This window comes from Deltaproteobacteria bacterium (genome assembly GCA_016178705.1).
Taxonomy (GTDB): Bacteria; Desulfobacterota; Binatia; order HRBIN30; family JACQVA1; genus JACOST01.
Window position 1 is genome coordinate 287,547 of the sequence record JACOST010000030.1, and the last position, 57,455, is coordinate 345,001.

Annotated in this window: 53 protein-coding genes and 1 tRNA gene (1 of these 54 only partly in view); 29 read left to right on the plus strand and 25 right to left on the minus strand. The window is 64.9% G+C overall.

Annotated features, from left to right (window positions below):
- Positions 1-1,452, minus strand: partial view of a ribonuclease J gene (locus HYR72_22290; protein ID MBI1817716.1) — the 5' portion only. Its footprint begins 219 nt before the window's first position; only the first 1,452 of its 1,671 coding nucleotides appear in the window; the start codon lies at positions 1,450-1,452; its stop codon lies beyond the left edge, outside the window.
- Between the two features lie 450 nt (positions 1,453-1,902).
- Between HYR72_22290 and HYR72_22295 the strand changes: the two genes are divergently transcribed.
- Positions 1,903-2,178, plus strand: coding sequence for a hypothetical protein (locus tag HYR72_22295; GenBank protein MBI1817717.1), 276 nt, complete (start codon positions 1,903-1,905; stop codon positions 2,176-2,178).
- 319 nt (positions 2,179-2,497) lie between these two features.
- On the opposite strand, the gene HYR72_22300 is transcribed toward HYR72_22295, so the two are convergent.
- The gene (locus HYR72_22300; protein MBI1817718.1) at positions 2,498-2,719 is read right to left on the minus strand and encodes a type II toxin-antitoxin system HicB family antitoxin; all 222 of its coding nucleotides are present in this window, start codon (positions 2,717-2,719) and stop codon (positions 2,498-2,500) included.
- A 183-nt stretch (positions 2,720-2,902) separates the two neighbouring features.
- On the minus strand, positions 2,903-5,005 hold the full coding sequence (locus tag HYR72_22305) for a PQQ-dependent dehydrogenase, methanol/ethanol family (protein MBI1817719.1): 2,103 nt from the start codon (positions 5,003-5,005) through the stop codon (positions 2,903-2,905).
- A 318-nt stretch (positions 5,006-5,323) separates the two neighbouring features.
- Here HYR72_22305 and HYR72_22310 point away from each other — a divergent pair, with 318 nt between their 5' ends.
- Both HYR72_22310 and HYR72_22315 read left to right on the plus strand, forming a co-directional pair.
- Complete coding sequence (locus tag HYR72_22310; protein ID MBI1817720.1) at positions 5,324-8,575, plus strand: AAA family ATPase; 3,252 nt, start codon at positions 5,324-5,326, stop codon at positions 8,573-8,575.
- Complete coding sequence (locus tag HYR72_22315; GenBank protein MBI1817721.1) at positions 8,572-9,039, plus strand: single-stranded DNA-binding protein; 468 nt, start codon at positions 8,572-8,574, stop codon at positions 9,037-9,039. The genes HYR72_22310 and HYR72_22315 overlap by 4 nt, the downstream gene beginning before the upstream one ends.
- Before the next feature lie 39 nt (positions 9,040-9,078).
- Here the strand turns inward: HYR72_22315 and HYR72_22320 are convergent, their stop codons facing one another.
- The 4 genes from HYR72_22320 to moaC form a co-directional block, all read right to left on the minus strand.
- Positions 9,079-9,426 (minus strand): four helix bundle protein, encoded by a 348-nt coding sequence (locus HYR72_22320; protein ID MBI1817722.1) that lies wholly within the window; start codon positions 9,424-9,426, stop codon positions 9,079-9,081.
- Between the two features lie 59 nt (positions 9,427-9,485).
- On the minus strand, positions 9,486-10,169 hold the full coding sequence (radC, locus tag HYR72_22325) for a DNA repair protein RadC (protein MBI1817723.1): 684 nt from the start codon (positions 10,167-10,169) through the stop codon (positions 9,486-9,488).
- 146 nt (positions 10,170-10,315) lie between these two features.
- Entirely contained in the window at positions 10,316-11,527 is a 1,212-nt protein-coding gene (locus HYR72_22330) for a class I SAM-dependent rRNA methyltransferase (GenBank protein MBI1817724.1), read from the minus strand.
- A 22-nt stretch (positions 11,528-11,549) separates the two neighbouring features.
- Positions 11,550-12,026: a cyclic pyranopterin monophosphate synthase MoaC gene (moaC, locus tag HYR72_22335; protein MBI1817725.1), complete on the minus strand. Its 477-nt coding sequence runs from the start codon at positions 12,024-12,026 to the stop codon at positions 11,550-11,552.
- A gap of 45 nt (positions 12,027-12,071) precedes the next feature.
- Here moaC and trxB point away from each other — a divergent pair, with 45 nt between their 5' ends.
- The 3 genes from trxB (at position 12,072) to HYR72_22350 (ending at position 15,299) form a co-directional block, all read left to right on the plus strand.
- Positions 12,072-13,007, plus strand: coding sequence for a thioredoxin-disulfide reductase (gene trxB, locus HYR72_22340; protein MBI1817726.1), 936 nt, complete (start codon positions 12,072-12,074; stop codon positions 13,005-13,007).
- A 148-nt stretch (positions 13,008-13,155) separates the two neighbouring features.
- A complete protein-coding gene (locus tag HYR72_22345; protein MBI1817727.1) occupies positions 13,156-14,823 on the plus strand; it encodes a radical SAM protein in 1,668 nt (555 codons plus the stop codon).
- Between the two features lie 92 nt (positions 14,824-14,915).
- Entirely contained in the window at positions 14,916-15,299 is a 384-nt protein-coding gene (locus tag HYR72_22350) for a holo-ACP synthase (protein MBI1817728.1), read from the plus strand.
- Between the two features lie 63 nt (positions 15,300-15,362).
- Here the strand turns inward: HYR72_22350 and HYR72_22355 are convergent, their stop codons facing one another.
- A complete protein-coding gene (locus HYR72_22355; GenBank protein MBI1817729.1) occupies positions 15,363-15,596 on the minus strand; it encodes a hypothetical protein in 234 nt (77 codons plus the stop codon).
- Positions 15,597-15,635: 39 nt separating this feature from the next.
- On the opposite strand from HYR72_22355, the gene HYR72_22360 reads away from it, so the two are divergent.
- The gene (locus HYR72_22360; protein ID MBI1817730.1) at positions 15,636-15,992 is read left to right on the plus strand and encodes a hypothetical protein; all 357 of its coding nucleotides are present in this window, start codon (positions 15,636-15,638) and stop codon (positions 15,990-15,992) included.
- 318 nt (positions 15,993-16,310) lie between these two features.
- Here the strand turns inward: HYR72_22360 and HYR72_22365 are convergent, their stop codons facing one another.
- On the minus strand, positions 16,311-17,417 hold the full coding sequence (locus HYR72_22365; GenBank protein ID MBI1817731.1) for an ArsA family ATPase: 1,107 nt from the start codon (positions 17,415-17,417) through the stop codon (positions 16,311-16,313).
- 21 nt (positions 17,418-17,438) lie between these two features.
- On the minus strand, positions 17,439-18,365 hold the full coding sequence (locus HYR72_22370; GenBank protein ID MBI1817732.1) for an ArsA family ATPase: 927 nt from the start codon (positions 18,363-18,365) through the stop codon (positions 17,439-17,441).
- Between the two features lie 327 nt (positions 18,366-18,692).
- Between HYR72_22370 and HYR72_22375 the strand changes: the two genes are divergently transcribed.
- The 7 genes from HYR72_22375 to HYR72_22405 all read left to right on the plus strand — a co-directional run bounded on the left by HYR72_22375 (position 18,693) and on the right by HYR72_22405 (position 27,589).
- On the plus strand, positions 18,693-19,682 hold the full coding sequence (locus HYR72_22375; protein MBI1817733.1) for a MoxR family ATPase: 990 nt from the start codon (positions 18,693-18,695) through the stop codon (positions 19,680-19,682).
- A gap of 47 nt (positions 19,683-19,729) precedes the next feature.
- Positions 19,730-20,656 (plus strand): DUF58 domain-containing protein, encoded by a 927-nt coding sequence (locus HYR72_22380; protein ID MBI1817734.1) that lies wholly within the window; start codon positions 19,730-19,732, stop codon positions 20,654-20,656.
- A 218-nt stretch (positions 20,657-20,874) separates the two neighbouring features.
- Complete coding sequence (locus HYR72_22385; GenBank protein MBI1817735.1) at positions 20,875-21,897, plus strand: hypothetical protein; 1,023 nt, start codon at positions 20,875-20,877, stop codon at positions 21,895-21,897.
- Positions 21,884-22,879 (plus strand): VWA domain-containing protein, encoded by a 996-nt coding sequence (locus HYR72_22390; GenBank protein ID MBI1817736.1) that lies wholly within the window; start codon positions 21,884-21,886, stop codon positions 22,877-22,879. Before HYR72_22385 ends, HYR72_22390 begins: the two co-directional genes overlap by 14 nt.
- A complete protein-coding gene (locus HYR72_22395) occupies positions 22,876-23,919 on the plus strand; it encodes a VWA domain-containing protein (GenBank protein MBI1817737.1) in 1,044 nt (347 codons plus the stop codon). Before HYR72_22390 ends, HYR72_22395 begins: the two co-directional genes overlap by 4 nt.
- Before the next feature lie 191 nt (positions 23,920-24,110).
- Complete coding sequence (locus tag HYR72_22400) at positions 24,111-24,923, plus strand: tetratricopeptide repeat protein (GenBank protein ID MBI1817738.1); 813 nt, start codon at positions 24,111-24,113, stop codon at positions 24,921-24,923.
- Between the two features lie 80 nt (positions 24,924-25,003).
- Positions 25,004-27,589, plus strand: a complete 2,586-nt coding sequence (locus HYR72_22405) for a BatD family protein (protein MBI1817739.1) — start codon at positions 25,004-25,006, stop codon at positions 27,587-27,589.
- 114 nt (positions 27,590-27,703) lie between these two features.
- Here HYR72_22405 and tnpA read toward each other — a convergent pair whose 3' ends face one another.
- Positions 27,704-28,126 (minus strand): IS200/IS605 family transposase, encoded by a 423-nt coding sequence (gene tnpA, locus HYR72_22410; GenBank protein ID MBI1817740.1) that lies wholly within the window; start codon positions 28,124-28,126, stop codon positions 27,704-27,706.
- A gap of 147 nt (positions 28,127-28,273) precedes the next feature.
- On the opposite strand from tnpA, the gene glpK reads away from it, so the two are divergent.
- Positions 28,274-29,758, plus strand: coding sequence for a glycerol kinase GlpK (gene glpK, locus HYR72_22415; GenBank protein ID MBI1817741.1), 1,485 nt, complete (start codon positions 28,274-28,276; stop codon positions 29,756-29,758).
- Positions 29,759-29,768: 10 nt separating this feature from the next.
- On the opposite strand, the gene HYR72_22420 is transcribed toward glpK, so the two are convergent.
- Positions 29,769-30,209, minus strand: a complete 441-nt coding sequence (locus HYR72_22420; protein MBI1817742.1) for a hypothetical protein — start codon at positions 30,207-30,209, stop codon at positions 29,769-29,771.
- Here HYR72_22420 and HYR72_22425 point away from each other — a divergent pair.
- Positions 30,169-30,498, plus strand: coding sequence for a hypothetical protein (locus tag HYR72_22425; GenBank protein ID MBI1817743.1), 330 nt, complete (start codon positions 30,169-30,171; stop codon positions 30,496-30,498). The two genes, HYR72_22420 and HYR72_22425, sit on opposite strands and share 41 nt — an antisense overlap.
- Positions 30,499-31,464: 966 nt before the next feature.
- On the opposite strand, the gene HYR72_22430 is transcribed toward HYR72_22425, so the two are convergent.
- Positions 31,465-31,686 carry a hypothetical protein gene (locus tag HYR72_22430; protein MBI1817744.1) on the minus strand — a complete coding sequence of 74 codons (222 nt, stop codon included), beginning with the start codon at positions 31,684-31,686 and terminating at the stop codon, positions 31,465-31,467.
- A 12-nt stretch (positions 31,687-31,698) separates the two neighbouring features.
- Positions 31,699-31,866 (minus strand): hypothetical protein, encoded by a 168-nt coding sequence (locus HYR72_22435; protein MBI1817745.1) that lies wholly within the window; start codon positions 31,864-31,866, stop codon positions 31,699-31,701.
- Positions 31,867-32,314: 448 nt separating this feature from the next.
- On the opposite strand from HYR72_22435, the gene HYR72_22440 reads away from it, so the two are divergent.
- Positions 32,315-32,770 (plus strand): MaoC family dehydratase, encoded by a 456-nt coding sequence (locus HYR72_22440; protein ID MBI1817746.1) that lies wholly within the window; start codon positions 32,315-32,317, stop codon positions 32,768-32,770.
- A gap of 76 nt (positions 32,771-32,846) precedes the next feature.
- Positions 32,847-33,554 (plus strand): iron-containing redox enzyme family protein, encoded by a 708-nt coding sequence (locus tag HYR72_22445; protein MBI1817747.1) that lies wholly within the window; start codon positions 32,847-32,849, stop codon positions 33,552-33,554.
- Here the strand turns inward: HYR72_22445 and HYR72_22450 are convergent.
- Complete coding sequence (locus HYR72_22450) at positions 33,551-34,348, minus strand: alpha/beta fold hydrolase (protein MBI1817748.1); 798 nt, start codon at positions 34,346-34,348, stop codon at positions 33,551-33,553. The genes HYR72_22445 and HYR72_22450 overlap by 4 nt on opposite strands.
- A 252-nt stretch (positions 34,349-34,600) precedes the next feature.
- Here HYR72_22450 and HYR72_22455 point away from each other — a divergent pair, with 252 nt between their 5' ends.
- Positions 34,601-36,391, plus strand: coding sequence for a HAMP domain-containing histidine kinase (locus tag HYR72_22455; protein ID MBI1817749.1), 1,791 nt, complete (start codon positions 34,601-34,603; stop codon positions 36,389-36,391).
- Between the two features lie 26 nt (positions 36,392-36,417).
- Here the strand turns inward: HYR72_22455 and HYR72_22460 are convergent, their stop codons facing one another.
- The gene (locus HYR72_22460) at positions 36,418-37,065 is read right to left on the minus strand and encodes a hypothetical protein (GenBank protein MBI1817750.1); all 648 of its coding nucleotides are present in this window, start codon (positions 37,063-37,065) and stop codon (positions 36,418-36,420) included.
- Complete coding sequence (asnS, locus tag HYR72_22465) at positions 37,065-38,357, minus strand: asparagine--tRNA ligase (GenBank protein ID MBI1817751.1); 1,293 nt, start codon at positions 38,355-38,357, stop codon at positions 37,065-37,067. Before asnS ends, HYR72_22460 begins: the two co-directional genes overlap by 1 nt.
- 320 nt (positions 38,358-38,677) lie before the next feature.
- On the opposite strand from asnS, the gene HYR72_22470 reads away from it, so the two are divergent.
- From HYR72_22470 to HYR72_22490, 5 genes are all read left to right on the plus strand, one after another.
- Positions 38,678-40,477: a right-handed parallel beta-helix repeat-containing protein gene (locus tag HYR72_22470; GenBank protein MBI1817752.1), complete on the plus strand. Its 1,800-nt coding sequence runs from the start codon at positions 38,678-38,680 to the stop codon at positions 40,475-40,477.
- 59 nt (positions 40,478-40,536) lie between these two features.
- Complete coding sequence (locus HYR72_22475) at positions 40,537-41,325, plus strand: SDR family oxidoreductase (GenBank protein MBI1817753.1); 789 nt, start codon at positions 40,537-40,539, stop codon at positions 41,323-41,325.
- Positions 41,322-42,332 (plus strand): L,D-transpeptidase family protein, encoded by a 1,011-nt coding sequence (locus tag HYR72_22480; protein ID MBI1817754.1) that lies wholly within the window; start codon positions 41,322-41,324, stop codon positions 42,330-42,332. The genes HYR72_22475 and HYR72_22480 overlap by 4 nt, the downstream gene beginning before the upstream one ends.
- Positions 42,333-42,994: 662 nt before the next feature.
- On the plus strand, positions 42,995-43,144 hold the full coding sequence (locus tag HYR72_22485) for a hypothetical protein (protein MBI1817755.1): 150 nt from the start codon (positions 42,995-42,997) through the stop codon (positions 43,142-43,144).
- A gap of 30 nt (positions 43,145-43,174) precedes the next feature.
- Positions 43,175-44,596, plus strand: coding sequence for an alcohol dehydrogenase catalytic domain-containing protein (locus HYR72_22490; GenBank protein ID MBI1817756.1), 1,422 nt, complete (start codon positions 43,175-43,177; stop codon positions 44,594-44,596).
- A gap of 9 nt (positions 44,597-44,605) precedes the next feature.
- On the opposite strand, the gene HYR72_22495 is transcribed toward HYR72_22490, so the two are convergent.
- The 5 genes from HYR72_22495 to HYR72_22515 are packed head-to-tail and all read right to left on the minus strand — an operon-like array spanning position 44,606 to position 49,961.
- Positions 44,606-45,532, minus strand: a complete 927-nt coding sequence (locus tag HYR72_22495) for a YcbK family protein (protein MBI1817757.1) — start codon at positions 45,530-45,532, stop codon at positions 44,606-44,608.
- Positions 45,533-45,541: 9 nt separating this feature from the next.
- Positions 45,542-46,990 (minus strand): MATE family efflux transporter, encoded by a 1,449-nt coding sequence (locus HYR72_22500; GenBank protein MBI1817758.1) that lies wholly within the window; start codon positions 46,988-46,990, stop codon positions 45,542-45,544.
- Positions 46,987-47,193, minus strand: a complete 207-nt coding sequence (locus HYR72_22505; GenBank protein MBI1817759.1) for a hypothetical protein — start codon at positions 47,191-47,193, stop codon at positions 46,987-46,989. Before HYR72_22505 ends, HYR72_22500 begins: the two co-directional genes overlap by 4 nt.
- Positions 47,190-47,957, minus strand: a complete 768-nt coding sequence (locus tag HYR72_22510) for an alpha/beta fold hydrolase (GenBank protein ID MBI1817760.1) — start codon at positions 47,955-47,957, stop codon at positions 47,190-47,192. Before HYR72_22510 ends, HYR72_22505 begins: the two co-directional genes overlap by 4 nt.
- 54 nt (positions 47,958-48,011) lie before the next feature.
- Positions 48,012-49,961, minus strand: coding sequence for a peptidylprolyl isomerase (locus HYR72_22515; GenBank protein MBI1817761.1), 1,950 nt, complete (start codon positions 49,959-49,961; stop codon positions 48,012-48,014).
- Between the two features lie 196 nt (positions 49,962-50,157).
- Between HYR72_22515 and HYR72_22520 the strand changes: the two genes are divergently transcribed.
- From HYR72_22520 to HYR72_22540, 5 genes are all read left to right on the plus strand, one after another.
- Positions 50,158-50,231 (plus strand) — tRNA-Val (locus HYR72_22520).
- A gap of 166 nt (positions 50,232-50,397) precedes the next feature.
- Positions 50,398-51,561 carry an ATP-dependent Clp protease proteolytic subunit gene (locus HYR72_22525; GenBank protein ID MBI1817762.1) on the plus strand — a complete coding sequence of 388 codons (1,164 nt, stop codon included), beginning with the start codon at positions 50,398-50,400 and terminating at the stop codon, positions 51,559-51,561.
- A gap of 23 nt (positions 51,562-51,584) precedes the next feature.
- Positions 51,585-51,767, plus strand: coding sequence for a hypothetical protein (locus HYR72_22530; protein MBI1817763.1), 183 nt, complete (start codon positions 51,585-51,587; stop codon positions 51,765-51,767).
- Positions 51,768-51,955: 188 nt separating this feature from the next.
- Entirely contained in the window at positions 51,956-52,858 is a 903-nt protein-coding gene (locus HYR72_22535) for a MaoC family dehydratase N-terminal domain-containing protein (protein MBI1817764.1), read from the plus strand.
- Positions 52,852-53,271: an antibiotic biosynthesis monooxygenase gene (locus HYR72_22540; GenBank protein ID MBI1817765.1), complete on the plus strand. Its 420-nt coding sequence runs from the start codon at positions 52,852-52,854 to the stop codon at positions 53,269-53,271. The genes HYR72_22535 and HYR72_22540 overlap by 7 nt, the downstream gene beginning before the upstream one ends.
- 236 nt (positions 53,272-53,507) lie before the next feature.
- On the opposite strand, the gene HYR72_22545 is transcribed toward HYR72_22540, so the two are convergent.
- The 3 genes from HYR72_22545 to HYR72_22555 are packed head-to-tail and all read right to left on the minus strand — an operon-like array spanning position 53,508 to position 57,273.
- The gene (locus HYR72_22545) at positions 53,508-54,389 is read right to left on the minus strand and encodes an LLM class flavin-dependent oxidoreductase (protein MBI1817766.1); all 882 of its coding nucleotides are present in this window, start codon (positions 54,387-54,389) and stop codon (positions 53,508-53,510) included.
- Positions 54,390-54,412: 23 nt separating this feature from the next.
- On the minus strand, positions 54,413-55,786 hold the full coding sequence (locus tag HYR72_22550; GenBank protein ID MBI1817767.1) for a sigma-54-dependent Fis family transcriptional regulator: 1,374 nt from the start codon (positions 55,784-55,786) through the stop codon (positions 54,413-54,415).
- Positions 55,783-57,273 carry a HAMP domain-containing protein gene (locus HYR72_22555; protein ID MBI1817768.1) on the minus strand — a complete coding sequence of 497 codons (1,491 nt, stop codon included), beginning with the start codon at positions 57,271-57,273 and terminating at the stop codon, positions 55,783-55,785. Before HYR72_22555 ends, HYR72_22550 begins: the two co-directional genes overlap by 4 nt.
- Positions 57,274-57,455 lie beyond the last annotated feature (182 nt).

Sequence of the window (57,455 nt, forward strand, 5' to 3'; positions counted from 1 at the left end):
TCCGCTAATCAATTCGCCGGAATGTTGATCGAGCGCGAGCACCGCGAGCACCAGCCCGTCTTGCGACAGATGGCGGCGGTCGCGCAGGACGATGTCGCTGACATCACCGATGCCTTTGCCGTCGACGAACACGCGACCGGCGGTGATCGGATCGCGCATCTGCGCCCCGGCGGCGTCGATTTCGAGCACATCGCCGTCTTCGAGCAGGAAGGTGTGCTCGGGCGGCACGCCCATCGACTGCGCCAAGCCGCGATGGTGCGCGAGATGGCGATACTCGCCGTGCGCCGGCACGAAGTATGTGGGACGCGTCAGCGCCACCATCAGCTTCAACTCCTCCTGACTCGCATGCCCTGACACGTGGACCTCGGCACTGTGCGAATGATGCACCGCCGCGCCGCGACGAATCATGTGATTGATGAGATTGCTGATGGTGCGCTCGTTCCCTGGAATGATGCGCGACGACAACACCACCGCGTCGCCCGGTCCCATCTTCACCTGCGCGTGATCGTCCATCGCGATGCGCACCAGCGCCGACAGTGCTTCGCCTTGGCTGCCGGTGGTGAGCACCAGCGCCTGTTCGGGCGGGATCGACGCCAGCGCGCTGGCTTCGTGGATCAGACTCGGCGGATAGTGCAGATGCCCAAGCTCGGTGGCGATCTGAATGCTGTTGGTCAGGCTGCGGCCGACCACGACGACGCGCCGGCCGTTGACCTGCGCCAGTTCCAACACCTGTTGCAAGCGGTGCACGTGCGACGAAAAGGTCGAGAAGAAAATTTTCCCCGGGGTTTCGCGAACGATGCGATCGATCGCGCCGCGCACCGATTGCTCTGACGGCGTGGTGCCTTCACGTTCGACGTTGGTCGAGTCGGAGAGCAGCAACAGCACGCCCTCGGCGCCGTACTCGGCGAGGCGCGGTAAGTCGCTGCGGTGGCCGTCGAGCGGGGTCTGATCGAGTTTGAAGTCACCGGTATGAATGACAGTGCCGAGAGGAGTACGAACCGCGAGCGCGACCGCGTCGACGATCGAGTGGGTCACGTGCATCGCCTCGATGGTGAATGGCCCCATCTGCCATGGCCGGCGGTTCTGCACGACGTTGAGATCGACCTTGCCGTCGAGCTTGTGCTCGCGCAGCTTCTCGCGCACCAAACCGGCCGCCATCGGCGGCGCGTAAACCGGGACGTTGAGGTCGCGCAGCGCGTAGGGCAGCGCCCCGATGTGGTCCTCGTGCCCGTGGGTGATGACGAAGCCGAGGAAGCGCTCGCCGAGTTGGCGGACGTAGTCGAAGTCGGGAATGACCAGATCGATCCCGAGCATGTGCATCTCGGGAAACATCAGCCCGCAATCGATCGCGATGGCGGCCTGCCCGCATTCGAGCACCAAGCAATTGAGCCCGATCTCGCCGAGGCCGCCGAGCGGCACAACGCGCAACGGCCCGGAGCCGTCGGCCATCATGGCGGGCCCTCGGATGCGCTACTCAGAAAATGGATATCGTCGGTTAGAAGGGTTGGTTGAAACAAGCGTTACACCTCATCCGCCTCAGCGCCGCCACGTGAGCTGATGATAGACGGCGGAGGTTGATGAAGTCAACGAAACGAAATCAGCGATACTGCATTAATTCAGACACTCGCAGCTCTCCGGCAACGACCCGCGCGCCAAACTCCGCGGCCTTGAGAAACTCGGTCGCTTTGTGATAGGCCTGCACCATTAACGTCATCCTACCGTCCAACTAGGGCGGACCTCGCTATCGGTTTTATTAGTTGGTTGATCTCGGGAGGGCCAGCACCTCTTCGGGGGCTGGTATCTTCGCTCGGCAATCTGTGCCGAGCGAGGTTCGCACTGCGCAACGCGGACAGGCTTGGCGCGGTGCCTTGACGGCGGCACACGCCAGAGGAGATTGTGCAAATGAAGAAGTGGCACGTAAGCATGAGCATGTCCCTGAACGGCGATAGCGCGGCGGCCTCGCCCATTCGCAACCGCGTAACTCGCGCCTTCGACCTGAACGGCATAGGCAAGGTTGGTAAGGCGACCGCGAGTTATGAAGGCGAAACGATTGCGTCTATGGCTGCTGAAACTCTTGCGGAAATCATCCGTGACCTGGGAACTGCCTCAGCCGAAGCACATGCGGATACAGACGTTCGCTTGGATCATCTTTGGATACATATTCAAGCCCGCGATTGAACATCCCTACTTCAGGGTCGCTTTGCTACCCCCTGAATCACGCGCAGCTTGAACGGTCGCCGGTCCGCCAGCAAGCCCTGTCGCGTGGCAACGTCGGCTCCGGTGTGCGCCTCGGCGCCATGGGCGCAGGCGGCGTGACTGGCGCCTCAGAGGTGTCGGCATCTCCGAATCGATCAACTCGCCGATTGTCCAGACATGCACTGTCACTCCGAGTGCCATTGCCGGAGTGGTGCGGAGCGTCTCAATGAGTCCGGAAAAGCCGGCGCGGATGAGCGCGCACGCCGAACCTGTAACCCGGAGAGCCCTCGCGGAAGTTTGCTCACCGCGCGGCGACCGTGAGTTCCACGGCTTCACGACCGACTTCGGTCGGGATGGGCAAGCCGTCGTCGAGCAACGCTTCCACGTAGACCTCGATCGCTTCACGGATGTTCTTGAGGGTGTCCTTGCGCGTTCGGCCTTGCGACACACAGCCCGGCAGTACCCGGCACTTCGCAACGAATCCCGACTCGCGACCTTTCTCTACAATCACCGTATAGCGCATCGTCCGATCCCTCCGTGCCCACGCAGCGTATGGACGGCAAAGCAGCCTGTCAACGCGCGGCCACGTTCGACGAGAGATCTACTCGGTGGAACCCCTCACCTTCGTCCTCTCCCCGCAGTGAGGCGGGGAGAGGATTCCTTGGGCCTCGGATGGGAAGCGGCGCAACGCTCGTCGCGCAGAACACTAACGCCCCGCCACCTCGTCCGCTGCGCGCTTGCGGAGGTATGCCAGGATTACTTGCGCGTCGGACTCGGTGAGCCACTTGCCGAAGGCGGGCATGCCTTTACCTTTCAGCGCGCCGTCGAGGACGATGGTGGAGAAGCCGGCTTGCACTTCGGGGCTGAGGTGGCGCAGGTCGGGGAGCACACCACCGCCGACTGCGCCGGCGCCGTGACAGGTCATGCAATTGCGGCTGAAGAGCGCTTCGCCCTTCTTGATCGTCTTCGCCGATGCGTGTACCGGCAGCGGCGCCGCCATCGCCCTCGCTTCGACTGCCGGCGGTGGTGGTGGCGGCAATGTCGCCGTACCACCGAGCGCGAAGGTCAACACGCGGCCGACGTTCCGCACGCCCGTCGCCGCGGCGGCATCGCCACCGTAGAGCCCGAAAATTCCACCCCATCCGGCCATCACTGAAACGTACTGCTTGCCATCGATGGTGTATGTGATCGGTCCCGCCACCACACCGGTGCCCGCCGGCGCTTCCCACAGCTTGGCGCCGGTGTCGGCCTTGTAGGCGACCATGCGTCCGTCCGCCGTGCCTTGGAAGACCAGATCGCCGGCGGTGGTGAGCGTGCCGCCATTCCACGGTCCGTTGTAGGGCACGCGCCACGCCTCGCGCTGCTTCACCGGATCCCAGGCGAGCAGATAGCCGATCGCGAGGCTGCGCGGGAACTCCTTCGTCAGGGTGAAATCGATACCGGTGTTCCAGCGGCCGGGCTCGTACTTCCACTGCTTGTCGAGCGCGAACACCGCCGGGATGTCTTGCGCCGGAATGTAGACGAGGCCGGTCTTCGGATTGAACGACATCGGGTGCCAGTTGTGGGCGCCGAGTTGCGACGGCTTCACCGTGGTGGTCTTGGTGCGGTAGTTGGTGATCGTGCTCTCCACCGGCCGGCCGGTCTTCATATCGATGCGATCGGCCCAGGTCGCTTCGACGAATTTCTCCGCCGACAGCAGCTTCCCGTTCTCGCGATCGATGACGTAGAAGAAGCCGTTCTTCGGCGCATGCAAGATCACCTTGCGCATTGTTCCATCGACCGGAATTTCGGCGAGAATGATGTGCTGGGTGGCGGTGTAGTCCCAGGTGTCGCCCGGCGTCTCTTGATAGTACCAAGCCAGTTCGCCGGTGTCGGGACGCAACGCGATGATCGACGAGAGGTACAGGTTGTCGCCGCCGCCGGGACTGCGCACGTAACGGCTCCACGGTGAGCCGTTGCCGGTGCCGACGTAGAGCAGCTTCAGCTCCGGATCGTACGCCATCGAATCCCAGCACGTGCCACCGCCGCCGACCTTCCACCATTCGCCGCCCTTCCAGGTTTTGGCCGCCTGCTCCAGCGCGGGCGATTCGAACGGTTGCGATGGATCGCCCGGTACGGTGTAGAAACGCCACGCGAGCGCGCCGGTCGCCGCGTCGTACGCCGACACGTAGCCGCGCACGCCCAATTCAGCACCGCCGTTGCCGATGATCACCTTGCCTTCGACGACGCGCGGCGCGCCGGTGATGGTGTACGGCCGCGTCTGATCGACGGTCACGACTTCCCAGACCAGCGCGCCCGTTGCCGCGTCGAGCGCAACGAGCCGGCCGTCGAGTGTGCCGACGAAGACCTTGCCCTTGTAAACCGCAACGCCGCGGTTGACGACGTCGCAGCAGGCCTTCGGCCCGGTCTCGCGCGGAACCTTGGGATCGTACGTCCAGATCTCTTTGCCGGTGCGCGCGTCGATGGCGAAGACGACGCTCCACGCGCCGGTGGTGTAGAGCACGCCGTCGACGACCAGCGGCGTGGCTTCGAGGCCGCGGTCGGTGTGGGTGTCGTAGCTCCACAGGAGGCCGAGCGTGGACACGTTCGCCGCGTTGATCTGATCGAGCGGGCTGAAGCGCTGCTCGGCATACGTGCCGCCATGGGTGAGCCAGTTCTGCGGCTCGCTGGCGGCGGCGCGCAGGCGCGCGTCGTCAACTGTTTGTGTGGTGGCGTGAATGCGTTCAGCCGGCGACAACACGGGCGCGGTCGAACTAGTCCGATGGCAACCCGCGGTGGCGATCACGAGCGCCAGAGCGCTCCAGGTCATCGACTTCGTGCGCGCCTCCTTCAGTGAACCGTTCCGCAATACTCGCGCCCGGTCGGCGAAGTCAACGCGCGAGTTGGATAGTGCTTCATCCCTGGCGATTTTGGGGCGGTGTTCCCGCTCGTCATACCGGCGCAAGCCGGAATCCAGGATCACCCGCACACGCCCCGCCTGGATACCGGCTTGCGCCGGTATGACGAATTTCCCTGTGGGGCCTTTGACGACGGCCGGCCGGGTCTTAGGCCTTGGCGGGGCGGCGCGATTGTGCGACGGGGATGGAGAGACTACAGTTCCTCACCAAATGACCGCCCCGGTCGCATCATGACGACGACCCTCCTCTTTAGCGATCTGGTCAACTCCACCGAGCTGCTGCAGCGCGCCGGTGACGAGCGCGCGCAACGGATCTTCCAGACGCATCACAAGCTGCTCAAGGAAGCTGTCGCCGCCAACGGCGGGCACGAGGTGAAGTGGCTGGGCGATGGGCTGATGGTGGCGTTCCCGTCCGCCGCCGACGCCGTGCGCTGCGCCATCGCGATGCAGCAAGCCGCGCGGCGACCGACCGCCGGCGAACGCCTGGCCATTCGCGTCGGCCTCAACGTCGGCGAAGCGTTGCGCGACGAAACCGATTACTTCGGCACGCCCGTGGTCGTCGCCAAGCGCCTGTGTGATCGCGCGCAGCCGGGACAGATCTTGTGCAGCTCGGTGGTGTCGCACCTGCTCGCCGGGCGGCAGGCGTTTACCTTCCGCGATCTCGGGTCGATCGACTTGAAGGGTCTCAGCGCGCCGACCGCGACCTGCGAGGTCCGCTACGACGCCGGCGATCCGGGCGCGCTGCTGACGCGCATGCCGTTCGCCGGCCGCAGCGCGGAAGTCGCGCGCTTGCACCAAGCGCTCGCTGCGACACGCGCCGGTACCGGCAGCTTGGTGATGCTGGCCGGTGAACCCGGCATCGGCAAGACGCGCACGCTGGAGGAATTCGCCGCACACGCGCGTGACGAGAGCACGACCGTTTTGTGGGGACGCTGCTTCGAAGGCGATTGGGCGCCGCCCTACGGTCCGTTTGCCGAGGCGATCGCCGACTACAGCCGCACCGCTGATGCCGACCAACTGCGCGCCGACCTCAGTTACGGCGCTGCACCGTTGGCGCGATTGGTGCCCGCGCTGCGGCAGGTGCTGCCCGACATCCCGGAGCCGGCGGCGTTGCAAGCCGACGAAGAGCGCTTTCGCCTGCTCGACGCGGTCGTGCAGTTCCTCATCGCGTTGGCGGCACGATCGCCGGTGTTGCTGGTGCTCGACGATCTGCACTGGGCCGACAAAGGCACGATCGCGATGCTGCGCCACGTGGCGCGCTTCGCTCCCCAACAGCGCATCCTCGTGCTCGGCGCGTATCGCGACGTTGATCTCGACCGCCAGCATCCGCTCGCTGATGCGTTGAGCGCGCTCCATCGCGAAACCACATTCGACCGCATTCCGCTCAAGGGACTCGCTAGCACTGAGATCGGCGCGCTGCTCGCCATCGTCGCCGATCAGCAAGTACCCGCGGAGTTAGTCAACGCGATCAGCAGCGAGACTGACGGCAATCCATTTTTCATCCGCGAGGTGCTGTTGCACCTAGTCGAAGAGGGCAAGATCTTCCGCGAGGGGGAGCGCTGGAACACGACGCTGTCGATCGCTGACATGGGCATTCCCGAAAGCGTGCGCCAAGTCATCGGCCGCCGCCTGTCGCGGCTATCGGCCAATACCAATCGCCTGCTAGCGGTCGCTGCTGCGTGCAACGGCGGCTTCCGTTTCTCGATCGTCGCGCCGGTCGCCGGCCTCGACGAGGCGCCGGCGCTTGATGCGGTGGACGAAGCGCTGCAGGCGCAAGTGCTGCGGCCGGGAAGCGAGGCTGACACCTACGATTTCACCCATGCACTCATCCGCCACACGCTCTACACCGAGCTGAGCCCCTCACGACAAGTGCGCCTCCATCGCCAGATCGCCGAGATGATGGAGCGCGTCTACGCCCAACGCGCCGCGGAGCACGCCGGCGAGATCGCGTATCAGTATGCGCGCAGCGCCGTGTTGCCTGGTGCGGAGCGCGGCGTCGTGCACGCGCTGGCGGCGGCCGATCGCGCCGAGGCCGCCTACGCCCACGATGAGTTCGTCATCCATCTGCGCACCGCGCTGGAGCTGTTGCCGCCGGACGACGCGCAGCGCGGACGCGTGCTCAGCCGCCTGGGCATTGCGCTCGCCTGGGCGCTGAACCCCGACGCGGCACTGACTACCATCCGCGAAGCCGGTGAACACCTCGCGGCAACTGAGGGTCAGAAGGCAGCGGCGGATTACTTGGCGCGGGCCGCGGTGCTGCTGATGGCCGCCGGCTTTTCGCGCGCGGCTTCGTCCGTCGCCCAGCACGGGCTGACGTATGTTGGCACTCGCCGCGATGACACTTGGGTGCGCTTGCAGGTGTTCGACATCATCCGCCGCGAGACCCGCGAGCCGGACTACACCGGCATCGTCATCGACTCCCCCGAACGGCGCGAGGTAGCGGCAGCCGCCGCGCCGCTGCGAGCGGCGTTCACGACGTGGGAGCACGATTTCCTGTGGATCACCGGATTTGTTGGCGGGCACTCTCGCCGCGAAGTGCTCGATCGATTCAGTCAGTTTCCCGATGATCCGACCGAAGCGACCAACAGCGCCGGCGAGTTCCGTCGTTGCGTGCCGCTGTGGGAGGCGTGGGCGACGCGCAGCGAACGCGAGGGCCGCATCACCGACGCGGCGCTGTATAACGCCTACCTCTCCCGCTGTCTCAACGCGCTCGGCGAATTTGACGCAGCGCAGGCGGCCTACGCGCGTGGGCGGGCATTGACGGCGCGCCTGACCCTACCGGCCGTGCCGATGATCAATCTCGCCGCCGCACAGGAGGAGATGCAGCGCGCGCGGGGGGAACGCGGGGAGCACGGAATCCGCCACGTCCAGAGGCTGATGGAGCAGCCGGCCGTCGAGAACGCCTGGGCGCTGGTCCTGATCCGTGCGGTGGCGGCGCATCGCTACGCCGAACGCGACCGCGCCGACGACGCGCTGCAGTTGTTGGCATTGCAACTCGCGCCGATCGAACGCGCCCCGGGTTGGGCGCCCAACTACACGATGGTCGTGTGCGATGCGGCCGATGTCTTGTGGCGGCTCCAACGCACTGATCACATCGATGTCATCGAGCGCAGCCTGCGCGAAAAAGTGATCGCGACCGACTTTCGCTATCCAATGCGCGACGGCCGCCATGCCCTGGCGCAGCTCTGCGCGCTGCAACACCGATACGACGAAGCCAGCGAGTGGTTTGCCGCGGCCCGCCGCGTTCTCGACGAACAAGGGACGCGCCCACTACGCGCAATCGTCGACTACGATGAGGCCCAGATGTATCGGCGCCGTACGGCTCCCGGCGACGACGAACGCGCGGAGCGTTTGCTCGCTGCCGCTCGTGAGCAATTTCAAACCCTCGGCATGACCGGCTGGGTGCGGCGAGCCGAGAGTCGTGAACGAGACTCATGCCCAACCGCCTCTCCAACAACCACTAGTCACGAACACGCGAGATGACCTTGACACGCGTGCGCCGCCGCTGTTACGGTCCGCGCACTGTGGTCAACAAAGTCATCATTGTCGGAAATCTCGGACGCGATCCGGAAGTGCGGTTTACGCCGAGCGGGCGCGCGATGTGCAAGTTCTCGGTCGCCACCACTGAGAAGTGGACCGATCAGCAGGGCCAGAAGCAAGAGCGCACCGAGTGGCACAACATCGTGGTCTGGGGCAAGCAGGCGGAGACCTGCGGGCAGTATCTCGCCAAGGGCCGTCAGGTGTTCGTCGAAGGATCGATCCACACACGCAACTACGACGACAAGGACGGCAACAAGAAGTACATCACCGAGATCACCGCACGCGACGTCCGCTTCCTCGGCGGCGGTGGCGGCACCCGCACCACCACCGCCACGCACGATAACTTCAGCGCTCCCGCGGGAGAAGATGCCGCGCCAGCGCCTGAAGACGACGATATTCCGTTCTGATCGTGAAGCGTGAGTCGTGAGTCGTGACGCGTGAGTCGGCTAGAGGCTTTGGGTGAGGCGCGTTAGCATCTGACACACTCGCTCGCATTCGCGGCGCAGGTCATCATAGTCCGGCTGCGAGATGTATCCGAGATCACAGCCAAGTCGCAGATAGTAACCCACCTCCACCGCCGAGCCGCGCGCAATCCCGACGAAGCGGCGGTACTCCGCACGATTCAGTCGGCCTGCACCTTCGGCGATGTTCGCCGGTACGGAGGAGGCGGCGCGCCGCAGTTGTGAAACCAACCCGAAGATTTCCTCGCGCGGGAACGATCGCGTTGTCTGGTAGATTCGCAGCACCAACTGATGCGCGAGCTTGAAGACATCGAGATCTCCGTGCGTTGTGATACCGACCGCTTTCATACCAACCACTCACGTCTCACGACTCACGATTCACGTCTCACGTCCTACCAATACCCATCATCGACGAAACTCACGTAGCGTCCGTTACCGATCACAATGTGATCGAGAACGCGGACGCCGACCAGGTCACCGACTTCGCGCAGGCGGCGGGTGATGTCGATGTCCTCTTTGCTCGGGGTTGGATCGCCGCTCGGGTGATTGTGCACGAAGATTACAGCCGCGGCGGACTCGCGCACCACCGGTGCGAACACGTCGCGCGGGTGCACGATGCTCGCCGTCAACGAGCCTTGCGAGACGGCGACGTCTTTGATCTTGCGGTGCTTGTTGTCGAGCAGCACGGCGTAGAAGTGTTCGCGGCGCTCGGAGGCGAGCCGTTCGCGGAAGTGCACGTAGATGTCGTGACTGCCGCGCAGCGACTCACCCGGCTTGAACTCGTGTTCACCGAAGCGCTTGGCGATCTCCACGGCGGCGAGGGTCTGCGCGATCTTGGCCGTGCCGAAGCCGGGCTTCCTGAGATCACCGGGTCCGAGCGTGGCGAGCCGCCGCCAATCGTCGCCGCACAGCTCCATCAACTCGCGCGCCTGATCGAGCGCGCTGCGCCCGCGCGCGCCGGTGCGCAGCAGGATCGCCAACAGCTCGGCGTTCGACAACGCGCCGGCGCCGCGTTCGAGTAATTTTTCGCGCGGCCGATCACCGCGCGGCCAGTGCTTGATGGTGGTGTTCGTCATCGCTGGCGTATACCGCCGCGGCGCACCGGCCGTCGAGAAGCAGTATCGGATGGATGAACGCCGCTGGACGCTGGATGCGGAAACCGGGGTTGGTTCCGATCACTCACGACTCACGGCTCACCACTCACGATTCACGACTCACGAACTCACGACACCTGCAGCAACAACCCCGTCAGATACTCACCCTCGATCTGCGCGACACTGGTCGGATGATCGGCGCCGGAGCCGAGGTGGCGCAGCACGCGAACCGCACGACGAGCGTCGGCGGCGGCGCCGGTGACGATCTGGCGGAACAGCACGGCGTCGACATGCGTCGAACAACTGAACGAGAACACCAGCGCGCCGGGCGCGGCGCGGCGGAAGGTTTGCAAGTGCAGGTCCTTGTACGCACGCGCGCCGCGGGCAACGTCTTTGCGCTGCTTCACCAACGCCGGCGGGTCGAGGATGAGCAGATCGAACGGCTCGCCAGGCTCGCGCAGGTATCGAAAGACATCAGCTTCAACGAAGGCGGCGCGTTTGTTCGGCAGATCATTGAGCGCCCAATTCTCACGCGCGAGTGTGAGCGCGCGGGCTGAGCTTTCTACCGAGACGACTTCCCGAGCGCCGCCCGCGCCGGCATACACACCAAAGCCGCCGGTGTAGGCGAACGCGTTAAGCACGCGGCGATCGTGAGTGAGCTGGCGCGCGAGCGCGCGGTTGTCACGTTGATCAAGAAACAGCCCCGTCTTCTGTCCGTGGTGGACATCGACAAGAAATTGAAATCCGTGTTCGCGCACCCGCAAGCGATCGGCTGGAGGATCGCCGTGCAGCACGCGCTCGACGTCGGGCAGACCTTCTTCGCGCCGCACCGCTCCCGCGCTGCGTTCGTAGATCGAGCGCGGCTGCGCTAGGTCGACCAGCGCGGCGATCAGCGGCGACTGCAACGCGGCCGCGCCGGCGGTGAGGCACTGCAGCACCAGCACGTCACCGTAGCGATCAACCACGACGCCGGGCAGGAAGTCTCCCTCGCCATTGATCACACGATACGTGTCGGTGTCAGTCGGGATCACACTGCGCCGCAGATCGAGCGCGGCGGCAACGCGACGATGCACGAAGGCGGCATCGATCGCTTCATCGATGCGAGTGAGCAGCCGCACCGCGATTGTGCAGCGCGGATTCGCAGCGCCGATGCCAAGAAACTCGCCGCTGGCAGATTCCAGCCGAACCAGCGTTCCCGGCACGGTCGCGGGATCGAGATTCGCGATCGCCCCCGCAAACACCCACGGATGCCCGAGCCGCACCGGCCGCTCTTTGCCGGAGCGCAGGCGGAGCGTCGTGTAGTCGTGTTCGTGATTCGTGTTCGTACTCCTTCCGATCACGAGCACGAACCACGAACCCGATTCACGATCTCCTCCGATACGTCCCGCTGCGGCCGCCGCTTTTTTCGAGTAGGCACACATCGGTGATCATCATCGCGCGATCGACCGCCTTGCACATGTCGTAGATCGTCAGCGCGGCGACGGCGACCGCGGTGAGCGCTTCCATCTCGACGCCGGTTCGGCCGGCGACCTTGACGCGCGCTTCGATGACCAGCGCGTTGCGGCCGCGCGGTGCGAAGTCGACCGTGACGACTTGAATCGCCAGCGGATGACAGAGCGGAATGAGATCCGCCGTGCGCTTGGCCGCCATGATTCCCGCCACGCGCGCGGCAGCGAGCGCATCGCCTTTGGCGACGCGCCGGCTGGTGATCAACCGCAACGTCGCCGGCTGCATGCGCACGGTCGCGCCGGCGACGGCCTCACGTTCGGTGATCGGCTTCGCGCCCACGTCGACCATCCGCACCCGTCCGCGCGCGTCGACGTGCGAGAGGCGCTTCACGCTTGTCTTGCCTGTCCGTCGCGTCGCCACTATAGACTCTCCTCTATGCCACACCACAAATTGATCATCATTGGATCCGGTCCCGCCGGCTTCACCGCTGCGCTCTACGCCGCGCGCGCCAACCTCGCGCCCGTGGTCTTCGAGGGCTCGCAGCCGGGCGGGCAACTTACTATCACGACCGATGTCGAAAACTATCCCGGCTTTCCCACCGGCATCATGGGGCCGGAACTCATGGAGCAGTTCAAGCAGCAAGCCGAGCGCTTCGGTACCACCTGCTTGTTCGACGACGTGACCAAGGTTGATCTGTCACGCCGCCCCTTCACGTTGAACGCGGGCAAGCAGCCCTACACGTGCGATGCGCTGATCATCGCCACCGGCGCGTCGGCGAAGCTGCTCGGCATCGAGTCGGAGACGCGCTTGATGGGTCACGGCGTGTCGGCGTGCGCCACGTGCGACGGCTTTTTCTTCAAAGGCAAGGATCTCGTCGTCGTGGGCGGCGGCGACACCGCGGTGGAAGAAGCAACGTTCCTGACCAAGTTCGCAACCAAGGTGACGATCGTCCACCGCCGCGATCAGTTGCGCGCCTCGAAAATCATGCAAGACCGTGCGCGGCGCAACGAGAAAGTCGCGTTCCTGTGGGACTCGGTGGTCGACGAGATCTACGGCACCGCGGACGCGGGCGGCGTCACCGGCGTGCGCATGAAGAACGTCAAGACCGGCGCTGGCAGCGACTTCAAGTGCGACGGCGTGTTCATGGCCATCGGCCATCAGCCGAACACGCAGTTGTTCGCGGGTCAACTCGAAATGGACGCGAACGGCTACCTCATCACGCAAAAGGCATCGACCTACACCACCGTGCCCGGCGTGTTCGCCTGCGGCGACGTGCAGGATCACATCTACCGCCAAGCCGTCACAGCAGCCGGCACCGGCTGCATGGCCGCCATCGACGCCGAGCGCTGGCTCGAGGCACAGCACGGGTGAGTCGGCACGTCCTTGTTGGCGGCGGACGCACCAGCTATAGGTTGGGTCACGGAGTAACTCGCACCTGTCCACTTGGCAGCTCGAAGAACGGGCGCGTGCGCGGCACGCGCGCGAAACCATCCTCTTTCCGAAGAAGACCGACGCCGCGGTGCGCGTGTGTCTGGTTTATCCGAACCGCTACGCGGTGGCGATGGGCAACCTTGGGTTCCAAGCGGTCTATGAGATCTGCGATCAGTTTCCCGGCGTCGTCTGCGAGCGTGCCTTCCTGCCTGACGACGACGATGCCCCGTTGCTGAATGGCCACGGGTTGTGCTCGCTGGAGTCGTCGCGGCCGGTGGCAGACTTCGACATCATTGCCTTCTCGATCTCGTTCGAAACCGACTACTGGCATGTCGTGCGCATGCTGTCGCTGGCACGGATTGCGCCGCGCCGTGCGCAGCGCGACGGCCGGCCGCTGGTGATCGCGGGCGGACCGGCGACGTTTCTCAACCCCGAACCCATCGCCGATTTCGTCGATCTGTTTCTCATCGGCGAAGCGGAAGAGATGTTGCCCGAGTTTCTCCAGCTCTACTGCGCGACGCGGACGACGGGCGGCGCGCACGAAGACTTCCTGTTGCAAGCGGCCGAGCAGGTCGCGGGCGTCTACGTGCCCGCGCTCTACGAGCCCCACTTCGATGGACCCACCACCGTGGGCGTCGACTATCGCGGGCCGGGCGCGGCCACGGTCGAGCGGCGCTTGATCTGGGACCTGAATCAGTTCGCCACCACCACGCGCGTGCTGAGCGACGATGCGGTGTTCGGCGACATGGTGATGGTTGAAGCCAGTCGCGGCTGCCAATGGGGGTGCCGGTTCTGCGCGGCGGGATACATGTACCGTCCGATTCGCACGCGCGGCGTCGAGCAACTCACCGCGAGTGTGACCGACGGGCTCGATCATCGGCGGACTATCGGACTGGTCGGTGCCGAGATGGCGAGCGTGCCTGGTGTCGAAGCGCTCGCGCAGTTGACCGCGGCCGCCGGCGGCCGCCTGTCGCCGTCGTCGCTGAAGGCCGATTGCGTCACGCCGCGCTTGGCCGCCGCGCTCGTGGGCAACAAGAACCGCAGCGTCACCATCGCCCCCGAAGCCGGCTCGGAGCGCATGCGCCGCGTGATCAACAAGAACCTCACCGAGGCTGACATCCTGCGCGCGGCCGATCTGCTCGTCGGCGAAGGCGTCCGCGACCTGAAAATCTATTCGATGTTCGGGTTGCCGACGGAGGAGACCGACGATGTGCTCGCGATCGCCGAGCTGACCACCAAGCTGCGTGATCGGCTGTGCGCGGCGGGGCGAATGCGCGGCCGCGTCGGACAGGTCATCGTCTCGCTCAATCCGTTCGTGCCCAAGCCGTGGACGCCGTTTCAGTGGGACGCGATGGAGACGATCCCAAGCCTCAAGAGCAAGATCAAACTCCTGCGCGGCGCCCTCGCCAAGGTGCCGAACGTCAAGCTCGACATCGAGTCGCCGCGCGAAGCGTATTTCCAAACGTTGCTCTCTCGCGGCGATCGCCGCATCGGCGTGGTGCTGGAAGCGATTCACGCCGCCGACGGCGACTGGTGGAACGTGATCCGCCGCTGGCAACGCGGCGACTTCCCCGGCCTGCCGCATCCCGATGGGTTCGTCCATCGCTGCTACGGCGACAACGAGCTGATGCCGTGGGACTTCATCGATCATCGCATCGCCAAGAGTTATCTCTGGGTTGAGCGCCGCAAGGCGTTCGCCGCCCGCCAAACCCCGCCGTGCGACACGACGACGTGCACGTCGTGCGCGGCGTGTTGAATGCGTGAGTCGTGAGCCGTGAGTCGTGAGTCGCCGGAAAAAAGTGAAGCCCCCGCTCACGTGTCACGACTCACGAATCACGCGTCACGACCATGATAATCGGCATCGGCGTTGACCTCATCGAAGTCCCGCGCATCGCGGCGGCGTTGAGCCATCCACGCACCGGCAAGCGCTTCGAAGCGAAGGTGTTCACCGCTGGGGAGATCGTCTACTGCCGGCGGCGGCGGTCGTTTGTGGAGAGCTTTGCGGCCCGCTTCGCGGCCAAGGAAGCGGTGATGAAAGCGCTCGGCCGCGGCTATCTCGGCGGCGGCATCGGCTGGCTGCAAATCGAGGTCGTGCGCGACCGCGGCCGTCCGACGGTCGTGCTCAGCGGCCGCGCGCAGCAGCAAGCCGAGAAACTCGGCATCGCGCGCTTCCACCTATCGCTGACGCACACTGCGGCGCTTGCGGTAGCTTACGTGATCGCAGAGTCGTAAACCGTCCGACGACTCACCCTTCGACAAGCTCAGGGCAGGCTCAACACGAGTCACGAGCACGAGTCATGATTGCCGCTTCGGCAACACCATCAGGATCGCCACCGCCCAGATGCCGAAGACGAAGCCGAGCCCCGTCCCCCAGTTTTTGTTGTAGCCGTTGTTGTACGCCAGCAGACGCGCCATGCAGGCGTTGCAGATGTTGATCACCAGCAGCGTCATCACTACCGACACCCCATCGGTCTGCGGCGCGATCCACTGCAGCCCATAGAAATAACTCACCGCTTCAAACCAGTGCATGTTGACGCCCTGTGCGCCGCGTCACTATAGAGTAAAACCATGTCAGCCAAAACCTCGCACGAACCGACCGGTATCCTACAATGGCTGCTCGAACGCGGCGAAGAGACTGCCGGGCAAATCCTCGAAGAACTCTTCCGCAACCGCGCCGTCAGCGACGGGGTCGCCAAGACCATCCGGCGCGCGGCGCAAACCAAGGGGCAGATCGATCGCAACATGCAAACCTTCCTCGCCCTGCTGAACCTCCCATCGCGCGCCGACTACGGCAAGCTGTTGACCAAGATCGAGATGTTGCAGGGCAGCCTGGTGAATCTCAACATGAAACTCGATCGCCTGCTGGCGGCCAGTGCACCGAAGAAGGTCCAACGGCCAAGGTCCAAAGTCCAAAGTCGAACCTAGCCTTGATGTGACAGAATACGAGCGCTGGGGTCACGACTTGTCCGCACCAGTTACGCGGTCAGGAAGGGGCTCAACGTGCCCTTCCCAACGTCATGGACAATGAGGTTTCGGGAGGGCGAGGCTTCCGCCGAGCCGCCGCACCATCACCGCGCCGGCGGCTCGCCGGAAGGCTCGCCCTCCCAGATTCGTCCACCAATCTATTGTCGCATCGGGGCTAACTCGCGAGCATTGCGCCATGCTTCGAGATCTTCGAATCGCTCGGTCTTCGACATTGGTTTGTCCTCCAATGTGAGACGTTGGACCTCGGACCTTGATCAGTCACCCCTCCGGCGCCAGATACGCCGCGAAACGCTGCAACGCCGCGAGCGAGTTGGGCGACTCGCTCAGCATCGGCACGGCGGCCAACAACGGCAAGCCGGTCGCGTTGTGCAATTCCGCCAGTGTACCGCGATCGCGGCGCGACAGGGTGTGGAGATCGGCGTAGTTCGCGAGCAGCTTGGTGCGCAAAGCCGGCGCCCAGGGACCATCTGCGCTCGCCGCGGCATCGAGACGCGGGAAGGCGAGGACGCGATTCGCCACCACACCCGCTACATGAAAGTGCGCCGCGCACAGCTCGCGATAGAACTCGATTGTGGTCGCGATCGCATCCGGCTCGGGCGTAGTCACGAGCACAAAGGCGGTCGACGGTGCGCGCAGCCAGCGTTCGACTTCCGCCGCGCGAGTTTGAAACCCGGCGAGCATGGTCTCGAACCCGTCGATGAACTCCGCGAGATCCGCCAGCAGATGCATTCCAGTCCAGCGTTCGAGCACTTTGAGCAGCGCCCCCATCGCCAATCGGGCCGCGCTCGAACCGGTGGCCCCGAGCAGCGCGCCGGGCGATTTGAGAAACGTGACCGCGCGCGACGCCAGCAATTCACCCAGCCGCGTCGGTGCCGCCAGTAGATCGCGCGCATGCGCGCTCGGCGGCGTATCGACGACGACGAGCTGGTAGTGCGCCTGCTGCATCAGCGCGTGCAACGTCTCCATCGCCATGTATTCGGCCGATCCGCCGAGTTCGTCGGAGAGTTGCTGGTAGAGCCGATTGGCGAGAATCCGCTCGGCGGTCTCGGGCGACGGTGCGAAGCGACGCACCACGGCATCGAAGGTGCGTTTGGTATCGAGCGCCATGGCATCGAGCGGCGCGCTGTCCGCGTCGAGCGGGACGCGATGCGGTTCAGTGGAGAGGCGCGGCAACGCCAGCGCGTCCTTGAGCCGGCGCGCCGGATCAAAGGTGATGACCGCGCTGCGCCGTTGATGGAGCGCGGCCGCAACGCCGAGCGCCGCCGCCACCGTCGTCTTGCCCACACCGCCGGAGCCCACGCACACCAGCAGCCGTTTGCGCAGGAGGTTCGGCGCCCGCGTCCGTGAGTCGTGGGGTTCACGCATCGCCAGTCTTCCAGTCGGTGCTCACGACGACAGCAGCACGTTGCACAATCGCCGCGCCGGTAGATCGAGCTGTGGAGCGGCAAGCGTGGCGGTACAGATCTGCGGCAGCACAATCGGGGTGGCGCCAAGCGCGCGGCGCAGCCGACCGGCATGGCGCTCGGCATCGCGGCGGGCGGCGATGCGGAACCGCGCGGCGGCCAGCAGTGGACCCTCACCGGCGGTTGCGTCGTCTGGCGTTGCGGACAAGGTCACGACATCGGCGCGCGAGAAGCCGCGGGGAAAAACGCGATTGAGCACTGGCCGTTCAACCCGCAGGGCGAGATCGCCCACCAGCACCGCGTGCGCTTCGAGGGTTTCGTTGATCGCCAACTCTTCCGGAATGGTCACCAGCACCACGCGCGTCCGCGCGCCGTCGCCCAGCAACGCCAGCAGCCGGCGCGCGGTGGTGCCGATCGGGCCGCCGGGTACCATGCTCGCCAAGTTGCGCGGGGTGCGCAGCAACGCCAGCGCGTGCCCGGTCGCAGGGCCGTCGACGATCACTACGTCGTAGGCGCGGCGCGCCAACAATCCGCTCGGTTCCACCCAGCCGAGCAAACGTTCGAGGATGAGAAACTCGGTCACGCCTGGCGCCGCTGCCGTGAGCGCGTTGAACGACGTGCTCGCCAACAGCCGGCGCGCCAGCAGCGGCACGCGCAACAGACGCGTGAAGTACGCTTCGACTAGTTGCCGCGAATCGATGCGCACGGCCGCGATACGCGTCGCCAGCCGCTGCGGTTCACTCCCGAGTCCGTCAACCCCGAAGAGCGCCGCGAGCCGCCCGTCGCTTGCCGTCTCCACGACCAGCACCCGACCCCCGCGCTGCGCTGCACCGCGCGCCAGCGCCGCCGCCACCGTGGTCTTGCCGACCCCACCCTTTCCGATGACAAACAGCAACTGCGTGGCAGGCATGGCGGAACTCGTGACGGTGACTCGTGCGGAGGCGGACTGTGACCACGCATAACAAAGCGCGTTCGCAAAGCGAAGGGCCAGGTTGAACCGAGGGGAGGCGGGCGTCCCGCCCGCGTTCGCGAAGCGAAGGGCGAAGGGGTGAGGGTGGCCCGTGAGTCGCCCCGACTTGACCAGCCATCGGGTGGTGGTTAGACAGATGCGCCGAGTCGGCGGACACCGCGCTCGTTACGATTGGCCCGATTCGAATGGCCTTGAAGCGTCGTCGTCGAAAGCAGCGCAAGACGGATCGCCCTCGACACGAATCACGAATACGACCACGGGGAGTGTATGGACACAGGCATTGCAACCATCAACGACCAAGTGAAGGACGGCTCGGCCTTCACCTACCGGCTGCGCGAAGAGATCGGCGGCGTCATCGTCGGGCAACGCTACCTCATCGATCGGCTGTTGATCGGCCTGCTCGCCAACGGCCACGTGTTGCTCGAAGGCGTGCCGGGCTTGGCGAAAACGCTCTCCGTCAAAACTCTCGCGCAGGCGATCAACGCACACTTCCGGCGCATTCAGTTCACCCCCGACCTGCTGCCGGCCGACGTGATCGGCACGATGATCTACAATCCGCGCGACGGCGTTTTCACCACCAAGAAGGGCCCGATCTTCGCCGAGATCATTCTCGCCGACGAGATCAATCGCGCCCCGGCTAAGGTACAGAGCGCGTTGCTCGAAGCCATGCAGGAACATCAGGTGACGATTGGGGATGAGACCCACCCGTTGCCAGACCCGTTCCTCGTGCTCGCCACGCAGAACCCGATCGAACAGGAAGGCACCTACCCGCTGCCCGAAGCGCAGATCGACCGCTTCATGCTGAAGCTGCGCATCGGCTACCCGACGCGTGAAGAAGAGCGCCAGATCCTCGATCGCATGGCGACAACGCGCATCAATCATACCGTCACCCCGGTCATCGGCACCGCCGAGATCCTGCAAGCGCGCGCTCTGGTGGATCAGATCTACATCGACGACAAGATCAAAGAGTACATCGTCAACATCGTGTTCGCGACGCGGGAACCGGCGGCCTACAACCTCGACCTCAAGCCGTTGATCGAATACGGCGCCTCGCCGCGCGCCACCCTCTACCTCACGCTCGCCGCCAAGGCGCACGCGTTTCTGCAAGGGCGCGGCTACGTCACGCCGCAAGACGTGAAGTCGATCGGCCCCGACGTGCTGCGCCATCGCATCATCGTCACCTACGAAGCCGAAGCCGAAGACATCGACGCCGACGAAGTCGTCAAGCGCGTCTTCGACGGGGTGCCTGTGCCGTGAGGATCGTGACTCGTGCTCGTGAGTCGTGATTCGTGAGGAAGGAATCGATGACCGTAAAGGAACGTGAGCCACGCTCCGCGGCGCACGATCCGCGCACGCGCCTCACGACGGAGCAGCTCAAGGCGGTGCGCAAGATTCAGATCCGTACCAGCCACCTGGTCACGGATCTGTTTGCTGGCCAGTACCACAGCGTCTTCAAAGGCCGCGGCATGGAGTTCGCCGAGGTGCGGCTCTACCAGCCCGGCGACGAAGTGCGCACGATCGACTGGAACGTCACCGCGCGCACCGGCGTGCCGCACGTCAAGCGCTACAACGAGGAACGTGAACTGACGGTGATGCTGTTGGTCGACGCCAGCGCTTCGCAATACTTCGGCAGCGGGCGCCAGCTCAAGAGCGCGCTCGCCACCGAGTTGGCGGCGCTCTTCGCGTTCTCGGCGATCACCAACAACGACAAGGTCGGTCTCGTCATCTTCACCGATCGCATCGAGTTGGCGCTGCCGCCGCGCAAGGGGACGCATCACGTGTTGCGCGTCATTCGCGAAGTGCTGTCTCTCAAGCCCACCGGCGGTGGCACCGACATCGCCGGCGCGTTGGAACATCTCAACCACGTCACCAGCCGCCGCTGCGTGGTGTTTGTGGTCTCCGACTTCCTCGATCCACATTGTCGCAACGCGCTCAAAATCGCCGCCCGGCGCCACGATCTGATCGCCGTCGTTCTCAACGACCCGCGCGAAGCCGCGTTGCCCAACGTCGGCCTCGTCGAGTTGGAAGAAGCGGAGACCGGCGCGCGCTACGTCGTCGACACCGGCGACGCGCGCGTTCGCGACACCTTTGCCAAGCAGGCCGGCGCCGCGCGCAACGAGCGCGACCGCATGCTGCGCGCGTGCGATGTCGACGCCATTGTCGTCGACACCAACCGACCCTACACGGAAGCGCTGCTGCGCTTCTTCCGCATGCGCGAACGGAGACAGTAGGCGTGATGCCACGAACACGATTCGGCTCTCGCTTCTACTGGGGGCCTTGGACAAAAATGGAGGGGCTTCCCCACTCGTCATTCCGGCGAATGCCGGAATCCACGCTCAAGCCCCACACCCCCGCCTGGATACCGGCTTTCGCCGGTATGACGGATCCACTGCCGCGCGTTCCTGTGCAAAGCCCCCTCTGGGAGACGGTTGTCCGTGTAGGGTCCGCTGTGCGGACCATCCGCTCGCACCGCTTCGGGCAAGGACGGTCCGCGCAGCAGATCCTACTCGTCGTCTTGTTCTGCGTCCTTACGAGTGCGTTCGCCGGCCGCGCCGATGACACCACCCCCACTCCCGAAGAGTCGCCCGTCAGCATTCACGCCAATACCGAGCCCGCGTTGATCACCATCGGCACGCGCTTCAGGTACACGATCGAAGTGACGACAACGCCGGATGTCGAGGTGGTGCTAACGCAGCCGGCGGCGAAGATCGGCGACTTCGATATCGTCGACTTCGGCGATGCACCGCCGGCGCAACGGGACGGCAAGACCACCATCACGCGCTGGTTGACCTTGGTGGGCTACAGTCCGGGCGACCATCTGTTGAAGTCGCCGCCCGTGTACTACCGGCGCGCCGGTGAAGAGCTGAAAGAAGCGCCGACCAACGAACTCGCGGTATCGATCGAGAGTCTGCTGGCGAAAGCCGGCAACGTCACCGAACTCCGCGACATCAAAGGGCCCGAGGACTTCCCGATCGATTGGCGGCCGTACTACTTCGTTGGTGGCGCGCTGGCGGCCGTGCTCGCGCTCGGCTTCATTCTCTACCGTGTGTTGAATCGCTCGCGCCGTGGCGCGCTCGCACCGCCGCCGAAGCCGCCGCACGAGATCGCCTTCGACGAGTTGCAGCGCTTGCGCCGCCGAGGACTCATCGACCAAGGCGCCTTCAAAGAATTCTACTCGGCGCTGTCGGACATCGTGCGCACCTACGTCGAGCATCGCTTCGGTGTCCGCGCGCCTGAAATGACCACCGAAGAATTTCTGTTCAGCAGCGCGCGCGGAGATCGATTGCAGAGCGCGCACCGCTCGCTGCTCGCCGACTTTCTCACCGAATCGGACTTGGTAAAATTCGCGCGTCACGTGCCCACCATCGCCGACAGCGAGCGGGCGTTCGCCGCGGCCAAGCGTTTCGTCGACGAGACCGCGCCGGGATTGATGTCACCTCCGGAGGAGGAAAAGATCCGTGCAGTTGGGTAGCCCCTGGTTCCTGCTCTTGCTCGGATTGCTGCCGCTGCTGTTGCCGCGCGGCAAGCGATCCGACCGCGAGGCAGCGGTGCGCTATCCGACGCTGGCGGTGCTGCGCGCCGTCGCGCCCGCGGGCGCCTCGCGGCGCCGCGCCGTGCTCGGCCTGCTGCGCGCCGCCGCGCTGGGGCTCCTCGCTGTCGCCCTGGCGCGGCCGCAACTCGGCTCGGCCGAGACGCGCGTGCATCGCGAAGGCGTCGACATCGTGCTCGCCGTCGACATCTCCGGCAGCATGCTGGCGGAAGACTTCACGCTCGACAGCGGCCGCGCCAGCCGCGTCGATGTGGTCAAATCCGTCGTCAAGGAGTTCATCGCGGCGCGTCCCGAAGATCGCATCGGGCTGGTGCTGTTCTCGGCCCGCCCGTACACGCAGTGCCCGCTCACACTCGATCACGGCTGGCTGAATCAGAACCTCGAACGCGCCAAGGTCGGCATGATCGAAGACGGCACCGCGATCGGCTCCGCATTGGCAACCGCGGTGAATCGGCTGCGCGCCTCGACGGCCAAAACCAAGTTCGTCGTCTTGCTCACCGACGGGCAGAGCAACGCCGGCCGCATCACCCCGCAAACCGCCGCCGAAGCCGCCGCCGCGCTGGGTGTAAAGGTGTACACCGTCGGCGCCGGCACTCGCGGCGTCGCGCCGTATCCCGATCACGATCTCTTCGGCAACAAGGTCTACCGGCCGATGCAGGTCGACATCGACGAGGAGACGCTCAAGAAGATCGCCGCGACCACCAGCGGCCGCTACTTCCGCGCCACCGACACCAAGAGCTTGCGCGACGTGTACGAAGAGATCGATCGCAGCGAGAAGACCGAGTTCGAAGCGCCGCAGTTCCTCGATTTCCGCGAGCTCTACGCATGGTTTGCGTGGCCCGCGCTCGGTCTGCTCCTGCTCGAAATCGGTCTCGGCGAGACGGTGTTGAGGAAGTTGCCATGATCCTCTGGCGCGACACGCTCAATCTGATCGCGCTGGTGCTGGTGCCCGCGCTGGTCGTGTTTTTCGTGCGCGCGCGGCGGCAGCGGCAGCGTGCGTTGGAGACCTTCATCGCCGCCGGATTGCTGCCCACAATCGCGCCCGACGTCGATGCGCGCCGGCGCAGCGTGCGCATGGCGCTGCTGACGCTGGCGCTGCTCTGCTTGGTGGTGGCGCTCGGCGGACCGATGTGGGGCTTCCGCTGGCAGGAGGTTCACCGCGAAGGCATCGACCTAATCGTCGCCATCGACACCTCGCGCAGCATGTTGGCCGTCGACGTGAAACCAAACCGCCTCGCCCGCGCCAAGCTGGCGGTGCAAGATCTGCTCGCGCAACTCAACGGCGATCGCATCGGCTTGGTCGCCTTCGCCGGCAGCGCGTTCGTGCAGTGTCCCCTCACGCTCGACTACGGCGCTTTCGCGCAGAGCCTCGACGCTGTCGAGGTCGGCATCATTCCAAAGGGTGGCACCGCGCTCGCGGACGCGATCGACACCAGCCTCGAAGCCTTCGAAGGCCGGCAGGGGAGTCATCAAGCGTTGGTGCTGATCACCGACGGCGAGGATCACGAAGGCAAAGTGAAGGACGCCGCCAAGCGCGCCAGCGAGCGCGGGGTGAAAATCTACACCGTCGGCATCGGCACGCCCGACGGTGAGTTGATCCCGGGCGAGTCGGGCGGATTTCTGAAAGACCGCAGCGGCCAGGTGGTGAAGTCGCGCCTCGACGAAGAGTCGCTGAAGGACATCGCTGTGGAAACCGGCGGCGTCTACCTCCACGCCGTCGGCGCGTCGTTCGGTCTGACCGAACTCTACCGCGATTACATCGCGAAGATGGAAAAGCGCGAGTTGGCGAGCACGCTCGAACGCCGCTTCGAGCATCGCTTCCAGATTCCGTTGGCGCTGGCGTTTGTGCTGTTGCTGATCGAGCCGCTGGTCGGCGAACGGCGAAGCGTGCGTCGCTCGTTGCGTGCGCGACGGTGGTGGCGCCGCGCGAAGGAGCCGGCATGAGTCGGGGCCGGCGAGCTGGTTCGTTTTTCCGAGAGGGAACTCCCGTCCGAGGGTCCGTCATACCGGCGAAAGCCGGTATCCAGGCGGGGTCGTGGGGCTTGAGCCTGGATTCCGGCTTCCGCCGGAATGACGAGAGGGGAGCCCACCCCATTCATGCGGAGAGCCCCCGGCTGCTGGGAAGGCGGTCCACTGTGATCGCTGTGCTCGCGCTCGGCTGCATCGCCTGGCTCGATCCGTATGCCACGGCGCGCGAAGGCAATCGGCTGCTGGCCGCGGGCAAGTATGAAGAGGCAACGGCGAAGTACAACGAAGCGCTCGTCGATCAACCCGACTCGCCGCAGCTCCACTTCAATCAAGGTGTGGCCGCGTACAAGCAGGGCAAGTACGACGACGCGTTGAAAGCGTTCCAGCAGGTCCCGACCAGCGACGACGATCTGGCGCGTACCGCACGCGTCGCCTTCAGCATGGGCAACACCAAGGCGAAGTTGGCCGAGGCCGCCGAGTCGTCCGATCCGAAGGCCGCGCTGAGCAACTACGCCGAGGCGCTGGCGCTCTATCGCCGTGCGATGGGTGCCGCACCCGATGACCTCGACAGTAAGTTCAACCACGAATTGGTGGAGAAGAAACTCGCCGATTTGAAGAAGAAGCTCGAAGAACAACAGAAGGAGAAGCAGGACCAACAGCAGCAGAATGAACAGAACCAAGACCAACAGCAGCAAGATCAGCAGAAGCAAGATCAACAAAACTCGGGCGACAAGCAGGATCAGCAGGGCGAGCAGAAGGATCAACAGCAAGCCGAGCCGAGCCCTGACAAGGAAGACAAGAAGGACCAGCAGCAAGCGGGCGGTGGCGCCGCAGAACAAGCAGAGAAGAAGGACGGCGAGCTGTCGAAGCAGGAGGCTGCCGCCGTGCTCGACTCGCAACGCGATCAAGAAGTGCAGCCGGGCGACGTGATCAAGAAGCTCCAGGGCGCTGTGGTCGGCGAACCGGCGCAAGATTGGTGATGACAGCGCGCGGGTGTTGGGGCGACGCATGCGTCGCCCTCCGATCGGCGGTCGCGTGGGTCTGCGGCGGAGGGCGACGCATGCGTCGCCCCTACATGACGCTGCTTCTGCTCGCCATCACGACTGGTCGAGCCAATGCGGCCGACATCAGCGTGCGCGCGACACTCAATCGGTCCACTGTCCAAGTCGGTCAGACCGCCGACCTCACCGTCCAGATCAACGGCGCGCAGAACGCGCCGGCGCCAGCGTTGACCGCACCCGACGGCGTGAGCATTCGCTACGCCGGTCCGTCGACACAGGTCTCGATCATCAACAACCAGATGTCAGCTTCGGTGGGTCACCACTTCACCGTCACGACGACGAAGCCGGGGACCTTCACGATCGGACCGATCAGCGTCGAGGTGGACGGCAAGTCGTACGACGCCGGCAGTGTCACACTAACAGCCGGCGCAGCGCCGCCACCGGCGCGCGGGCAAGCTGCCGCGCGGGGTGGATCGCAGCAGCTACGGATCGAGTTGTCCGCGCCGAAGACGGAGGTCTATCTGCGCGAGCGCCTGCCGCTGAGCGTCAAGCTCATCGTCGGCAACGTGCGCGTCAGCGATCTGCAATACCCGACGATTACCGGCGATGGCTTTGAGCTGGAGAAGTTTGCCGAGCCGGCGCAGCATCAAGAACAGACCGCGCAGGGGGCGACGCAGGTCGTCGATTTGCAAACGACGCTGACGCCGCTGCGCAGCGGGTCGCTCACAATCGGTCCCGCCAAGATGACGATGAACGTGATCACCCCGCGGCGTGGCGGCGGCACTGATCCGTTCTTCGAGCAGTTCTTCGGCAACGATCCGTTTGGCGCACGCAAAGCGGTCGAGCTGCAGTCCGAGCCGCTGACGCTCACCGTGCTGCCGTTGCCCGACGCCGGCAAGCCCGCGGATTTCTCCGGCGCGGTTGGCCGCTTCGAGTTCGAGGTGAAGGCCGCGCCGCTCGATCTGCAGGTTGGCGATCCCATCACCGTCACGATGACGATCCGCAGCAGCGGCAATCTGGAGAACGTCACAGTGCCGGCGATCGCGGGAAGTGACAAGCTGCGGGTCTATCCAATTCAAGCGCAGTCGCCGCCGACCCAGGCGCAGCCTGCGGCGAGAGCACATGAAAAAGTCTTCGAGCAAGTAGTACTGCCGCAGCAGGCCGGCGCCGTCACCCTCCCCGAGCTGCGTTTCAGCTACTTTGATCCCGAGGCGCGCGCGTATCGCACGATCACCCAAGCGCCGATCGCGGTGAACGTGCGCGCGTCGGCGCAAGCGCAATCGGCGCCGCGGATTATCGGCGCGCTGCCGCGCGAGGCGACCCGCGCGCCGGAGTCGCTCGGACGCGACATCGTCTTCATCAAGGACGCACCGGGCGAGTTTACGCCCATCGGCGCGCGCCGCTATCGCAACGTGGCATTCTGGCTGTTTCAACCCTTGCCACTGCTGGCGTGGATCGCGGCGCTCGTCTACGACCGCCAGCATCGCCGACTCACCGGGGACGAACGGTACGCGCGATTCACGCGCGCCGGCCGACAGGCGCGCGCCGCTATTGCCGGCGCACGCGATGCGATGCAGGCGGGCAATCCGGCCGCGTTCTACGACGCGGTCGCGCGCGCCGTCAGCGAGTACCTTTCGGCCAAACTCGCGCTGCCGCCTGGGAGCGTAACGGCCGATAGCGCCGGCGATCGCCTGCGCGCGCTCGGATTGCCGGCGCAGATCACGGATGAGCTGACGGAATTCTTCGCTACCTGCGAGCGGGTGCGTTTCGCGCCGGCTGCCGCCGGCGACGGCGACATGCGGCGCACGCTCGAACGCGCCGACGCGATCGTGCGTGCGCTCGAACGCGAGCGCGCTGTCGCCAAATCGGTGGCCAAATCCGTCGTCACAGTGGCGCTGGTGCTACTGCTCGCCGGCTTCGCGTGGGCCACCGGCTTCGCATCAGCGACGACAAACGTGGAGAGTCCGAACACGCTGTTCTTCCGCGCCAACGCGCTCTACGGCGAAGAGAAGTACGCCGATGCGGCGGCGGAGTACGAGAAGATCCTCGCCGGCGGTGTCGACAGCGGCAACCTCTACTTCAATCTCGGCAACGCCTACTTCCGCAGCGGCGACGCCGGCCATGCGATCCTCAACTACGAACGGGCGCGGCGCGTCATGCCGCGCGATCCCGATCTGCACGCCAACCTCGGCTTCGCCCGTGAAGGCAGCGACGACAGCAACGACCTGCCGGTCTACGCCCGGCTGCTGTTTCCACTCGCCGAACGGATGAGCGGCGATGAGTTGCTGCTCTTCGCCAGCGCGCTCTACACGCTGCTGATGATTTGTCTCATCTTCAGCCGCTTGGTTCCGACTGCGCAACGCATCGGATCGCGCGCTACGGTCGGTGTCGCGGTCGCGCTCGCCATCGTGGTCACGTCGACCGCGTATCGGTTGTGGGCGATCGACCTGCCGACCTACGCCGTGGTGGTGGCACCGAGCGAGCAGACCGTGCGCTTCGAGCCGTCCGCGTCCGGCACCACGCACTACGCGGCCAAACCCGGCGCGCTGCTGCGAGTGCTCGCCGAGCGCGAAGGCTGGGCGCAAGTCGCGCGCAGCGACGGCGAGCGCGGCTGGATCGAGTCGGCGGCGGTGGCGAAATTGTAGGCGAAGCTGTCGCAAGGATCGATCGGTAGGGAGAACCGGCGGTTGAAACCGCGGCTGTAAAATACACGAAGTCCGCCTTCGCGGACTTGATGGCGCAATGCATCTCGACAGCCGTCACTCCTCATTGGTTCCGCATTGCTCCCAGTCTGCAACGATCGTTACCGCGTTGTGATGCTCTTCCTGCCGCTCGATGTAGGCCTTCACCGCATTCACAGAATCCTTTCCAACTGTTAACGCGCCGTACGATCCGTGCCACTTGAAGAAGTCACCCGATGAGATCTGATGGGTAACGAGATGAGAGCTGGCCCCCTTCACTTCCTTCATCAAGCGGGCGACCGCTAAGGTTGCCGGTATCCGCACCACGAGATGCACGTGATCCGCTATGCCGCCAATCGCCAGCGGCTCACAGCCGAGGTCATCGCACTTGGCGGGAATGGCGACGTATACCGCTCGCTCCCCATCAGAAACAAGCAGCGGCGTTCGGTCCCATGTCGCCCACACGCAATGAACCCACAGTTGGGTGAACGACCTGCGCATGCCGCCCGCCTTCCTTACTGAGTCCGCGTAGGCGGACTTGGTGCCGTTCCTAGTCGCGGTTTCAACCGCAAGGCAAACTCTCTCAGCCCAACCGTCCTTGACTTTCGGCCCTCGAATCCCGACTGTCGACACCTTCGGAGGGGGCACATGTCTCGCTACGTTCTCGCCATCGATCAGGGCACGACCGGCAGCACGGTGATCGTGTTCGACGACACCGGACGCGTGCGCGGCCGCGGCTACTCGGAGTTTCGCCAGTACTACCCGAAGCCCGGCTGGGTCGAGCATGATGCGGAAGAGATCTGGACCGTTACGTTGCGGGTGATCAAGGCTGCGCTGCGCAGCGCGCGGCTGAAGCCGGCGCAGATCGCCGCCATCGGCATCACCAATCAGCGCGAGACCACTGTGCTGTGGGATCGTCACAGCGGTCGGCCGATTCATCGCGCCATCGTCTGGCAAGATCGCCGCACCGCGCCGGCGTGTGAAGCGCTGCGCGCCGCCGATCTCGAACACGCGGTGCGCGCCAAAACCGGCCTGGTGCTCGATCCGTATTTCTCCGGCACCAAGGTGAAGTGGTTGCTCGACAACGTGAAGGGCGCGCGCGCCAAAGCCGATCGCCTTGCGTTCGGCACCATCGACACTTGGCTGATCTGGAAACTCACCGCTGGGCGCACGCACGTGACCGACAACACCAACGCCTCGCGTACGCTGCTGTTCAACATCCGCGAACGCCGATGGGACGCCGAAATGTTGCGCACGCTCGACGTACCGGCGTCGGTACTCCCCGACGTGGTGCGATCGAGCGGCACCGTCGCGACCACCGACGCGAAAGTGTTCGGTGCCGAGGTGCCCATCGCCGGCATCGCAGGCGATCAGCAAGCCGCCCTGTTTGGGCAGGCCTGTTTTCATCCCGGGTTGGTGAAGAACACCTACGGCACCGGCTGCTTCATGCTGCTGTTCACCGGTGACGATGCGATCGAGTCACGTCGTGGTCTGCTCACGACGATGGCGTGCGCGGCCGATGGTGGTCCGGCGTACGCGCTCGAAGGTTCGATCTTCATCGCCGGGGCGGCGGTGCAGTGGTTGCGCGACGGCCTTGGCATCATCAAGACGGCGGCCGAGACCGAACGCCTCGCGCGCCAGGTCGATTCGACGCTGGGCGTGTACTTGGTGCCCGCCTTCGTCGGCCTCGGTGCGCCGTACTGGGATCCGCAGGCGCGCGGCGCACTGGTCGGTCTCACTCGCGGCGTGACGCGCGCGCACGTCGCGCGGGCGACGCTGGAATCACTAGCGTATCAAACCCGCGACGTGGTCGACACGATGCTCGTGGAGTCGGGCCGGCAGCTCGCCGGCCTGCGCGTCGACGGCGGCGCGGTGGCGAACGATTTCCTGATGCAGTTCCAAGCCGACGTGCTCGGCACAGTGGTCGATCGGCCGAAGGTAATCGAGACCACCGCGCTCGGCGCCGCGTTGTTGGCCGGCATGGGCGTGGGCCTGTGGAAGTCGCCCGCGCAGCTCGAACGCGTGCGCCAACGCGATCGGGTATTCAAGCCGAAGATGAAGCCGGAGCAGCGCGAAGCGCTCTATCAAGGCTGGCGCCGCGCGGTCGCGGCAGTGCGTTCACTCGGCGCGTAGCGCGGCGCTCTCACGGCATTGAGTTCGGCACCTCCTCAACTATTGCGCCGCGAAGCCCCAAATTTTCTGCACTGAATGCATCGGCGGCGGCCTGTTCGTAGAGTTGGTCCATCTGTTCGTGAAGGGCGAGCAAAGCGGAGAGGCGCTGGATCATCGATCGGAAATGGCGCGCGTCGGCGAGCGTCAGCGTCCGGCAGTTCGGATCTTCAGTGCGACGGTAACCCAGCCACTTCTTGAGCACGGGGTAGCCACCGAGTTCATACTGCCAGACTCGCTGGGGCACGTTGGCGAAGAGGACATCGGGATTGATGTAGAGGTCGCCGGTGCGCGGCCCCCACGCCGGTATCGCCTGCTCCGCCGCGGTAAACGATCGCTCGACCCACTTGCCTTTTCCCCCACCGAAGTACGCGATGGTGACCGCGAAGGTCGGCAGCCGCCACAGCACCACCATTGAGCTTGCGCAGGACACCGAGTCCGCGTGTTCCCGGCACACCGAGAATCATCTCGATCGCCTCATCCGCGTCGGCGAGCGGATCGAGCAGCGTCGCCACTTGCTCGCCGAGCTTCACCAGCCGCAGAAAGAGATCGTGATCGTTCGGTATCGGCACATGTGCCCAGTCTTGCGCGATGGCATCCTTATGATCGGCTTCGTAGCTCGGCGCGTGCATGACAGCCAGCGCACAGCGAAAGAGCTGGCCCACGAGGCGCTTGGCTTCATCGTCTTTAGGACCGCCAGCTAGATTCCAAGCTCCTTTGAACTTCTCCCACGCACGCAGCGGAAGATTGGCCGTGCGCGCCGTTACCAAGGTGCCCGAGCGCGATTCGCGCGGAAAGCAGACCGATCCGCGATCGTGCAGATGAAGGTCGACTAGACTGCGCGCGAGAATCGGCCGTGTCTCTGACACTTGCCAGTGGCTGGGGAACGGCGACTAGGAACTCGTTGTCGAGTAAGTTGTCCCAGAACTCCGGGCGGCGTCGGTTGAGTAGCTTCGAATTCGTCTCATAGTAAGTCCACCATGAGTCGAGCGGAAGCCGCAGGTACGGGACGAGCTGACTAGAGCTGAAGTTTCAGCGCCCTCGCAGTTGTGTCCAGACGGCCTTCGGGTCGTATCCGGCACGCTTGGTCATGAGCGTCGGGAAAGCTTGTTGAAGCGCTTCGAAGCCGGACGCAGAAAAGTGCCGAGACATCCGCGCCGCCAGTGCGTCGCGATCAGTGTCCGCGACGCTACCTTCCAAGCCGCGGTTGGGATTCACGCCTTGAAACGATGTCGGAAACAGTTCGTCGAGGCCAGGCCACGCTTCGAAGCCTGCGCTGAGGTCACGGGGCGAGAACATCCAGCGATTGGCTTGGCTCGCGTGGAACGTCTCGTATCGCGTGGCTCTTCGGGTTGCTTGGCGGCACTGCGTTGGCGTGTTGGCTCCCAGGATTCGAGATCCGCTGAGTCGTGAAGGGCGCTGCGCTTCGCGTCGGCTCGGCCCCAAAACTCGCGGTAGTGCACTGACGTCTCGGTCGGGGTTGTGGGAGGGCGCTGTCGCTTCGAGAAAGTTGTGATGCACGTTCCGACCTGAATTCCGCGGGGGTCCTGGTTGGTCGTGAAGATACTCTGGTCGGAGCTGCCCCCACCTGGCAGGCCTTGAGGGATGATCTTGCCCGTGCGGTACTTGTCGCCGTTCAGATTGTCGATCCACACCTCGTGAAAGTTCCTCTAGAGAGACTCGCGCATCAGTGGATGCGAGCGCCCTGTGAGGTAGGAGGAGTTCGGAATGTAGGAGACAACGCCGTACTCGGCAGTTTCGCCAATACGTTTCTCCGCGAGGCGAAAAAAACGACTGTACAGGTCGTCGAGCAATTGTTTGCGGACACCCCAGCGCAGGTACAAGAGGCTTTCTCCATCTTGGACCAGAACGGGCGTGCCGTCGGGGTTCACTACCTCGTCACCTTAGCGGTCGCGCTTCTTGCGACGATGAATGCCCTTGTAGTGGTCGACCAGACCGGCTTCTTCCGATAGCGCCGCGCCGGCAAACCGATTGTAGGGCGGGTTGCCGAGAATCACGATGATCTTCGCATCGCGCTTCACACTTTGCGCGAGGTCGTGCTCTTCTTGCAACTCGCTTCAAAACCACCCAGTACCGACCAACGGCGGGGGGCAGGTCACCCGAGCGTACCTCGAAAGGCAGGTCTCGGCTTGCCAGCAGCCTCGTCCAAAGTTCCTTGATGTGCGGGTAGTAGGTGTCTTCGGTTGTCGAGGATGAGCGGTACGGGGTACAATGAACAGATCTCCTTGACGAAGCCCGCGCCGCCGCTCTCAAGGTCGTTCACTTCAGCACCTCGATCTCCCCGCATGCATGTGCTGACGTTCTTGCGCACAGCACGTCTCCATGTTTCTCTCGCTCGGAGCCATCCCGAGCACAAGTTGAACCGCGCCGCTCCGGCTTGGCCGTCGTCGAGAGCGCCTTGTGCGTGGAAGTGGCGCAGGACTCGAACGAACTCGGTCGATCATCTCGTCCTTGAGCCGCCTGGCGGGGTCTAGTAAGAGCGCCATCGGAGGACTCGCAATGCAGGACGGACCGTACTTCGACGACTTCACCGCCGGGCAAGTCATCAAACACTGGCCGGGTCGTACCATTCGAGACTTCGACGATACTTGGTTCACCTTGATGACGATGAACACCAACCCGATTCATTTCGACGATCACTACGCCAGCCAAACCCAGCACGGGAAGTGTCTGGTCAACGGCATCCTAGTGTTCGCCATCACCGTCGGCATGAGCGTGCGCGACGTGAGTCAGACCGCGCTGGCCAATCTCGAATACGAAACCGTGAAGCATCTTGGTCCGACTTTTCACGGCGACACGATCTACGCCGAGACCGAAGTCTTAGAGACCATTCCATCGAAGTCGCGCGATGACCGCGGGGTACTGTACGTGGAAACCCGCGCGTGGAATCAGAAGAACGAGCCGGTGCTGTCGCTCCGCCGCAAAGTGTTGGTGCCGCGCCGGCCGAAGTCGTGAGTCGTTTTCGCGACTCGTGTTCAAGGCCATCGACGAGCACGAGCCACGAACACGATGCACGAAGAGGAGGTGCCCGATGCCACGATCCGCTGATGAGTTCGCCAATCGCCTGTGGGCGATCGTTGATGCGAAGACGTTCGTGCGGCATCCCTTCTGGGGACGCGTCGCCAGCGGCGCCGTGACGCGCGAACAGCTCGCGCAGTGGGCCGCTCAGTACTACCTGCGCGCCCGCGAGTTCTCACGCTGGCTGAGCGCGATCCACTCGCGGTGTCCCGATCAAGCCGTGCGCAACTTCATCGCCATCAATCTGTACGAAGAGCACGGCGACTTGAAGCCGGAGCGCGATCATCCGGCGGTGTATCGCAAGTTCACCCGCGCGCTCGGCGTCAGCGACGCGGAGTTAGAGGCCACGCTACCGCTACCCGAGACCCAGGCGTTCGTCGATCGCATGTTCCAGATCTGCCAGCAGGAGCCGTTCGTCGTTGGCCTCGCCGCGATCGGCGTCGGCATCGAAGGCAACGCGCGCCCGCGTCCGGAACGCCACGGTCAGGGCCTCGGCTTCATCGGCTTGTTCAAGCGCCTCTATCAACTCGATGACGACGCCGTGGAATTCTGGACGATGCACACGGTAGTCGACTGCGATCACAGCGAGCGCTGCATGAACATCATCACGCAGCACGCGACCAGTGATGATCTGCAGACGCGCTGCGAGACTGCGGTGCGGCAAACGCTGCAAGCGTGGCGGTTGTTCTTCGATGGGTGCAATCGCGCGTACTTGAGCTAACCTTCCAGCAATCGCCGGATTGTTCGCGCATAGAACTGCGGATCGCCGGCGGCTTCCGCGAGTGATTCGGCACTCTCCAATCGGCCGCGCCGCGCGGCGGCTGCGATGCGGCGAGCCAGCGACAACGGCCGGGTCGGATCGCCGCCCCAGCCGAGCACGCCGATCGGCATCCGCAGGGCGGCGATCGGCGAGAGGCTGTCGAACAGCACCCACTTGGGCACGGCGCGATGCGCGGCGACAAAGCTGTCGAGTTGGTGATGGCTCCAGTGCGCCGTCACCACCTGCGCGATGCGGCGCGGGATGCCGCGTCCCATGGCCCCGAGCGCGACGGCGTCGGCTGCCGCCTGCAAACCGTACTGCGCGGCGAAGTCGGCAAGCGCCGTGATCATCTCGCTAGCCGGATTGGCCTCGTCGGCGCTCGTCGGCGCAATCAGCAGCAGATGCTGCACGCGTTTGGGGTGCACCGTCGCAAACAGCAGGGCGGTCGCCGCGCCCATCGACTCGCCGGCGACGATCGCCTGCGGCACACCCACATCATCGAGCACCGCCACCATGTCACCAACCATCCGGCGCGGATCGTAGCGGGCTTGGTCGGTCACCGGCGTCGAGCTGCAGTGCCCGCGTTGATCGAACACGATCACTTGAAAGCTCTCGGCAAGCGGTTGCAGGAGTTGGCGCGCCTGATGCCGGCACGAACCCAAGCTGTGGGCAAACAGCAACGCCGGGCCCTTGCCGAATACCTCGACGGCAATAGTCAGATCATCGCTGCGGACGGACCGCGGTTGCTGGCTCATTCGCGTGCGCTCTGCCGTGCTGTTTCTATCATGATCGGTCGCCGGTGAAAGCCGCGCTGCAATGCGAATGGCGCCGCCGCGATCGCCGAGATCCGGCAATATCCGGCGAGATTCTGGGATGTCGCACAGTCAAAGCCGTGACCAATCACGTCGCTCCGGTGTCAGCCGGATAACAGCCGAGCCCGATTTTCCCGCGTTGGATGCGGCCGGCGTGACTCGCGGTGCGCTGGCACGTGACTCGCTCCAATGATCATGGTGTCATCCATCGGGTTAAAGGTAGCGGAGCGGTTCCCGATCGCCACGACTGGCGAGGGCGACGAAAGCGTGCGCCCGGCAGCAGGGGCGTCGGTGTCGGCAACCGAGGAAGATCTCGCACCCAACCGCGCGCCGGAACACACAGCACTTGCCGGGCTAGTGATGCAGTCGCTGCCCGCGTTAACAGCGCTCGCCAGCGCGTTGCTCACCGCAATCTTCGCGGCCGCGCAACCCTGGCTGACCCCAGCGCCACTGCTCACCGTGTTGGTGGTCGCCGTTCTTGCGGCGCCGCTCTTGGTGCCACAGCCACTGTGGGGACCGGCACTCACGGCGAGCGCAGCGGGTCTGGGTTGGTGGCTCAGCGGCCTGCCGCACGAGTGGACCGCGCCGGGCGTACTGGGCTTGGCGGCAGTGCTAGGGAGTGCGAGCGTGGCCGTACGCGGTACGCGCGAGCAGCGGCTGCGCCAGTGGATTGCGGACCTTGCCGGCACCGGGCAGCAGTTGGCGGCCGCCAACGCGGCGCAGCACGAAGCCAGCGAAGTCGCGGAAGCGGTGCTGGCGGCCACGCGCGACGTCTCCGCCTCGCTCGACGCCGGCGAGGTGGCCGTGCGGGTCGCGCGCAATGTGTGTTCGCTGACCCAGAGCGTCGCCAGTGCCGTGCTGCTGTGGGATGCGGAGCGCGAAGTCTTCCGCATCGCGGCGGTTGCCGGCGCAGCCGCGGGCGCTGAAGTGCAGCAGCTCGAAGTCAACATGCGCAACGCGCCGCAGCTACACAGCGCGCTCAGCGAGGGGATGGCCGACATCCCGCGCGCGGCGCTGCACGATCCGGTTCTTGATGCGCTGATGCGCCGCTGGAAAGCCTCGGCGATTCTGGCGGCGCGATTGCAGCGCGGCGACCGTGTGCTCGGGCTCGTGATCACGGCCCGCCGCGGAGTGGCACCGGCCTCGGCCAAGGCCTGCCGCATCCTCAGCGGGATCGCCCTGCAGGCGGCCGCCGCGCTTGAGATTGCCAACCTCGTCAACGATCTGAAGATGGCCAGCGCGCTACGCGAAGAGTTCACCGCCACCATGTCGCACGAACTACGCACGCCGCTCAACGTCATCATGGGCTACACGGAAATGCAGCGCGAGGGCATGTTCGGCGACCTGACCGAGGACCACCTGGATACCCTCAAGCGCGTTCAGGAACAGTCGGTGCAGTTGCTCGACTTGATCCAAGCCACCCTCGACGTGGGCCGACTCGAGCGCGGGCTGATGTCGGTCGAGCTACGCGAAGTCAACGTGCGCGACGTGGTGGAGCGTATGTTCGCGGCGATCCCGGGCGCCTGGCGCAAGGCGGGTGTCGAGTTGAATTTCCGCGTCGACGGTACGGTGGCGCGCATGCGCAGCGACGCCGGCAAGTTGCAGGTCGTGCTGCGCAACCTCATCCACAACGCGCTGAAGTTCACCGACGCTGGCCAAGTGTCACTCACGGTCACCGCCGATCCCGATGGCGGCCGCGTCCACTTCGTCGTGCAGGATTCCGGTCGTGGCATCGCCGCGCAGGATCTCAGTGTGATCTTCGACATGTTCCGCCAATCGTCGGATCGCGATCCGGCGGTCGGTGGCGTCGGCCTCGGTCTGTACATCGTCAAGCGGCTGGTGAGCTTGCTCGGTGGCGAGATCGACGTGCGCAGCGCACCCGGCCGCGGGGCCACGTTCCGCATCCACTTGCCGACCGGCGGCCCGCATGCCGCGTCCGCCAAGCCTCCAACCCTCGGCTCGCGCGCGGTCCGCGTTACCGCCTAGTTTCGCTCGCGCGCGTCTCCCACCGATCAGGTCGTCTCGGCCATCGCCGGCGTCGGTACTGGCGGCGCTTTTTTCTCCGCCTCCCACGCTTGAAACGCATCGCGGTCCCAGAGCGCGATCGCGGTGGTCGTCAGTCGGCGCTCGGCGCCCTCGCCTTGCCACACGAAGCGGACCGAATAGATGCTGTGCTCGTCCTTCCAGCCATAGATCTCGTGCGTGCGCCCGGCCTTGTCGGTTTGGTTGTCGCCGTTGAGGCTGGGACGACCGTAGCGCGCCAGATGATCGTTCAAAAAGGTCCAGACGTTTGCGCCGACATCGCTCTCGTAGGCAAGCGACACGACGCGGTCGTGAACGAAGTAGACTTCGAGCTTCGCCGGTGTGTCCGCCGGCGCTTGCGCCGGTGAGCAGACGCGGAACCCTTCCGGATTGTCGTGGCAATCGAGCGCGCCGAGCTTCGCTTGCACGTCGCTCAGGCTGGCGCCGAGCGCGAGGCCGGCGACGACTCGCGGCAGCGGTTCTTGGGGAACGGCTGCGGCGGGTGGCGCGGGTTCTTGCGCCGACGGTTGCGCCGGAGCCGCGGGCGCGACGGGCGCGAGTGCGGCCTGCTCGGGCGGCGGTGAGGACTCGCACGCGGCGAGGAACACCGCGATTATCAACCCAGCGATTTGTTTCATCAGGGACGCAGTCGTTCGAGCATGCGCGGAAACGGAATCGTCTCGCGGACGTGATGTAGGCCGCAAATCCAGGCGACCGCACGCTCAATCCCCATCCCGAATCCAGCGTGCGGCACGGCGCCGTAGCGGCGCAGGTCGAGGTACCAACTGAACGCATCCATCGGCAGTTGGTGCTGCGCGATCTTGCAAGTCAACACGTCCAAGTCGTCCTCCCGCTGTCCGCCGCCGATGATTTCGCCGTAGCCTTCGGGCGCCAGCACGTCGACGCATAGCGCCACCCGCGGATCATTAGGGTCGGCCTTCATATAGAAGGCCTTGCTCTCGACCGGGTAGCGATGGACCAGCACGGGCCGATCGAAGTTCGATGCCAACGCGGTCTCTTCGTCGGCGCCCAAGTCGGCGCCCCACGCCACCGCGAAGTCTTTACGCTGGAGAATCTCGATGGCGTCCGCGTAGGCGATGCGTGGAAAGGGTTTCTGTACGCGTTCGAGCGCCGTCACATCGCGCTCCAGCGTCTCCAACTCGCGGCGCCGGTTCTGCACGATGCGCTGCACAATGTAGACGATGAAGTCCTCCGCCAGGTCCATGTCGCCGGCGAGATCCATGAACGCGACTTCCGGCTCGACCATCCAGAATTCGGTGAGGTGGCGACGCGTTTTGGATTTCTCGGCCCGAAACGTCGGACCGAAACAGTACACCTTGCCGAACGCCATCGCGCCGGCCTCGACGTAGAGCTGGCCGCTCTGCGTGAGGTAGGCCTTCTCGTCGAAGTAGGCAGTTTCGAACAGCGTGGTGGTGCCTTCGCACGCCGCCGGGGTGAAGATCGGCGCATCGATGAGCGTGAAACCGCGGTCGTCGAAGTAGTCGCGGCAGGCGCGAATGATCTCGCTGCGCACGCGCAGGATCGCGTGCTGGCGGGCCGAGCGCAGCCACAGGTGGCGGTGATCGAGCAGGAAGGCCACGCCGTGCTCTTTGGGTGTGATCGGATACTCCTGCGCGGCGTGGACGACCTGCAGATCGCTGACGCTCATCTCAAAGCCGAGCGGTGCGCGCGCATCGGCGCGCACGGTGCCGGTCACGACAAGCGACGACTCTTGCGTGATGTGGTCCGCAAGCGCGAACTGCTCGGGCGGCACGTCGTTCTTGAACATCACGCATTGGAGAATCCCGGTGCCATCGCGCACCTGCAGAAAGTGCAGCTTGCCGCTCGACCGCTTGTTGTACAGCCAGCCCTTGAGCGTAATCTCCTGCCCGTCATGCGCGGCGATGTTCTCGATGTAAACGTAGGCCATGCGTGGGCGATCGAACTACCACAGCCCCACTCGCAAAGCACCAGGCAGTGCGGCGCCGGCGGCAACAACATCGTTCATGGTGGCGATACGCTGTAGCGCGCACCGCCGCGCACATCATCTCGCGCCCCACCGGCGGCGCCAGCGTCATTCCTCGGTGAAGTCTCCGAAATCGTCAGCCTCTCATCGCTCCGCACGCTCGCGTGTCGCACGCGCAGATAAGCGCCGCGCCGGCAGGCATCGGGCACACGCGTTGCTCTCTTGACTGATCGTTAGTGCGCTCGAACGCGGCGGGCTGCGAAACCCGGCGCGTCACTGAGCCAATGCTCACAGAGGCCGTCCCCGTGCCACGGCGGGTGACGGCCGTTGTGTTTCTGGAGACACCGATGATGCACTGGCAACTCCGATTGCTCACCACGCTGATACGATTGGCCTGCGTCGCCCCGTCGGTCGCGCACGCTGCCACCTACTTTGTCGCTCCCGCTGCCGCCGCGGGCGCCGCCGGACGGACCGACCAGCCCTTCCGCACCATCTCCAGCGCGATCGCGCAGGTCCAACCGGGTGACACGGTGGTAGTGACGCCAGGCATTTATCGCGAGGCGCTCGTGATCCAACGCGCAGGTCGAGCCGATGCGGTGATCACTATTCGCGGATTGTCCGGTGCCGTGCTGCAGAGTCCGGACGCGAAGCGCAGCTACTCGGCGTTCGATGTTTCCAGCCGCGCTGCGTACGTGCGCGTCCAGGGTTTCGATCTCACCGGCGGGTTCGCTGAAACCATCTTCGTGCGCGCCGGCGCGCACGACATCGAACTGTCCGGCCTCACCATTCACGACAACCAGACCGGCATCTGGGTCGCCGGCGCGACGCGAGTGACCCTCCGCGACGTGGTGCTGCAGCACAACTTCCGCACCGGCGTGCGAATCTTCGCCGGCGCCCACGACGTGCAGATCATCAACACCCGCAGCGAAGCCAACGACGATGGCGCCGGCTGCGACGGTGCGTCTGACGGCTTCAACGTCGACACCGGGTGCAGCAACATCGTGTTCGACAACGCCAGCGCAATCGGCAACTCGCAAGACGGCTTCGATTTGCAGGGATCGAACATCACCGTGCTGCGCGCCACCAGCCGCGGCAATCAATGCTCGGGCGTCAAAGTCAGCGACAGCGCATACATCGAAAACGCCGTGATCGACGGCAATCGCACCGGACTCAACATTACCGGCCCCGTCGGTGGAGAGACCACGATCGCGTTCAGTACCGTGGTGAATAACGATCTCGGCGTGCGGGCAATCGGCGGCGGATACACACTCACGCTGACGGACAGCGTGGTGAACGGTCCGGGCAAGGCGCTCGATTTCGCGCCCGGCGTCACGCTGCTCGAAGCTCGCAATATTTTCGCCCGCCCCAATTTGCACGAGCGGTTGATTGTGCAGGAGACTGCCCCAACGGCCACGGTGTTTTCGGGCGAGGACGTCAATCACGGCACGTGGACGCGGGCTAGCGCCCAGGGTCGCGGCACAATGGCCGGCGATCCACGGCTGGAGGCTGGAACGTACACACCGGCAGCGACCAGTCCGGCGCTCAACAGCGCCGAGGCGTCCACGTCGGTCACCGTCGATCACGACGGCAATCCGCGCCCGGCGGGCGGAAAATTTGATCGCGGTGCGATCGAGCGCCAGAGCGTCGCACCGCAGTTGCGTGTGCGAAGGGCAGCGGTCCGATCCGGCAGCGACGGCTGCGGCCCAGCGCAGGTTCGCGCGGATCTGCAGTTGCCAGGTCCGTTCGACCCCCGCACGGATGCGCTCACCATCAACTTAAGCGGAGCGCAAGGCGAGGTTGCCACCCTCGCCTTCGCACCTGGTCGACTGCGCATGAGTGCGAAGACGCCCGGCGCGTATCGCGGTCTGCTGCGACGGGCGGACGGCGCCGTGCTGCGCGTGTCCATACGAGAACAAGCCAGGCGTCAACAGACCGCTGGCTACGCCGTCCGGCTCAGCGGTCGCGATCTCGATACCTGGCGCGCGCCCGATGGCGCACTCACGCTCGACGTGACGGCTGGCGCCTACCGTGTCTGCAGCACTACCGCGTTGCACGGCAGCGCGGGTCACTTCGCAATGCCCTAGCCTAGTCGTCATTGGCTTGACCTGCCGGCGTGGCCGTGCCAGACGCAGCGGCTACTTGCTTGGCCGCCATGCCCGTGCACTTCCGCGATGCCGTCGCTCTGATCACCGGCGCCTCCAGTGGTATTGGGAAGGATCTCGCCCTCCGCCTGGCCGAAGAAGGAACGCGCACGGTCCTGGCCGCGCGCCGCGAAGACAAACTCAATGAAGTGAAGCAAGCCTGCGAGCGCCACGCCCCGTCGTTGGCGCTCCGTTGCGACGTGCGCGACCGCGCGCAAGTGGACGCGATGGTCGCGCAGGCGCACGCCCACTTCGGCCGCATCGACATTCTCGTCAACAACGCCGGCTACAGCCGCTGGACGCTAGCGAAGGACGCCCCGATCGACGAGTACGAAGATCTGATGCGCACCAACTTCTTCGGTTTGGTGTACTGCACCAAGGCGGTGCTGCCATTGCTGCTGGCGCAGCGCTCGGGGCATATCGTCAACATCTCCTCGATTGCCGGGCGGCTCGGCACGGCGCACCACACACACTATTGCGCGACCAAGTTCGCCACCGCCGGATTCACCGAGAGCCTGTGGTACGAGCTGCGCGGCACTGGAGTCGGCATCACGCTGGTGAATCCCGGCGTGATCGATACCGAACTGTTCGAGCACGAATCGTTCAGAGAATTCCCGGCGGCCAATCGCGCCCGTATGATTCCGGTGCGCCAACTTACCGAAGCGATCCTCGACGCGATCCGCCGCGATCGCCCCGAGATCACGGTGCCGCGCTACATGGCGCTCGGCACCGTGGTCCGGCATCTCGCGCCCGGCTTGTTCCGCCGCATCATGGCGCGCCAGAGCGTATGACGCCTCGGCGGTTCAAACTCATCAACAACCTGGCCGTGGCTACCCTCGTGTCGCTGAGTTGCGTCCGTGGCAGCGATGCGGCGACGCTGCCCGTGTACCACGACGTCGTCGGTGAAGAGATCCACTACACGGTTCAGGCCGGCGACTCACTCGCCCGCTTGGCGCCCAAGTTCGGCATGAGCGTGAAGCTCGCCGCGGCGATGAACAACCTCGTCGATCCGCGCAAGCTGCGCCTTGGACAGCCGTTGGTATTCTCCAACCGACACATCGTCGCGAAACTCGCGGACGGGTTGGTCATCAGCATCGTCGACCGCACGTTGTACTGGTTCAAGGCCAACGAACTGATCGCGCAGTTTCCGGTCGCGGTCGGCAAAGCGGATTGGGAAACGCCACCGGGTCGTTTCAAAATTCTGAGCCGTCGGCGCAAGCCAACGTGGCACGTTCCACCCGCCATTCAGGCTGAGATGCGCGAAAAGGGGGAACCGGTGAAAACCAGCGTGCCGCCTGGTCCTGACAATCCACTCGGCGAGTACTGGCTCCAGTTGTCGGCAGGCGACTACGGCATTCATGGTACCAACGCACCGTGGAGCGTCGGCCGGTTCGCCACGCACGGATGCCTGCGCCTGCGCCCGGCGGATGTCGAGCGCTTGTTCAAGGAAGCGCCCAACGACACGCCGGTGTGGGTGATGTACGAGCCGATCAAACTGGCCAGCCTGCCCGACGGCCATGTGCTGATCGAGGCGCACGACGACATCTACAAGCGCGCCGGTGCGCTGGTGAGTCACTTCGACGAACTGGTCGAGCAGGCTGGCTTGACCAGTCGTATCGATCTCACGCACGCCCACGTTGTCATCAAAGACGCGTGGGGCGTTGCGATCGACGTCACGCAGTCGGAGTCGCCAGTCATTGCACCGACGCCGTCACCTCCAGCGCCCACGCGGTCTCCAGCAGGACCTTCCCCCTTGCCATCAACCCCCGCAGCGTCACCCGTCTCGCCCACGCCCTGATTTGACCTCGCCCCGGCGGGCGCGTAGCATCGCCACCTCATGCGGCGGCAGTGGAAACGTATCGTCTGGGCACAGGTGCTGGTGCTTGCCTGTTTGGTGTGGCAAGCGGATTTTTCGATCGCGGACAGCGGCCGGAGCCCGCAACGTACGGCCCGCATTCGCCTGAGCCACTTGGCATTCTCATCGTCCTCGTTGCCCGATGCTGTCAGCGACGCCGAGGCCATTCAGTTCCCGGCGCGTAATCCGGCACGCGATGCGATGAAGACTGCAGTGTCGGCACCCGCGAGCCGAAGCATCCTGCGCACTCCGATTCGGCTCATACTGCGGCGTGAATATTCTCCAGTGCGCCGGTTCGTACACTGCGGTACGCACCGACCGGCCGCTGACAACCCGCCGGCTTAACTCGCTCCCTTGTTGACGTGTCGGCGTCGTACGACGCCACTGGTAGAACGCGCCGGTGATCCGGTTGGCGGTGTGACTACGCGCCGTCGGTCGCGCACCACCGGCTTCATGGAGCGAGCATCATGTTGAAACATGTCGTTGCGATTCAATCCGTCGTCTTCGCCAATTCGCTTGCGGACCGTGAGCGGGATCGGCTAGGCAGAACCCCAGAAACCGATGAACAGCCCTCTGCGGCGCCATCTCCAAAGGAGTCCCGCCACGTGCTGCCGATTCGAGAACTAATCGACCGCATGAAAGAGCACTACGCCGAGCACCCCGAGCGCTATCAGCGCTACGGAGATTACCTGCTCTACGGTGGGGTCGTGCTTACGCTGTTGGTCGCCGCCTATATCCTCCTCGTCAGCAGTTGAAGGGGGCAGGTTGCTCAGGGTCGGGCTGCCGTGTCGGAATCGATCGCTTTCCGCGCGTTCGAATACCACGCCGACGCGTCGCTGCGTCCGGCACCGTATCGTTTCGTTGGTTCGCTAACCAACGGCTGGGATATTGAGCGCGCCGGTGCTCAACATCTGCAGCTCGGCCCTGGGTATCGACTCTTGCGCGTGAGCCACTGCGGCGTGTGCTCCACCGATCTCGCGCGCCGCCACTTGCCGTTTCCCCTACCGCAAGTGATCGGCCACGAAGTCGTGGCCCACGACGAATCCGGCGCCGCGGTGGCCGTCGAGATCAACGCCTCGCACGCCGCGCGTGGCCTGGCGTGGCGACAGTGGTGCGCGTTCTGCCGTCGCGGTCTCGACACCCATTGCCCCGAGCGCGTGGTGCTCGGCATCCACGATTTGCCGGGTGGGTTCGGACCGTGGGTGCTCGCGCCGACAGCCAACATCGTGTCGATCCCGCCGACCATTTCGGCGAAGACGGCGACGCTGATCGAGCCGTTCGCCGCGGCGTTGCACGCCGTGCAGGCGTGCGACCCACGTGACGGTGATCGCATCGCGGTGCTCGGTCCGCGGCGACTGGGCTCGCTGGCGATCGCTGCGCTTTCCGCGTGGCGCAGACAATCGGGCCGGCGCTACCAAATCCTTGCGATCGCCCGCCATGCCGAACTGCGCGCGCTGGCGCGCACGCTCGGCGCCGACGATGCAATCGATGTCGACGCCGCACAATCGCTGCACGACGTCGCCGACTGCGTGGTGGAGACCACCGGCAGTCCCAGCGGTCTGGTGCTCGCGATTCAGCTCGCCACTCGCGAGGTCCACGTCAAGTCGACCACCGGGCAACCGACACTCGGGCTCGCGCATCTGACCGAGATGGTCGTCGATGAGATTGCGCTCGAAGCATTTCGGCGTTCGGGCGCCCAACGATTCGAGGGACTAGCGGCTGTACTGGGTGATGTGCCGATCACGGTCCGGCGCGACCTGGAATCGCGGGGACTCCGAGTGGTCACCGCGGCCAGCGCCAACGAGCTCGCTTCCATCGTCGCGATGGAACCACTCGGAGGTGCCGATGTGGCCGTGGTGACGTCGCTCGCCGGCATCGACGCAGCAATCCGGCCGCTCACCAGTGTCGAACGCGGTCTCGTGCGAGCACGTGGCACGATACTGGTTGCGGATGTCGATCAGCCGCGCGATGGATTGCTCGCCGCACTGCTCGACAAAGGTCTCCGCATCAGCACCACCCGTTGCGGTGATTTCCGCGCGGCGATCGCGTTGCTCGCTGATCCGGTCGGTGGTTTGGGACACCAGCTCGGAGAACTGATGGTGACCGACGTGCTGCCCGCGGCACGCCTGGCCGAAGCCTTCGCCATCGCGGCCAGTCCACGCAGCATCAAGGTCGTGGTCACGCATCCTGGCGGATTGAAGGTCTGACCTAACGGATCATTTCGCGGCTTTCGCAACTTCAATCTCGTTGGTGACGAACTCCTCCGGCGTCCGCTCGATGCGCGGCTCGCAGGTGGTGAGGTGCACGTGTACGCGCCGCCCGGCTGGCATCAGGTCGGCGTCGGCGACCCGTAGCAACGATCTCCCGGGTTCAGCAATCACTAGGCAATCGCCATCGGCCTTTACTTCACCTTCGGGCGCGAGGTGTACCGCGGTGCGGCGATTGCCATCCACAACTTGAGCCGTCGCGGCGACGCGCAGCGGGAAGGCGGTGATGCTGTAGAGTTGCAGCGTCGCGCCGCGAAACTGTTCGTAGCGATCGAAGTCGGTGCGCGCGAAGATGCGCGCGTTGCCGCCGGAGAGGTTCTGGTCGACCTTCGAGGTCGCCTGCTCCCAGAAGCGCGGCGGGCCGACGTCGACGTGGAGGAAGTTGCCGTCCTTGTAGAAGCCGACGCCGCAACAGTTGAGTTTGCGAATGCGCTGCCACAACTGGCGCTGATTGACCCCGATGAACTGCACGTCGGCGGCGAGTCCCTGCGTGTGCAACGAGGCGCTGGCGGCCTTGCCGCCCTGTGCGCGGATGGCGCTGTTGTAATCGGGACTGCGATAGCCCGACGCTAGTCGCAGATGGCGGGGCTTGGCCCAGTCTTCCAGGTAGTCGAGCTGTTCGATCAAGCGCAACGACACGTCGCCTTCGCGATCATCACCGCGCGAACGCAGAAAATGCGTGAGTCGCGCCAACGCGTCGGCGTCGTAGGAGCCGTCGGCACGGCGGAAGCGCGCCTGCACGCGCGCACCGTTATGCGCGTCTTCCAACCTCAGCGTACCGTTGCCCATGAAGAAGAAGCGCGGCGGCGCGCCGTCGGCATATGCGGGGGCAAGCATGGCAAGGGTCAGCAGAATCCCGGCGAAGAGTCGGTGCATCGCGGCTCCTCAGCCTTCCGCTCTGTCGGCAGCAGAGGCGGCCCTTGCCTCGCTCATCCGCCGCCGCAATCCTCGGTGCGTGCGCGTGAACAACGTCACCATCACCGCCGCCGAGCAGACGTTGCCCACCGCGACGCTGATGAACACCGCACGATCGGCCATCCCAAGCCATTGCGTGCAGACCAGCGACACCGCCAATACCGCGATCACGCGTACGGTCATCAGCATCAACGGCAGCGTCGCCCGGCCGAGACCTTGAAAGGCGAACGCGATCACCATCGATACGCCAACGAACGGATATGACGGTCCGATGATGCGAAAGTACTGCTCGCCCACCGCGTGGATGCCGGGATCATGGGTGAAGATGTTCAGCCACAACTCCGGCCGCCAGCACAGCAGCGCCGAGGGCACCGCCAACACACTGACAATCATCGCGCCGGCTCGCACCACATACGCACGCGCCCGATCGGGCCGCTGCGCGCCGGTCGCCATGCCGACCAAAGTGAGCACCGCCGCACCGAAACCGTAGGCGAGGGTCAGCATGAGGAAGTCGAGCCGTGTGCCCAATCCGTACGCCGCCAAGTGCGCATCGCCCAACCGCGCCAGCACGCCGGTGAGCGTCATGATGCCGACGTAGCTGATCAGGGTCGAGAGCGACGCAGGAATTCCGACGCGCAGAATTTCCGCCAGCGGCGCCATCGTGAAGCCGCGCAGCCGCAGCGCCGGCGTCACCATGCTGCGCCCGCTGAACACGTAGTAGGCGCGCGGCACGGTCGCGATCAGTTGACTCGCCAACGTCGCCATCGCCGCACCCGGCAGATTCAGACCCAACCAGAACATGAACACCGGCGTGAGCACGATCTGCAGCAGAATCGACATCGTCGACCACACGGCGGCGACCCGCACGTTGCCCTCGCCGCGCAGAATGCTGTCGAGCATACCGCCGACAAATGTGATCGCCGCGCCGCCGAAGAGGACCTGGGCGAACACCGTCGCCCGCTCCAGCACCACCCCGGTGCCGCCCATCAAGCGGAACAACGCTGGGCCGCCGACCAGAATTCCGAGACCGAAGAGCGCACCGGTGGCGACGCTCAGCACCAGCGCATGCTCAGCCACCGCAACCGCGTCGCGTTTGCGGCCGGCGCCGAGCGCGCGCGCCACGGCCGACGCCGCGCCCGAGCCGATCCCACCGCCCATCATCGTGGTCGCGATGAGCGAGAGCGGAAACACCAACGATACGGCGGCGATGGCTTCGGCGCCCAGGCGGCTGACGAAGTAGGTGTAGAGGATGTTGGAGACGGCCGCGATCACCATCACGCCGCTGGTCGGCGCCGCCAGCCGCACAATCGCACGCAGCGGCGGTGCGGCAAGCAATCGCTCCGGTTCCGCGCGCCGCGGCGGCGAATTCGACGCGGGCTCGGTGAGCGGCGGCGCAGCGGCGGTCGCTGGGCGATTCATTCGCGCTCCGGTTTACTGTCGGTCGTGCGCTCATACCCCGAGCAGGTGCGCACGGGCAGCCGCGGATAGCGCGCGTAGCGTTCATCATCGGCACTGCGCCGGCACATGACGAAGCTGGAGCCGCGCTCACTGCGGACCCATCGCACGTGCGCGCAGTCGGCACACAACCCACTCTGTTTTGGTGCGCCGGCGATGTCGCTCATAGTTCAACCGCACGTCGCGCGCCGGCGGCAGCGGTCGCGATACTCGCCACAAATTCGCAGACCACGGTGGCGACTCGGTCCTTGTCGTAGTCCACGCTGATGACGTGAAAGCTGTTGTCGAGTAACTCGACGCGCGGCGGCGTCGGCAACCGTTGCTGCAGAAAGCGGACGTTGTCGAGCGGACACGTGTGATCCTGCCGCGCATGCAGCGCGAGCACGGGCTGGCGCACGGCGGGGACCATCGCCCGGGCGGCCCGCTGCAGGTCGATGAAACTGACGAGCGCGCACAGCGGCACGGTGTCGTAGGCAGGGCTCGCGCCGCGCGCAACCGGATCGGCAATATCGCGCCCGGGCTTGGCGATGCGCTGCCAGCGCGTCGGCAACAGTGCGCCGGCCAACCGCAATATCGGCAACACCGGCAGCATGCGCTCGAGGCGGCGATCGCTCGTCCAGAGTGCGGTCGAGAGCAGCACCACGCCATCCACATCGGCGGCGCGATCGTGCGCCAACTCCAACGCCAGCAGCGAACCCATCGACAACCCGATCACCACCGTCGTCGGACAATGGTGCCGCAACTCCGTGAGACCGGCGCGCGCCGAGTCGGCCCAGTCGCGCCGTGAAGTGTGTGCGAGGTCGTCAACCGAGGTGCCGTGTCCCGCGATGCGCACGCCGGACACCGTGTAGCCGTGCGCGTGCAGGGCCTCGCCGAGGCTGCGCAGCTCCTGCGGCGTTGCCGTGAAGCCGTGCAACAGCAGGCAGCCCACCGGGCCGCCGGGCAGAAAATACGCGCTGATGTCGTTGCTGAGGTTCAGGAGACGTTAGCGGCGCCGCCGCGACGGCACGGTGCCGGTCTCGGACAGACTGGCGAGCACGTCCTGGTTGATTTCAATGTGGGCCCGAGCCTTCAGCTCGTTGACGAACTGCTCGCTGACCAGTCCGCGCCGGCGCTCGATGGCCTGTTGCCGCAGGGTGTCCTTCTGTTCCTCGAACTTGGCGTCATCGGCAGGCACGATTTCTTTGAGCGCCGCGAGCACCGCATCGCCAGTGGCTTGGTACACAGCCGGGGCGATCGGATGATCTTTCGTCAACTCGAAGGCGGCCTTCTTCAGATCCGCTTGCGTGCCGAGCTTGGGAACATAAGCGCCGGCGCGAGTGAACGGGCCAGTCGTCTCGACGGTCAACCCGTTCGCGGTCGCGAAGGCGGCGAAGGTGTTCTGCTGCTTGAGTGTCGCCAGCAAGCCGTCGGCCTTCGCCTTCGCTAACTCCTCTGTCTTCTGCTTGCGGAAGGCCTTGTCGGCGTCATCGCGGACCGCTGCGAGTTCGGGAATGCGCGACGGGATCTTCTCGGCGATGCGGAAGACGTAGAACGCGCCCGGCGTTTCGATCACGTCGGGGATGTCGTTGACCGCGCCGGCGAACGCCGCATCGCTGAGCTTCGCTTCGCGGCCGATGCCGGCGATGAGTTCGGTGCGCGCAAACGCCGGCGGGTTCATCAGGGTCACACCGTTGGCCGCGCCGGCGGCATCAAGCGATCCGCCACCGCTCACCACTTTGTCGCGATCGGCGCGGGCATGGTTGCCGGCGACATCGCGCGAACGGTCCTGCTTGATCGCGTCGACGACCTGGGGACGCACTTGATCAAGCGTGGGAGTTTCGGCGGCGTGCTTGGCTTCGACCTTGATGATGTGAAAGCCGAACGGACTTTCCACCAACTCGCTGATCTGGCCCGGGGCGAGCGCGAACGCGGCCTGATCGAATGCCGGCACCATTTGCCCGCGCTTAAAGAAGCCGAGATCGCCGCCCTTCGACGCACTGCCGGGATCTTGCGAATGCTGCTTGGCCAGTTCGGCGAAATCCGCGCCGCCCTTGGCTTGGGCGAGGAGCGCTTCCGCTTGCGTGCGCACCTTGGCCTTTTCATCGTCCTTCGCATTCGGGCCGAGGTTCAACAGGATGTGGCGCGCCTGCACTTCTTCGGGCTTGTCGAACTTCTCGCGATGCGTGTCGTAGTAATCCTGCGCGTCGGCGTCGCTCACGGTCACTTCGCTCTCAAACGCGGCCGGCTTGTAGGCGAGGAATTCGATGCGCGCGCGCTCCGGTACCCGGAAGTCTTCCTGGTGCGCGTCGAAGTAGGTCTGCAGGTCGGCATCGGTCGGATGCACTTGATCGGCGAAGTCGCTCGCCTTGACGCGCGCGAAGTCGACGTCCACGCGATCGTTCTCGGCGCGGTACTGCTCCTTGAGTTCGGCATCGGTCACCTGCACGCCGGCACCGATGATGTCGTCGATCTTGCGGACGAGCAGTTCATCGCGTTGCGCCAATTCGAACTCGCCGGGCTGAATCGGCGGATTCTGCGCGCGCAGGACGGCGAGGTAGCGCTCCTTGGTGAACGCGCCGCCGTCTTGGAACACCGGCATCGACTGAATCGTCTCGGCCAACTCTTCGTCGCCGACTTGCAGGCCGATGCGCGCCGCTTCTTGCTGCAACAACGAGGTGCGAATCAACTGATCCAACGCCTTGCCGGGCAAATCGAGCGCCTTGAGCATCTCGGGCGGCATGCTGTCCTTGTAGATCTGTTGATACATGCGCTCGAGGTTGGCTTCCGCGCGCCGGAAGTGCGTCGGGTCGATGGTGTCGCGGTTGACGCGCGCGACGACATCGGCGCGGTCGCCCATCATACCGACGCCGGCGCCAATGCCCCAAAAGATGAAGACCAGGACGATGGCCATGAATGTGAACCGCACCCAGGTGGCCCGGGCATTTCTTCGCATGAATTTCAGCACGGGAATGACTCCAGAAGGAGGCGACGATAGATGACGGGTGGAGCGAAAGCAAATTGGTGGATCGCGCGCGTGAACGGTGCTGGCCAGGTCGGCGGCGACTGACGCGCCCCACAAACACACGGCGATCTTGCCGCGATGACAGGCCTATGATAGCCGAGTCGGCGTCTACGGTTTGCTCACCGACGGTCGCATAGCTCAGATGGTTAGAGCGCCTGCCTCACATGCAGGAGGTCCGTGGTTCGAGTCCACGTGCGACCATTCCGCGTCCTTTTCCGAGTCCAGCCGGTTCGAAGAATTCTCATCTTCGTCGCGAACGGTCGCCTGAGAGTCCGAAGTCAACACGATCACGCGCGACGATCCGCCGGGTCTTTTGACGCATTTCCATTGACGGCCTACCATGGGGTATAGGCAGACCGGCCGCCATATGGGGATCTATAGCCACTACCTCGATCAACAGCTCGACTTCCAACAAGTGAGCACTGAGCGGAAGAAACAGCTCAAGCGAATTTCCGAAATCCGCGGTGGGCGAGATGTGCTCGTGTTCGCGGCCGACCTGAATAAGGCTCAAGCTCCGATTTCCATCAGCTACGCCGATCTGCTGCCCATCAGCGATCAGCTCGCAAACCTGAAGGGCGAGGCGCTCGACTTGATCTTGGAAACACCGGGTGGATCGGGCGAAGCAGCCGAGGACATCGTGCGGCTTCTGCGCGGGAAGTACGAGTCGATCGCGGTGATCGTGCCAGGCTGGGCGAAGAGCGCGGGCACGATCATGGTGATGGCAGGTGACGAGATACTAATGGAGCCGGCGTCGGCACTCGGACCGATCGACGCACAGATCTCGTGGCAAGGGAAAGTATTCTCCGCGGATGCACTGTTGGAGGGGTTGGAGAAGATCAAAGAAGAAGTAGCGACAACTGGCGTACTGAACAAGGCGTACATCCCGATCTTGCAAGGGCTCTCCCCTGGCGAGCTGCAGAGCGCGGAGAACGCTTTGAAGTTCGCCCGACAATTGGTGACGGACTGGCTCGCGCAGTTCAAATTCAAGAACTGGGCAACGCACTCGAGCACGGGCCATCCGGTAACCGACGACGAAAAGAAAACGCGTGCGGAAGAGGTCGCAAAGCAGCTCTGTGATCACCGTCATTGGCTGACGCACGGGCGATCGGTCAAACTCACTGACCTGAGACAGATGCGTTTACAAATCAGCGATTACTCGGAGCAACCGGACCTGGCGGATGCCGTACGAAAGTACCACACCCTCCTGCAGATGACGTTCGCAACGACCACGATCTACAAGGTGTTCGAGACCCCAGGATCGCAGATCATCCGTTTGCTGGGTCCAACGGCTCCACCGCCGACGCCCCCGGGGGTAGCCGGTGACATTGCGATTGTCGAGGCGAAGTGCGGGAAGTGTGGTACAGTTTCAAAAGTGCAGGCGAACATTGGGAAGAAGCATCCCCTGCAGCAGGGATGCTTGCCGTTCCCCAAGGATAACAAGTTGCGTTGCCCCAACTGTGGGGCGGAGGCCGACCTTACGGACTTACGGCGGCAGATCGAGGCACAGGCGAAGAAATCCGTGGTTGCGTAAGATGTTGTTGGAGTAAAATTCTTATGGATGAATCTCGTTTCAAAATCGTCTTCGAGAAACTTGCCGAGGTGGCGGATGAGGGCGCCGACCAGGAAGCGACTGCCGGAGCGGAGGAGATGCGGGTGGAGATAGACGAGATCGCCGAGCTGCGGCGAATGGTTCTCGAAACGACGGAGCCCGATCAGAAGTCCTTTACGACGACTTGAAGGTCGCCTCGGCTTCACGACGCTCGACGATTGCCCCTCCTTCGACGGTGACGACAGTCACGCCGTGACGGTGGATGAGCTGGGACGAGCGGTGAATGCTGCCCTCTTCCGTTGCTAGTCGGGACGATCCCTTCGATACTTCCTTGGACGCTGGCTGATTTTCGCAGTATCGTCTTCACCAACCTCTCATGCCCCTCGCTTCGGAACTTGTCGGACAGTCCGGACCGTCGGTTACGCACGACATCGATGCGCGCTGGACGATGGCGTACGCGGCGGCGCTTGGCGATATCTTGCCGTGCTATGTCGACACGCGTCAGCCCGCTGGTGTTGTCGCGCATCCGCTGTTTCCGGTTTGCTTCGAGTGGCCGCTGATCGTTGGCGGACGCCAGTTGCCGGGCGACACGCGCCTGACTCCGGCGGAGCGCATGCGCTCGGTTCACGCGACGCACGACCTGGTCATTCATCGCCCGGTGCGCCCAGGCGATCGGTTGACCACGGTTCCGACCATCGTCGGCGTCGAACGGCGCAAGCCCGGCGCGTATCAGGTCGTGCGGCTCGACACGACCGATGCGAACGGCGCTGCCGTCTGCACGACGTGGATGGGCGCACTGTACCGCGGAGTCGATGTCGACGGTCCCGATCGGCCGGCAACCGACGCGCCGAATACGCCGATGATGCCGATGACCGAGTCGATCGCAACCGACGCACCCGCACGCACTGAGATCCGCGTCGCCATCGCCGCCAACCTGGCGCATGTCTACAGCGAGTGCGCGCGCATCTGGAATCCGATCCACACCGATCGTGCCTTTGCCGCGGCCGCCGGTCTGCCGGATATCATCCTGCACGGCACGGCGACGCTGGCGCTGGCGATCTCGCGTATCATCACAACCGAAGCGAGCGGTGATCCGACCCGTGTGCGGCGGATCGCGGCACGCTTTGGCGCGATGGTGTTCATGCCGTCGGAAATCGTCGTCCGCATCATTGCGCGCGACGCCGGTGTTGTCCGCTTCGAAGTCCTCAACAGCGAGGGCAGACTCGCGGTGCGCGACGGCGTGGTGGTCCTCCAAGGAAAAGGAGAGGAAGCATGTTGATCGTTGCCGGAATCGTCAGACTTGATCCGACGCGGCGGGCACAACTCGATGCCGCCTTCGACCGGATGCGCGACGCCACGCTGAGGGAAGCAGGCTGCCTTGAGTACCAGGCCTACTTCGATCGCAAGGATGCGGGCACGGTGCTGATCTTCGAGAAGTGGCAGGATGAACCGGCGCTGCGCGCTCACTTCGTGACCGCCCACGTGGCTGAGTTTGCCGCCGCACTGACGGCCGCAGGGGCGAGCGGAACCGGCGTCCGCAAGTACGAAGTGTCCGCCGAAGGGCCGGTCATCCGAGCAGCGGGATGGGATATGGAACCGCCGATGCACGCCGATACACGCCGATACACGCCGATAAGAGATTTCTGCCCGGACCAGAGCGATCCGCAAACCACATCGAAAGACGTTTGGTGATCAAGCGGTGGGGTGTGTCCAATTCCACATCTGCGTCCATCGGCGTGCATCGGCGGTTTCCCTTCGTTGTTCAGATTGGCTTAGCAGCCCGTTGAAGAATTGCGGCGCCCTTCGAGACGGCGCTTCGCGCCTCCTCAGGGTGAGCGGAAAACTGTTGGGGCAGAAGGGAAGAACCGCTCATGCTGAGGAGCGCCGACAGGCGCGTCTCGAAGCATGCGGAGTTTTTCAACGGGCTGTTAGCCGATGATGTCCGCCACGCGGTGAACTTCGTCGGGATCGGCGGTGGTGGGCACGAGGAACACTTCGTCGGTGCCGAGATCGGCGAGCATCTTCAACGCATCGCGTAACGCCGCAGCGGACGTCGTCTGCACTGTGGGGGCCAGCGCGCGCGCCGCGTCGGCGCCCATGAAGTTCAGGTAGCGATGCAGGTACTCGTCGAGCTGCGCGCGCGCCCGCGGACCGAGCGCGTACCAAAAGCTGGTCGTAAGCCGCGGCGGCTGGTCGCGATTCGCGGCGCGCCAGGCGGCGCGGGCGGTGTCCCACGCGAAACGCACTTCATCTTCCGCGGGCCGGAAACTGAATCCGCACAGCCCGTCAGCATAGCGAGCGGCCCGGCGAATCGACGGCGCGGTGAGTGCGCCGACGAGAATCTCGGGTCCGCCCGGCTGCACCGGCGTGGGCTCGGCGGCGCGTTCGGCGCCTTCGACGATGTAGGTACCGGCCCACACCCGCCGCATGATCGCGACGCACTCTTCCATGCGGGTGAGCTTGTGCGCGTCGAAGACCGCGCAGGCGGCGACAAAGTCGTCGCGGCGAGCACCGACCCCGATACCCAGCACCACGCGGCCGGCCGACAGCACATCGAGCGTGGCGATGCGCTTTGCCATCAACACCGGCGGATGCAGCGGTAGGACGAACACCGTCGGCACGATGCGAACGCGCTCGGTCACCGCCGCCGCTGCTGATAGTGTGATCAGGATCTCCGGATTGGGAAAATTGATCCGCTCGCCGGCGCACAAACTCGTGAACGGCCCGGCATCAATGCGCCGCGCCCATTCGAGGATGGCGCTTCGATCCAGCCCCGGCACCATCACCGGCAGGTTCATCCCGACTTTCATGTTCGATCACTACAGTGGACGGACTACTCGTCGTCGGGACCACTTACCCCGTACTGCTCCAGCTTGCGGTAGAGCGTCTTGCGGGCGATGCCGAGCTTCTGCGCCACGAGAGTCTTGTTGCCGCCGAGCGCCTCCATCGCGCGCATGATGTAGCGGCGCTCGACTTCCTCCAGCGGCACCAACTCGGACGGATCGTCGCTGGCGACGACGACGTACGAGCCGCGATAGGCGCGAATCTTCTCGGGCAGATCATCGACGATGATCTGCTCGTATTGCGTCAGCGCCACCGCGCGCTCCATGCAATTGCGCAGCTCGCGCACGTTGCCCGGCCACGCGTAGGTCATCAGCCGCTCGGCGGCAGCGGGCGACAGGCCGGTGACCCGCTTGCCACTCTGCGTGGCGAAGTGAACGAGGAAGTGTTGCGCCAGCAGCAGCACGTCGCTCCCGCGGGCGCGCAGCGGCGGCATCGCGATGTGAATGACGTTGATGCGAAAGAACAGATCTTCGCGAAAGCGTCCCTCCTCGATCGCCGACTCCAGATCGCGATTCGTCGTCGCGATCACGCGCACGTCGAACGGGACTTCCTGATCGCCGCCGACCGGGCGCACCATCCGTTCTTGCAGGGCGCGCAGCAGCTTCGGCTGCAACGCGATCGGCATATCGCCGATCTCATCGAGCAGCAGCGTGCCGCCGCTCGCCTGCACCAGCAATCCGGTACGCGCCGTGCGCGCGTCGGTGAAGGCACCGCGCGCGTGGCCGAACAATTCGCTCTCCAGCAACGGCTCGGGCATGGCGGCGCAGTTGATGGCGATGAACGGCCCCTGACTGCGGCGGCTGCGGCGGTGCAGAGCTTGGGCGACAACCTCTTTGCCGGTCCCACTTTCGCCGGTGATGAGGATCGAAGTGTCGGAGTCGGCGATCCGCTCGAGGAGTTCGTGCACCGCACGCATCGCCGGGCTGGCGCCGAGAACGCCCTCGAATCGATGCGAGTCCGACACCAGTTGGCGCAGCCGCTTCACTTCCTCGCGCAACGTGCGGTGCTGGATCGCCCGCTCCAACGCGAGCGCCAGCGCGTCGATGCGGACGGGTTTGGTGATGAAGTCGTACGCCCCGGCGCGAATCGCGGCGACGGCGGTATCCAAGCTCCCGAAAGCAGTGATGACGATGACCGGCACATCCGGCCGATTGGCCGCGACGCGCTCGCACAGTTCGATGCCGTTCATGCCGCGCATGTTGAGATCCGTCAGCACGACGTCGAACTCGCCGGCGGCGATTCGTTCCAGCGCCTCCGCCGCGGAGGTCGTCCACGTGACCTCGAACCCCTTCGGCGTGAGCCCGGCTTCGAGCGTTTCGCACATGCTGGGTTCGTCGTCGACGATCAGCACGCGGTTACTCACGAGGCCACCTCGATGTTCTGCGCGCTTGCGCCAGCCGGCTGCGGAAGGAAGATCGAGAACCGGCTGCCTTTGCCAACGGCGCTGTCGACGGTAATCCAGCCGCCGTGTTCGGCGACGATACCGTGCGCGACTGCGAGCCCAAGGCCGGTGCCTTCGCCGACGCCCTTGGTGGTGAAGAACGGCTCGAAGATGCGCGCGAGCTGTTCCGGCGACATACCCTTGCCCTCGTCGGCAACGGTCACGCACAGGTAGTCGTCTTCTGGCGCATCGCGCTCCGCCGGCGGCCGCGTGCGCTGCGCCCCGACGTGCACGCGCACGTGGCCACCCTCGGGCATGGCTTGAATGCCGTTGAGGATGACGTTGGTGAGGGCCTGTTGGATTTGGTTCTGATCCACGCGCGCAAGCACCGGAGCGCCCGCGGCGTCAGAGTCGAGCGTCACATGGGCGCGCTCCGCAGCCGACGACAGCATTTCGAGCGTCCGGTTGACGATGCGTTCGAGGCTGAACAGGCCCAGCGTCGCGCTGCGACGGCGCGAGAAGTCGAGCAACTGATGGATGATCTCCGTCATGCGGTCGGCTTGTTCGACAATGATGTGCGCGTGCTTGACGACCTCGGGGCGCGGTAGGTCGCTGGCGACGATGAGCTGCGCGCGCGCGGCGACCACGTTGAGCGGCGTCCCCAGCTCGTGGGCGACACCGGCGGAGAGTTGCCCGACCGTCGCCAAGCGATCGGTGTGGCGGAGTTGTTCGAGGGCCGCTACGCGCGCTTCCGTCTCTTCGGCCAATTTACGGTTCGCCTCCGCGATGCGATCGCACATCGCGTTGACCTCTTGAGCGAGTTCGCCAATTTCGTCGTGCTGGCGCAGCAGCAGCGCACGCGAAAAGTCCCCCGACCCGGCGCGCTGAAGCTTTTGCTTCAACAATTCCAGCGGCCGACCGATGAACCACGCATCAAGACTGGTGGCGATGAGTCCGCACACGATGACCACTGCGAGCGTCGCAAACGCGAACGCCCAGTGGGTCGTGCGCAAATAGGTCTGCTCCGGTTTCAGCGACTTGACCAACTCTAGGGCGGCAGGCCGCTGGCCCGCCACCGACACGGCGACATAGATAGCGACCAACGCGTTGCCCGTTGGGTCGGCTCCCATGACCTGGACGACCTCGCCGGCGGCCACCGCCCTGAACTCCTCCTCGTTGAGCGGCGGTCGTTGCGGGTCGCCGATCGGCGCCGTCAATGAGACCAGGCGGAGTTCCATTTCAGGCACGGTCTGATTGGCGCGTTCGACCACTGCGCGGACGCGGGCCTCACCCTCCCTCAGCCAGATCTGCTCGAGACTGATCAGGATCGTCTGAGCCATCAGCCTGGTTTGGGCCTTATCGGCCTCGACCAGCACCACTTCTTGGCGCGCCTGCCAATAGGCGAAGACCGCCATGACCGCGAGAATCCCGAACACCAGGGCCAGCGCGTGTTTGCGCGCAACCTTCATACGATCTCGTCCCCTCCTCGCCTGCGGTGGCGGTTGCAGACGCACGCATTGTGCCACGAGCACCGAGCCGGGCACCAGTCTCCGCACTGAAGACTTTCGCGGACGCCTAGGATTGAACGCGACGTAGCGTTTCGACCTGCGTGTCAGAAGGGCACACGCCGGAAATCCAAGACAAAACCAGC

What these genes read in the sequence shown, in the direction of transcription:
- HYR72_22295 (MBI1817717.1), top strand. Translation starts at nt 1,903, where the DNA reads ATGAAGAAGTGGCACGTAAGCATGAGCATGTCCCTGAACGGCGATAGC.
- HYR72_22300 (MBI1817718.1), bottom strand. Translation starts at nt 2,719, where the DNA reads ATGCGCTATACGGTGATTGTAGAGAAAGGTCGCGAGTCGGGATTCGTT.
- HYR72_22305 (MBI1817719.1), bottom strand. Translation starts at nt 5,005, where the DNA reads ATGACCTGGAGCGCTCTGGCGCTCGTGATCGCCACCGCGGGTTGCCAT.
- HYR72_22310 (MBI1817720.1), top strand. Translation starts at nt 5,324, where the DNA reads ATGACGACGACCCTCCTCTTTAGCGATCTGGTCAACTCCACCGAGCTG.
- HYR72_22315 (MBI1817721.1), top strand. Translation starts at nt 8,572, where the DNA reads ATGACCTTGACACGCGTGCGCCGCCGCTGTTACGGTCCGCGCACTGTG.
- radC (MBI1817723.1), bottom strand. Translation starts at nt 10,169, where the DNA reads ATGACGAACACCACCATCAAGCACTGGCCGCGCGGTGATCGGCCGCGC.
- trxB (MBI1817726.1), top strand. Translation starts at nt 12,072, where the DNA reads ATGCCACACCACAAATTGATCATCATTGGATCCGGTCCCGCCGGCTTC.
- HYR72_22350 (MBI1817728.1), top strand. Translation starts at nt 14,916, where the DNA reads ATGATAATCGGCATCGGCGTTGACCTCATCGAAGTCCCGCGCATCGCG.
- HYR72_22355 (MBI1817729.1), bottom strand. Translation starts at nt 15,596, where the DNA reads ATGCACTGGTTTGAAGCGGTGAGTTATTTCTATGGGCTGCAGTGGATC.
- HYR72_22360 (MBI1817730.1), top strand. Translation starts at nt 15,636, where the DNA reads ATGTCAGCCAAAACCTCGCACGAACCGACCGGTATCCTACAATGGCTG.
- HYR72_22365 (MBI1817731.1), bottom strand. Translation starts at nt 17,417, where the DNA reads ATGCGTGAACCCCACGACTCACGGACGCGGGCGCCGAACCTCCTGCGC.
- HYR72_22370 (MBI1817732.1), bottom strand. Translation starts at nt 18,365, where the DNA reads ATGCCTGCCACGCAGTTGCTGTTTGTCATCGGAAAGGGTGGGGTCGGC.
- HYR72_22375 (MBI1817733.1), top strand. Translation starts at nt 18,693, where the DNA reads ATGGACACAGGCATTGCAACCATCAACGACCAAGTGAAGGACGGCTCG.
- HYR72_22380 (MBI1817734.1), top strand. Translation starts at nt 19,730, where the DNA reads ATGACCGTAAAGGAACGTGAGCCACGCTCCGCGGCGCACGATCCGCGC.
- HYR72_22395 (MBI1817737.1), top strand. Translation starts at nt 22,876, where the DNA reads ATGATCCTCTGGCGCGACACGCTCAATCTGATCGCGCTGGTGCTGGTG.
- HYR72_22405 (MBI1817739.1), top strand. Translation starts at nt 25,004, where the DNA reads ATGCGTCGCCCCTACATGACGCTGCTTCTGCTCGCCATCACGACTGGT.
- tnpA (MBI1817740.1), bottom strand. Translation starts at nt 28,126, where the DNA reads ATGCGCAGGTCGTTCACCCAACTGTGGGTTCATTGCGTGTGGGCGACA.
- glpK (MBI1817741.1), top strand. Translation starts at nt 28,274, where the DNA reads ATGTCTCGCTACGTTCTCGCCATCGATCAGGGCACGACCGGCAGCACG.
- HYR72_22425 (MBI1817743.1), top strand. Translation starts at nt 30,169, where the DNA reads ATGGTGACCGCGAAGGTCGGCAGCCGCCACAGCACCACCATTGAGCTT.
- HYR72_22420 (MBI1817742.1), bottom strand. Translation starts at nt 30,209, where the DNA reads ATGGTGGTGCTGTGGCGGCTGCCGACCTTCGCGGTCACCATCGCGTAC.
- HYR72_22440 (MBI1817746.1), top strand. Translation starts at nt 32,315, where the DNA reads ATGCAGGACGGACCGTACTTCGACGACTTCACCGCCGGGCAAGTCATC.
- HYR72_22445 (MBI1817747.1), top strand. Translation starts at nt 32,847, where the DNA reads ATGCCACGATCCGCTGATGAGTTCGCCAATCGCCTGTGGGCGATCGTT.
- HYR72_22450 (MBI1817748.1), bottom strand. Translation starts at nt 34,348, where the DNA reads ATGAGCCAGCAACCGCGGTCCGTCCGCAGCGATGATCTGACTATTGCC.
- HYR72_22455 (MBI1817749.1), top strand. Translation starts at nt 34,601, where the DNA reads ATGGTGTCATCCATCGGGTTAAAGGTAGCGGAGCGGTTCCCGATCGCC.
- HYR72_22460 (MBI1817750.1), bottom strand. Translation starts at nt 37,065, where the DNA reads ATGAAACAAATCGCTGGGTTGATAATCGCGGTGTTCCTCGCCGCGTGC.
- asnS (MBI1817751.1), bottom strand. Translation starts at nt 38,357, where the DNA reads ATGGCCTACGTTTACATCGAGAACATCGCCGCGCATGACGGGCAGGAG.
- HYR72_22470 (MBI1817752.1), top strand. Translation starts at nt 38,678, where the DNA reads ATGCTCACAGAGGCCGTCCCCGTGCCACGGCGGGTGACGGCCGTTGTG.
- HYR72_22480 (MBI1817754.1), top strand. Translation starts at nt 41,322, where the DNA reads ATGACGCCTCGGCGGTTCAAACTCATCAACAACCTGGCCGTGGCTACC.
- HYR72_22495 (MBI1817757.1), bottom strand. Translation starts at nt 45,532, where the DNA reads ATGCACCGACTCTTCGCCGGGATTCTGCTGACCCTTGCCATGCTTGCC.
- HYR72_22500 (MBI1817758.1), bottom strand. Translation starts at nt 46,990, where the DNA reads ATGAATCGCCCAGCGACCGCCGCTGCGCCGCCGCTCACCGAGCCCGCG.
- HYR72_22505 (MBI1817759.1), bottom strand. Translation starts at nt 47,193, where the DNA reads ATGAGCGACATCGCCGGCGCACCAAAACAGAGTGGGTTGTGTGCCGAC.
- HYR72_22515 (MBI1817761.1), bottom strand. Translation starts at nt 49,961, where the DNA reads ATGCGAAGAAATGCCCGGGCCACCTGGGTGCGGTTCACATTCATGGCC.
- HYR72_22525 (MBI1817762.1), top strand. Translation starts at nt 50,398, where the DNA reads ATGGGGATCTATAGCCACTACCTCGATCAACAGCTCGACTTCCAACAA.
- HYR72_22530 (MBI1817763.1), top strand. Translation starts at nt 51,585, where the DNA reads ATGGATGAATCTCGTTTCAAAATCGTCTTCGAGAAACTTGCCGAGGTG.
- HYR72_22535 (MBI1817764.1), top strand. Translation starts at nt 51,956, where the DNA reads ATGCCCCTCGCTTCGGAACTTGTCGGACAGTCCGGACCGTCGGTTACG.
- HYR72_22540 (MBI1817765.1), top strand. Translation starts at nt 52,852, where the DNA reads ATGTTGATCGTTGCCGGAATCGTCAGACTTGATCCGACGCGGCGGGCA.
- HYR72_22545 (MBI1817766.1), bottom strand. Translation starts at nt 54,389, where the DNA reads ATGAAAGTCGGGATGAACCTGCCGGTGATGGTGCCGGGGCTGGATCGA.
- HYR72_22555 (MBI1817768.1), bottom strand. Translation starts at nt 57,273, where the DNA reads ATGAAGGTTGCGCGCAAACACGCGCTGGCCCTGGTGTTCGGGATTCTC.